Origin of the sequence: Prevotella sp. kh1p2 (assembly GCF_900111525.1) — a bacterium.
GTDB lineage: Bacteria > Bacteroidota > Bacteroidia > Bacteroidales > Bacteroidaceae > Prevotella.
Window position 1 is genome coordinate 133,627 of record NZ_FOHY01000001.1, and the last position, 57,671, is coordinate 191,297.

General features: G+C 54.3%; 45 protein-coding genes and 1 tRNA gene (2 of these 46 only partly in view). 30 read left to right on the top strand and 16 right to left on the bottom strand.

Annotated features, from left to right (window positions below):
* From metF to BMW31_RS00610, 4 genes are all read left to right on the top strand, one after another.
* A protein-coding gene (gene metF, locus BMW31_RS00595; RefSeq protein WP_091819767.1) for a methylenetetrahydrofolate reductase [NAD(P)H] crosses the window boundary here: on the top strand, nucleotides 1-604 show its 3' portion. It extends 353 nt beyond the left edge of the window; the window shows 604 of its 957 coding nt (coding positions 354-957); its start codon lies beyond the left edge, outside the window; its stop codon occupies nucleotides 602-604.
* Entirely contained in the window at nucleotides 601-1,734 is a 1,134-nt protein-coding gene (locus tag BMW31_RS00600; protein WP_091819769.1) for a DNA polymerase III subunit, read from the top strand. Before metF ends, BMW31_RS00600 begins: the two co-directional genes overlap by 4 nt.
* Nucleotides 1,735-1,805: 71 nt before the next feature.
* Nucleotides 1,806-3,158 carry a PSP1 domain-containing protein gene (locus BMW31_RS00605; protein ID WP_091819772.1) on the top strand — a complete coding sequence of 451 codons (1,353 nt, stop codon included), beginning with the start codon at nucleotides 1,806-1,808 and terminating at the stop codon, nucleotides 3,156-3,158.
* Complete coding sequence (locus tag BMW31_RS00610; RefSeq protein ID WP_091819774.1) at nucleotides 3,155-3,622, top strand: gliding motility lipoprotein GldH; 468 nt, start codon at nucleotides 3,155-3,157, stop codon at nucleotides 3,620-3,622. Before BMW31_RS00605 ends, BMW31_RS00610 begins: the two co-directional genes overlap by 4 nt.
* A 185-nt stretch (nucleotides 3,623-3,807) precedes the next feature.
* Here the strand turns inward: BMW31_RS00610 and rodA are convergent, their stop codons facing one another.
* From rodA to BMW31_RS00645, 7 genes are all read right to left on the bottom strand, one after another.
* Entirely contained in the window at nucleotides 3,808-5,274 is a 1,467-nt protein-coding gene (gene rodA / locus BMW31_RS00615; RefSeq protein ID WP_091819776.1) for a rod shape-determining protein RodA, read from the bottom strand.
* A 13-nt stretch (nucleotides 5,275-5,287) separates the two neighbouring features.
* Nucleotides 5,288-7,138, bottom strand: a complete 1,851-nt coding sequence (mrdA, locus tag BMW31_RS00620; RefSeq protein ID WP_091819779.1) for a penicillin-binding protein 2 — start codon at nucleotides 7,136-7,138, stop codon at nucleotides 5,288-5,290.
* 38 nt (nucleotides 7,139-7,176) lie between these two features.
* Complete coding sequence (gene mreD / locus BMW31_RS00625) at nucleotides 7,177-7,674, bottom strand: rod shape-determining protein MreD (RefSeq protein WP_091819781.1); 498 nt, start codon at nucleotides 7,672-7,674, stop codon at nucleotides 7,177-7,179.
* Nucleotides 7,675-7,686: 12 nt separating this feature from the next.
* Complete coding sequence (mreC, locus tag BMW31_RS00630; protein ID WP_091819786.1) at nucleotides 7,687-8,553, bottom strand: rod shape-determining protein MreC; 867 nt, start codon at nucleotides 8,551-8,553, stop codon at nucleotides 7,687-7,689.
* A gap of 59 nt (nucleotides 8,554-8,612) precedes the next feature.
* Nucleotides 8,613-9,635, bottom strand: a complete 1,023-nt coding sequence (locus BMW31_RS00635; protein WP_091819790.1) for a rod shape-determining protein — start codon at nucleotides 9,633-9,635, stop codon at nucleotides 8,613-8,615.
* Nucleotides 9,636-9,758: 123 nt separating this feature from the next.
* Nucleotides 9,759-10,355 carry an IMP cyclohydrolase gene (locus BMW31_RS00640; protein WP_091819795.1) on the bottom strand — a complete coding sequence of 199 codons (597 nt, stop codon included), beginning with the start codon at nucleotides 10,353-10,355 and terminating at the stop codon, nucleotides 9,759-9,761.
* Between the two features lie 1,058 nt (nucleotides 10,356-11,413).
* A complete protein-coding gene (locus tag BMW31_RS00645) occupies nucleotides 11,414-15,391 on the bottom strand; it encodes an ATP-binding protein (protein WP_177166241.1) in 3,978 nt (1,325 codons plus the stop codon).
* Nucleotides 15,392-15,670: 279 nt separating this feature from the next.
* Here BMW31_RS00645 and BMW31_RS00650 point away from each other — a divergent pair, with 279 nt between their 5' ends.
* The 8 genes from BMW31_RS00650 (at nucleotide 15,671) to BMW31_RS00690 (ending at nucleotide 31,220) form a co-directional block, all read left to right on the top strand.
* Nucleotides 15,671-17,326 (top strand): carboxylesterase/lipase family protein, encoded by a 1,656-nt coding sequence (locus tag BMW31_RS00650; protein WP_091819801.1) that lies wholly within the window; start codon nucleotides 15,671-15,673, stop codon nucleotides 17,324-17,326.
* Between the two features lie 61 nt (nucleotides 17,327-17,387).
* Nucleotides 17,388-20,456: a SusC/RagA family TonB-linked outer membrane protein gene (locus BMW31_RS00655; RefSeq protein ID WP_091819804.1), complete on the top strand. Its 3,069-nt coding sequence runs from the start codon at nucleotides 17,388-17,390 to the stop codon at nucleotides 20,454-20,456.
* Between the two features lie 31 nt (nucleotides 20,457-20,487).
* Nucleotides 20,488-22,053 (top strand): RagB/SusD family nutrient uptake outer membrane protein, encoded by a 1,566-nt coding sequence (locus BMW31_RS00660; RefSeq protein WP_091819807.1) that lies wholly within the window; start codon nucleotides 20,488-20,490, stop codon nucleotides 22,051-22,053.
* A 738-nt stretch (nucleotides 22,054-22,791) separates the two neighbouring features.
* Entirely contained in the window at nucleotides 22,792-23,988 is a 1,197-nt protein-coding gene (locus BMW31_RS00670; RefSeq protein WP_091819813.1) for an esterase, read from the top strand.
* Nucleotides 23,989-24,011: 23 nt separating this feature from the next.
* Nucleotides 24,012-26,345 carry a beta-glucosidase gene (locus tag BMW31_RS00675; RefSeq protein WP_091819817.1) on the top strand — a complete coding sequence of 778 codons (2,334 nt, stop codon included), beginning with the start codon at nucleotides 24,012-24,014 and terminating at the stop codon, nucleotides 26,343-26,345.
* 25 nt (nucleotides 26,346-26,370) lie between these two features.
* Nucleotides 26,371-27,477 carry an alpha/beta hydrolase-fold protein gene (locus tag BMW31_RS00680; RefSeq protein ID WP_091819820.1) on the top strand — a complete coding sequence of 369 codons (1,107 nt, stop codon included), beginning with the start codon at nucleotides 26,371-26,373 and terminating at the stop codon, nucleotides 27,475-27,477.
* A gap of 46 nt (nucleotides 27,478-27,523) precedes the next feature.
* On the top strand, nucleotides 27,524-29,887 hold the full coding sequence (locus BMW31_RS00685) for a beta-glucosidase family protein (RefSeq protein WP_091819823.1): 2,364 nt from the start codon (nucleotides 27,524-27,526) through the stop codon (nucleotides 29,885-29,887).
* A 79-nt stretch (nucleotides 29,888-29,966) separates the two neighbouring features.
* The gene (locus BMW31_RS00690) at nucleotides 29,967-31,220 is read left to right on the top strand and encodes an esterase (protein WP_255404766.1); all 1,254 of its coding nucleotides are present in this window, start codon (nucleotides 29,967-29,969) and stop codon (nucleotides 31,218-31,220) included.
* 666 nt (nucleotides 31,221-31,886) lie between these two features.
* Here BMW31_RS00690 and BMW31_RS00695 read toward each other — a convergent pair.
* The gene (locus tag BMW31_RS00695; protein WP_091819829.1) at nucleotides 31,887-34,202 is read right to left on the bottom strand and encodes an outer membrane beta-barrel family protein; all 2,316 of its coding nucleotides are present in this window, start codon (nucleotides 34,200-34,202) and stop codon (nucleotides 31,887-31,889) included.
* 21 nt (nucleotides 34,203-34,223) lie between these two features.
* Nucleotides 34,224-34,592, bottom strand: coding sequence for a hypothetical protein (locus BMW31_RS00700; protein WP_091819832.1), 369 nt, complete (start codon nucleotides 34,590-34,592; stop codon nucleotides 34,224-34,226).
* A gap of 219 nt (nucleotides 34,593-34,811) precedes the next feature.
* On the opposite strand from BMW31_RS00700, the gene BMW31_RS00705 reads away from it, so the two are divergent.
* Entirely contained in the window at nucleotides 34,812-35,570 is a 759-nt protein-coding gene (locus BMW31_RS00705; protein ID WP_091819835.1) for a helix-turn-helix transcriptional regulator, read from the top strand.
* A gap of 221 nt (nucleotides 35,571-35,791) precedes the next feature.
* Here the strand turns inward: BMW31_RS00705 and BMW31_RS00710 are convergent.
* Nucleotides 35,792-35,865, bottom strand: a tRNA-Met gene (locus BMW31_RS00710).
* A 147-nt stretch (nucleotides 35,866-36,012) separates the two neighbouring features.
* Between BMW31_RS00710 and BMW31_RS00715 the strand changes: the two genes are divergently transcribed.
* From BMW31_RS00715 to BMW31_RS00760, 10 genes are all read left to right on the top strand, one after another.
* On the top strand, nucleotides 36,013-36,408 hold the full coding sequence (locus BMW31_RS00715; protein WP_091819838.1) for an START-like domain-containing protein: 396 nt from the start codon (nucleotides 36,013-36,015) through the stop codon (nucleotides 36,406-36,408).
* Nucleotides 36,409-36,576: 168 nt separating this feature from the next.
* Nucleotides 36,577-38,565 (top strand): LptF/LptG family permease, encoded by a 1,989-nt coding sequence (locus tag BMW31_RS00720; RefSeq protein WP_091819842.1) that lies wholly within the window; start codon nucleotides 36,577-36,579, stop codon nucleotides 38,563-38,565.
* 2 nt (nucleotides 38,566-38,567) lie between these two features.
* Nucleotides 38,568-39,779, top strand: coding sequence for a bifunctional 3,4-dihydroxy-2-butanone-4-phosphate synthase/GTP cyclohydrolase II (locus tag BMW31_RS00725; RefSeq protein WP_091819845.1), 1,212 nt, complete (start codon nucleotides 38,568-38,570; stop codon nucleotides 39,777-39,779).
* 296 nt (nucleotides 39,780-40,075) lie between these two features.
* Nucleotides 40,076-41,275: a pyridoxal phosphate-dependent aminotransferase gene (locus BMW31_RS00730; protein WP_091819848.1), complete on the top strand. Its 1,200-nt coding sequence runs from the start codon at nucleotides 40,076-40,078 to the stop codon at nucleotides 41,273-41,275.
* Between the two features lie 227 nt (nucleotides 41,276-41,502).
* Nucleotides 41,503-42,342, top strand: coding sequence for a MotA/TolQ/ExbB proton channel family protein (locus BMW31_RS00735; RefSeq protein ID WP_091819851.1), 840 nt, complete (start codon nucleotides 41,503-41,505; stop codon nucleotides 42,340-42,342).
* A 30-nt stretch (nucleotides 42,343-42,372) separates the two neighbouring features.
* A complete protein-coding gene (locus BMW31_RS00740) occupies nucleotides 42,373-43,014 on the top strand; it encodes an ExbD/TolR family protein (protein WP_091819853.1) in 642 nt (213 codons plus the stop codon).
* Complete coding sequence (locus BMW31_RS00745) at nucleotides 43,014-43,664, top strand: ExbD/TolR family protein (RefSeq protein ID WP_091819857.1); 651 nt, start codon at nucleotides 43,014-43,016, stop codon at nucleotides 43,662-43,664. The genes BMW31_RS00740 and BMW31_RS00745 overlap by 1 nt, the downstream gene beginning before the upstream one ends.
* Nucleotides 43,665-43,699: 35 nt before the next feature.
* A complete protein-coding gene (locus BMW31_RS00750; RefSeq protein ID WP_091819861.1) occupies nucleotides 43,700-44,539 on the top strand; it encodes an energy transducer TonB in 840 nt (279 codons plus the stop codon).
* A gap of 13 nt (nucleotides 44,540-44,552) precedes the next feature.
* Nucleotides 44,553-45,512: a PstS family phosphate ABC transporter substrate-binding protein gene (locus BMW31_RS00755; RefSeq protein ID WP_091819864.1), complete on the top strand. Its 960-nt coding sequence runs from the start codon at nucleotides 44,553-44,555 to the stop codon at nucleotides 45,510-45,512.
* 78 nt (nucleotides 45,513-45,590) lie between these two features.
* Complete coding sequence (locus BMW31_RS00760) at nucleotides 45,591-47,009, top strand: tetratricopeptide repeat protein (protein WP_091819866.1); 1,419 nt, start codon at nucleotides 45,591-45,593, stop codon at nucleotides 47,007-47,009.
* A gap of 207 nt (nucleotides 47,010-47,216) precedes the next feature.
* Here BMW31_RS00760 and BMW31_RS00765 read toward each other — a convergent pair whose 3' ends face one another.
* Nucleotides 47,217-47,387, bottom strand: coding sequence for a 4Fe-4S binding protein (locus BMW31_RS00765; RefSeq protein ID WP_091819868.1), 171 nt, complete (start codon nucleotides 47,385-47,387; stop codon nucleotides 47,217-47,219).
* A 191-nt stretch (nucleotides 47,388-47,578) separates the two neighbouring features.
* Here BMW31_RS00765 and BMW31_RS00770 point away from each other — a divergent pair, with 191 nt between their 5' ends.
* From BMW31_RS00770 to BMW31_RS00785, 4 genes are all read left to right on the top strand, one after another.
* Entirely contained in the window at nucleotides 47,579-48,325 is a 747-nt protein-coding gene (locus tag BMW31_RS00770; RefSeq protein WP_091819871.1) for a type IX secretion/gliding motility protein PorT/SprT, read from the top strand.
* A gap of 200 nt (nucleotides 48,326-48,525) precedes the next feature.
* Nucleotides 48,526-49,458 (top strand): DNA adenine methylase, encoded by a 933-nt coding sequence (locus BMW31_RS00775; RefSeq protein ID WP_091819874.1) that lies wholly within the window; start codon nucleotides 48,526-48,528, stop codon nucleotides 49,456-49,458.
* Between the two features lie 10 nt (nucleotides 49,459-49,468).
* The gene (locus BMW31_RS00780) at nucleotides 49,469-50,311 is read left to right on the top strand and encodes a type II restriction endonuclease (protein ID WP_091819877.1); all 843 of its coding nucleotides are present in this window, start codon (nucleotides 49,469-49,471) and stop codon (nucleotides 50,309-50,311) included.
* 104 nt (nucleotides 50,312-50,415) lie between these two features.
* Nucleotides 50,416-51,306, top strand: coding sequence for a DNA-methyltransferase (locus BMW31_RS00785; protein ID WP_091819881.1), 891 nt, complete (start codon nucleotides 50,416-50,418; stop codon nucleotides 51,304-51,306).
* A 201-nt stretch (nucleotides 51,307-51,507) separates the two neighbouring features.
* Here BMW31_RS00785 and BMW31_RS00790 read toward each other — a convergent pair whose 3' ends face one another.
* Both BMW31_RS00790 and BMW31_RS00795 read right to left on the bottom strand, forming a co-directional pair.
* Nucleotides 51,508-52,347, bottom strand: a complete 840-nt coding sequence (locus BMW31_RS00790) for a bifunctional metallophosphatase/5'-nucleotidase (protein WP_091819884.1) — start codon at nucleotides 52,345-52,347, stop codon at nucleotides 51,508-51,510.
* Nucleotides 52,348-52,350: 3 nt separating this feature from the next.
* On the bottom strand, nucleotides 52,351-53,115 hold the full coding sequence (locus BMW31_RS00795; RefSeq protein WP_091819887.1) for a 5'-nucleotidase C-terminal domain-containing protein: 765 nt from the start codon (nucleotides 53,113-53,115) through the stop codon (nucleotides 52,351-52,353).
* Between the two features lie 258 nt (nucleotides 53,116-53,373).
* Between BMW31_RS00795 and rplS the strand changes: the two genes are divergently transcribed.
* A complete protein-coding gene (rplS, locus tag BMW31_RS00800) occupies nucleotides 53,374-53,733 on the top strand; it encodes a 50S ribosomal protein L19 (RefSeq protein WP_091819890.1) in 360 nt (119 codons plus the stop codon).
* A gap of 149 nt (nucleotides 53,734-53,882) precedes the next feature.
* Here rplS and BMW31_RS00805 read toward each other — a convergent pair whose 3' ends face one another.
* Nucleotides 53,883-54,125: a hypothetical protein gene (locus BMW31_RS00805; RefSeq protein WP_255404767.1), complete on the bottom strand. Its 243-nt coding sequence runs from the start codon at nucleotides 54,123-54,125 to the stop codon at nucleotides 53,883-53,885.
* Between the two features lie 108 nt (nucleotides 54,126-54,233).
* Between BMW31_RS00805 and BMW31_RS00810 the strand changes: the two genes are divergently transcribed.
* Nucleotides 54,234-55,415, top strand: a complete 1,182-nt coding sequence (locus tag BMW31_RS00810; protein ID WP_091819892.1) for a phosphoribosylaminoimidazolecarboxamide formyltransferase — start codon at nucleotides 54,234-54,236, stop codon at nucleotides 55,413-55,415.
* Nucleotides 55,416-55,455: 40 nt separating this feature from the next.
* Entirely contained in the window at nucleotides 55,456-55,653 is a 198-nt protein-coding gene (locus BMW31_RS00815; protein ID WP_091819894.1) for a hypothetical protein, read from the top strand.
* A gap of 152 nt (nucleotides 55,654-55,805) precedes the next feature.
* Here BMW31_RS00815 and BMW31_RS00820 read toward each other — a convergent pair whose 3' ends face one another.
* Nucleotides 55,806-56,939 carry a M23 family metallopeptidase gene (locus tag BMW31_RS00820; protein WP_091819897.1) on the bottom strand — a complete coding sequence of 378 codons (1,134 nt, stop codon included), beginning with the start codon at nucleotides 56,937-56,939 and terminating at the stop codon, nucleotides 55,806-55,808.
* 23 nt (nucleotides 56,940-56,962) lie between these two features.
* Nucleotides 56,963-57,671 carry the 3' portion of a peptidoglycan editing factor PgeF gene (pgeF, locus tag BMW31_RS00825; protein WP_091819898.1) on the bottom strand. Its footprint extends 71 nt past the window's final position, so 709 of the gene's 780 nt are visible here — the last part of the coding sequence; the start codon falls outside the window, past its right edge; its stop codon occupies nucleotides 56,963-56,965.

Genomic DNA, 57,671 nt, shown 5'->3' on the forward strand with positions numbered 1-57,671 from the left:
CAGCAACCTCTTGCTGCTGCGTGGTGACAAGGCCCGAGACGACCGCTCGTTCACACCAACCGAGGGAGGGCATGCCCACACCACCGATCTCATTGCCCAGGTGAACCGCTTCAACGAGGGTTTCTTCGCCGATGGCAGCCCCATCAAGTGCCCCGGCACGCCCTTCGGCTACGGCGTGGCCTGCTATCCGGAGAAACACGAGGAGGCTCCCAACCTGGAAATGGACATGAAGTATCTCAGGCAGAAGCAGGACATGGGCGCGCAGTATGCCGTTACGCAGCTGTTCTACGATAACCGCAAGTACTTCAGCTTCGTTGACAAGGCGCGGCAGATGGGTATCACCATTCCCATCATTCCCGGCATCAAGCCGCTCGCCAAGCTCTCTCAGCTCACCACGGTGCCTAAGACTTTCCACTGTGACTTTCCGCAGGAGCTGGCTTCGGAGATTGTGAAATGCACCACCGACGAGCAGGCCCGCCAGCTCGGAATAGAGTGGACAACGCACCAGTGCCGGGAACTCTACGCCCACGGAGTTAACAACATACACTTCTACACCGTGTCGGCAGTGGACTCGGTAAGGGAAGTCGTGAGGAGGTTACAATGAAGTTTGAGGAGGTGATAGGCCAGCACACGGCCCGCGAGCGACTGCTGCAGCTGGTCAGCGAGGACAGGGTGCCGCACGCCATGATGCTGTGCGGGCCCGCCGGAGCCGGCAAGATGGCGCTTGCACTGGCCTTTGCATCGTACTTGCTGTGCCGCAACCACGAGCAGGGAGACTCCTGCGGCAACTGCCCTCAGTGCATCATGCTGCGCAAGTGGGAACATCCGGACCTGCACTTCGTCTACCCCGTCATCCGTCCTGCCGGCACTTCGGCCGAACACAAGATGGTTAGCGACGACTTCAGCAGGGAGTGGCACCACCTGATAGCACAGGGTCCGTACTTTACTCTGGACCAGTGGCTGGCCGAAATGGGCGCAGCAAACCAGCAGGCGCAGATAGGCGCCGGCGAGAGTGACGCCCTGCTGCGCAAGCTGAGCCTAAAGTCGAGCCAGGGAGGTTACAAGGTCAGCCTCATCTGGTTACCCGAGCGGATGAACGCGGAGTGTGCCAACAAGCTGCTCAAGCTGCTCGAGGAGCCGCCCATGCAGACCGTTTTCATCATGGTTTGCGAGGAACCGGAGTATCTGATAGAGACCATCCGCAGCCGCGTACAGCGCATCGACGTGCCCCGCATAGGCGAAGAGGCCATCCGCGAGGCACTCATCAGCCGCCGCGGCATCGACGAGGAGTCGGCCGCACGCATAGCCCGCATAGCCGGAGGCAGCTGGCTCAAGGCGCTCGACCAACTGGACGCGGGCAACGAGAACCGCCAGTTTCTGGACATGTTCGAGATGCTCATGCGCCTTGCCTACATGCGTAACGTGCGTGACATGAAGAAGTGGAGCGAGGTGGTGGCAGCCTACGGGCGCGAACGCCAGCTGCGCCTGCTCTCCTACTTCGGGCGGATGATAAGGGAGAACTTCGTGTACAACTTCCGCCAACCCGAGCTCTGTTACATGACGCAGGATGAAGAAAGCTTCTCGCGCAACTTCTCCCGCTTCGTCAACGAGCGCAACGTGGTGGAGATTTCGGAACTTATCGCCCGCACGCAGCGCGACATCAGGCAGAATGCCAACGCCAAGATGGCCTTCTTCGACTTTGCACTGAAGATGATTGTCCTCATCAAACGATGACTGCAAACTGCGATTGAACTCAAATATAAACACTATAATAGATAAGGTGTGACAACAAGCACCCGGAAAATATGGACTATAACAATTTGGATTTTGAAATATGCAGCGGATGCGACCGTGGGTTGTGCCACTGCGCCGTGGGCCGACAAGACCGGCAGCTGAATACCTACGACTGGCTGGCCGACGTGCCGGGCAACGCCCAGAGCACCGACCTGGTCGAGGTGCAGTTCAAGAACACCCGCAAGGGATACTACCACAACGTGAACAACCTGGAGCTGAAGAAGGGCGACATCGTGGCCGTTGAGGCCAACCCGGGCCACGACATAGGCGTGGTAACACTGACCGGACAGCTTGTGAAGCTGCAAGTGAAGAAGGCCAACCTCAAGTCGAGCGACGAGATAAGGCGCATTTACCGCATCGCCAGGCAAGTTGACATGGACAAATACCGCGAGGCCAAGAGCCGCGAACAGGACACCATGATACAGAGCAGGCAAATAGCAAAGGACCTGGGACTGCAGATGAAGATTGGCGACGTGGAGTATCAAGGCGACGGTAACAAGGCCATCTTCTACTACATAGCCGACGAGCGCGTGGACTTCAGGCAGCTTATCAAGAACCTCGCCGAGACCTTCCACGTGCGTATCGAGATGAAGCAGATTGGCGCCCGGCAAGAGGCAGGACGCATAGGCGGCACCGGACCGTGCGGCAGAGAGCTGTGTTGCGCCACGTGGATGAAGAACTTTGTGAGCGTGAGCACCAATGCAGCACGCTTCCAGGATATCTCGCTCAACCCTCAGAAGCTGGCCGGCATGTGCGCAAAGCTAAAATGTTGCCTCAATTACGAGGTCGACGACTACGTTGAAGCAAACAGGCGCATGCCCAGCAAGGAAGTTATCCTGCAGACGATGAACGGCGATTACCACCTCTTCAAGACCGACATACTGGCTGGACTCATTACTTATTCGACCGACAAGAACATGGCCGCCAACCTTGAAACTATCCCGGCAGAGCGCGCACGCGAAATCATAGAGATGAACAAGCGCGGAGAGAAGCCCGCTTCTCTGACCGAGGAGAGCAGGCAGAAGGCACCGGCAAAGCCCGTGGACCTGCTGGCAGAGGCCGACCTGAGCCGCTTTGACAAGGCCAGGCACAACAAGCGCCGCGGCAAAGGCAACAACAACCGCCCGCAGAACGCCCAGAACAGGAACAACGCACAGGCACCGAAAGCTGCCGAGGAGCGCCGGCAGCAGCCGCGCCAGAACAACAACGGCCGCAACCGCAACAACAACCAGCGCCCGCAGGGCAAAGGCTCAAACCGCAACAACGGCAACGGCCGCAGCGGCAACCCGAACAGGGAACGGCGCGAACAGCAGCCGGCAGGCCCGCAGCAGCCGCAGCAACAGAAAGAAAACCCAAGGCAATGACGCACAGAAGGGTGCTCATAGCGCTCACCGCAGCCTTCGTGCTGACGCTCTCATCCTGCTATAAGAACAAGGTGTACAACAACTATCACCACACTCAAATAGCCGGATGGGAAAAGAACGACACGCTCTACTTCGACATACCGCCCATGACCAGGCCTGGCACTTACGCCATGCGGCTGGGCCTGCGCACCAACAACGCCTATCCGTTCATGGGACTTTCGCTCATTGTCGAGTCGACCGTCTATCCCGGAAAGGCCGAGCGGAGCGACACGCTGAACTGCTCGCTCGTTGACAGCAACGGCAACGTGAAGGGCCAGGGCGTGAGTTTCTACCAGTTCAACTTCCAAGTAACGACCCTGCAACTGCACAGCGGCGACTCGCTTCACGTCATGGTACGCCACGACATGAAGCGGGAAATACTGCCGGGCATCAGCGACGTGGGCATCGAACTCACCCGCCAATAGTCCCGCTCCTCTGCAGTGCCTTTGCAGAAGGTATCGTTCAACGCCCTTGGAGCTATCGTTCAAGGGCGTTGAAGCTATGGTTCAAGCCCGTTGAACGATAGCTCTGTAAATTCTGAAACATACGGATAACAGTAAATCTCTGTAACAGAGAGAATTAGGGATGGCATACCGCCAGCCCCCGCTGTTCAGGTTCTAATCAGGTTCCGGCTCGCGTCAATGCGCAGGAAGATGAAGAGCAGGAACGTGAAACCCCACAGCGAAGAACCTCCGTAACTGAAGAACGGCAGCGGGATGCCGATGACCGGCGTGAGTCCCAGCACCATCCCCACGTTGATGAATACATGGAACAGGAAGATGCTAAGCACGCAGTAGCCGTACACCCTGCCGAATTTAAAGGGCTGGCGTTCGGCTAACTTGATGAGCCGGAGTATGAGGGCAAGGAACAGCAGCAGCACACTGGCAGAGCCCAGGAAGCCTTCCTCCTCGCCTACTGTGCAGAAGATGAAGTCGGTATCCTGCTCGGGCACGAACTTGAGCTTGGTCTGCGTGCCGTTGAGAAATCCCTTTCCGCGCAGTCCGCCGGAGCCGATGGCAATCTCGCTCTGGTGCACGTTGTAGCCCGCTCCGGCCAAGTCTTCCTCCAACCCCAGCAACACGTTGATGCGAACGCGCTGGTGCGGCTCCATGACATCATTGAGTACATAGTCTGCCGAGTAGAAAAACACGAGGGATCCAATGGCAAACAGCGCGATGTACATGTAATTGGAAAGGCGCGTGCTCAAGCCCTGATAGAGCAGATAGACTACCAGGGAGACCGAAAGAAAGAGCTGAATCCACACGATATCGAACGGTATCACGTACTCGGCAAAAAGCAGGAACAGCAGCGTAATGCCCACACAGTAGGCCAGGATGGTCCAGGTTTTCTTCTTGTCCTTACAGTACACGTACACCATTCCGGCCGAGAAAGCCTGCACGAGCAGCAAGACCACGAACTTGCCGATGGAGGTGGGCAGGTCCCACAGCATGACATCCTCGAACTTGATGCCCACCACGAAGTAGATGACCATGGCCACCGCCGTAAAGAGAACGCTGCCCGGCATGCCTTCGCGGTAAAACATGAGGAAGAAGGAAAGGTAAACCAACGCCGAGCCCGTTTCCTTCTGGGCCACGATAAACAGCATGGGCAGCAGCACTATGCCGCAGGCAGCGGCAAAATGCTTCCACTTGTGGATGTTGAAACCATAGGTGCTCATCAGCTTGGAGACGGCAAGAGCCGTGGCAAACTTGGCAAACTCGGCCGGCTGAAGCCTCAGCGGGCCCAGCACAAGCCATGAGCGGGAGCCTTTGATTTCGTGAGGATTGAAGATGGTGGCAAAGAGCAGCAGCAGCAAAGCCGCGTAGATGATGTAGGCAAAGGTGTCGTAGAAGCGGTCGTCGAGCATGAGCAGCACAAATCCAAGCACGATGGAAGTGCCTATCCAGACAATTTGCATGCCCGAACGGGCATCGAGGCTGAAGATGTCTGTATCGCCATAAGTGTAGCTGGCGCCGCATACGCTGAACCAGCCGAAGACGAGCAGGGCAATGTAAATGCCTATCGTCCACCAGTCTATGGATGCAAGTACACTTGTAGAGCGTTTGTCGTTTGCCATTGCTTGTTACTTCTTATCTGTTTGCCTTACCGTATCCGATGCGGCGTTTCTGGAAATCAGTCGCCTTCTTCTCCGATGCTTCGGAGAGTTTTCCTTTGATATACTGCTCCATCATGAGCGACCCGATGGGCACACCGTAGTCTGCACCGAAGCCGCCGTTCTCCACATACACCGCTATGGCAATCTTGGGATTGTCCATCGGGGCAAACCCCATGAACACGGAGTGGTCCTGTCCGCGGTTCTGGGCTGTACCTGTCTTGCCGCAAACCAGGTAGTCGGCCCGGTTGGCAGCACGGCACGTGCCCTTGATAACGGACGAGCGCATGCCTGCTACCACGTAGTCGTAGGCCCGGCGGTTAGCTTTGGTGTAGTGTCGGCGGGTGAACAGGGTGTCAATATGCTCGCCCTGAACCTTGCGCACCACATGAGGCACGTAGTAGTAGCCGCGGTTGGCAATGGTGGCACATAGGTTGGCAATCTGCAACGGGGTGAGGTTCACCTCTCCCTGGCCTATGGAGATGCTGATAACAGTGAGCCCGTTCCAGCTGCCATGATAGGCCTTGTCGTAGAAAGTGGCGTTGGGAATGAGCCCGCGCTTTTCTCCCGGCAGGTCGATACCGAGCTTGTAGCCGAATCCCATGCTGACCATATAGTCGCGCCAAACGTTCATCGCCTCGAATGTACTCTTGTATCTGCTGCGGTTACCCATCATGTAATAGAGCCCCCAGCAGAAGTATGCGTTGCACGAAGTGCTGATGGCCTCGACCAGCGAGAGCGGAGAAGAGTGGCCGTGGCAGCCCACGTGGAGGCCGCGATGATAGAAACCGTGGTGGCAGGCGAACTGAGTCTGGGGCGTGATGATGCCTTCGGTGAGGTAGGTCAGGGCCTGCGAGGTCTTAAAAGTGGAGCCCGGAGGATACTGACCCATGATGGCGCGGTTGAGCAAGGGCTTCCATACGTTGCGCGACAGGCGTGCATGGTTGCGGCCGCGCTGGTGACCAATGAGCTGGCGGGGGTCGTAACTGGGCGATGACACCATGCAGAGCACCTCGCCCGTGGACGGTTCAAGCGCCACGATAGAGCCTATCTTGCCTTCGAGCAGCCGCTCGCCGAGGGCCTGCAGCTTGAGGTCGATGCCGAGGGTGAGGTCGCGCCCGGCCACCGGACGCCTGTCGTATTTGCCTTCCTGGTACCGTCCCTGGATGCGACCGTGGGCATCGCGCAGCAGTATCTGCATGCCTTTGACGCCGCGCAGCTGCTTCTCGTACGAGCGTTCCACGCCGGTCTTGCCGATGAAGTCGCCGGCCTGGTAGTAGTCATCGTCCTCTATGTCGCCCTGCGAAACCTCTGCCACGTCGCCTATCACATGCGCAGCGAGCGACGTCTCGTACTGCCGCACACTGCGCTTCTGGACGTAGAAGCCCGGAAAGCGGAACATCTTCTCGCGGAAAACAGAGAACTCTTTGTCTGAAATCTGGCTCATGAAGAGCTGTTGGGTAAAGCGCGAGTAGCCTGGATTCTTGCTCCGGTCCTTTATATTGTCCATCCGGCGGATGAAATCTTCCTTGGTCATGCCGATTGCCCGGCAGAACTCCAGGGTGTCGAGGCGGCCTTTTTCTTCGTTCATCACCACCATGATGTCGTATGCCGGTTCGTTGTAGACCATCAGCTTGCCGTGACGGTCCTTGATGAGTCCGCGCGAAGGGTATTCAATCTTCTTGAGGAAAGCGTTACTGTCGGCGTTCTTCTTGTAGTCATCGCTCATGAGCTGCAGCGTAAAGAGCCTGATGATGTACACCACCACGACAGCTGTGGCGATGCCTCCGATGACCAACCGACGGTTCTCAAGATTAAAATCCTTCATATATCTCTTTCATTCGGCCCGATGCAGGCATGTATCTGTCAGTTTCTCAGGTTGTCAATCACGAGCACAAGTACCGTGGTGAGCACGGTGCTGGCGCCCACATATTCGAGCCAGAGCAGCCAGTTGAAGAAATTGAATGTCTCTAATGTAAAGAATACAAGGCAGTAGATGAACACAACTATCAGTGTGTAAGAGGCAAACTTGCCCAACCCAAGCGTGCGGATGGAGGGCAGCAGGTCGTCAGGTGTATCGCGGTTGATGAACGGGAGCAGTAGAAAAGGCTGCAGCAAGCCCATGAGCGTCATGGAAGCAGCTGCCACTCCGGGCGTGTTAGAGAATATATCAACGCCCAGACCCATGACGAAGCACCACACGAGAATGGCCCACCGGGGATAGTTACGCCTAAAGAGCAGCACGATGTAGACGTAGAGCAACGGCGTTGCCACACCGAACAGATGGATGTGGTTGAGCACCAGAGCCTGCACCAGCAGCAGGACAACGAAGAGCAATATGCCTTTCAGAAAGTCTAAATTCATGTACGCACCTTTTTATTTGTCGTCCTTCAGCTTCAGAGAGTCCTGTGCCGCGCGCAGTACATCGAGCCTCTCCTGCATGGGAGCATTGTCTATGACGCACACATCGCGCAGATTTCCGAAGTCGGTAGAGAGGATGAGCTGCAGCCGATACGAGAGTCCGTCCTGCGAATTGAACGTACACTTGATTTTGCCCACCATGATACCGGGAGGAAAAACCGAAGAGTAGCCACTCGTAACCACAGCGTCGCCGTTCTTGAAGTGAGCATGGCGGGGCACATCTTCCACGTAGGCGATGTACGGAAGCACGCCGTCCCAGCGCAAATAGCCAAAGTAGCCGCGGTTCTGAACCACACAGCTGATGCTTGATTGCGAGTTGAGCACGGGCAGCACCACGGCATAATGGGCCGACACCATGTACACGATGCCCACCACACCATTGCCGCCGACCACGCCCATGTCCTTGCGGATGCCGTCGGCCGCGCCCTTGTCTATCGTGATAAAGTTGTCTCGCTTGTCTAAGGAGTTGCTAATCACCTGGGCAGGTACCAGCCTGTAGCCGGCCAGCTTCTGCAACTCTTTGGATTGCAGCAGGCTGCTGTCGCGGGTGGTACGGGTCAGCTGTTCGGAGAGCTTGCTCACCTGCTGCTCCAGATAGAGGTTGCGGGAGGTAAGCTCCTTGTTGACCTGGGTCAGTGAGAAGAAGGTTTCCACCTTCGAGCTCCACTCATAGACCTTGCCCGTAACTGCGTTGGCCGACGAAAACCACACGCTGCCCTGATAGCTGTTGTACTGGAACAGCAGGACGAGGCTGAAGACTTCAAGGATGATGAAAACGAACCAGTGGTTGTATCTCGCCAGAAATTCGATTAGATTCCTCATATCTTCTTGTTTGCCGGGCAGCAGGAAGCGTCATTGCTCCCTGCACCCGCCACCGCTGTTTATCTCATCAGGAACGAGAAACGGTCAACGTTCTTCAGTGCGATGCCGGCACCTTTGGCCACGCTATGCAGCGGGTCTTCGGCTATATGGAACGGTATGCTTATCTTGTCTTGCAGACGTTTGTCGAGTCCTCGCAGCAAGGCGCCGCCTCCGCTCAGGTAGATGCCGTTCTTCACAATGTCGGCATACAGCTCGGGAGGTGTGTTCTCCAGTGCCGAGAGCACGGCGTTCTCTATCTTGGCCACCGTCTTGTCCAGGCAGTGGGCTATCTCCTGATAGCACACGGGCACCTCCATGGGCAGAGCCGTGATGCGGTTCGGGCCGTGTACGATATAGTCTTCGGGGGCCTCGTCGCCCAAATCGGTCAGGGCAGACCCCACGTGTATCTTGATACGCTCGGCCATACGCTCGCTCACCTTCACGTTGTGCTGGCGGCTCATGTACTCCTGTATGTCGGCCGTAAGGTCGTCGCCGGCTATGCGGATGGAGTTGTTACTCACGATGCCGCCCAGCGAGATGACGGCAATCTCGGTGCTGCCGCCGCCTATATCCACTATCATGTTGCCCTCGGGAGCCTCTACGTCGATGCCTATACCTATGGCTGCAGCCATCGGTTCGAAGATAAGATACACGTCGCGGCCGTCGGCATGCTCGGCCGAATCACGCACGGCGCGCAGCTCCACCTCTGTACTGCCCGACGGAACACCAATGACCATGCGCAGCGAAGGTGAGAACAAGCGGCTGCCGGTGTGCACCATTTTGATTAGACCACGCATCATCTGCTCGCATGCTGTAAAGTCCGCAATCACGCCATCACGCAATGGGCGGATGGTGCGGATGTTGTCGTGCGTCTTCTCGTACATCATCTTGGCCTTCTCGCCCACGGCAATCATCTTGTCCGTGCGGCGGTCCAAGGCCACGACCGAAGGCTCGTCGACCACGATTTTGTCATCACTGATAATAATCGTGTTGGCCGTTCCCAGGTCCATTGCAATTTCCTGAATGAATGAAAAAAATCCCATTTGAAAAACGAATATTTATTTTAAGCTTAAAAAAAATCAGGTGTCAGCTCACGAGGTCAGGCCTTCATCCCCCCATTTCCGTACCCCCTTCACTCGGGAGGGCCGGGGTAGGCCTCGCCTTCTCTATCTTTTGCCGAACCACTCCCTTATTGCCGTGTCGTACCGGCTGCTCACCCCAAAGGCGCGGGCGGCCAGTTCGCGGCGCTCATCCAGCGTGGTGGCGGCGCCGTGACGGTTCAAGATGTCGAGCAGCAGAGGGTATTCGGCCTTGCTCGGAACAATGACCACGTCGTTAAAGTTCTTGGCTCCGGCGCGTATGAGCGATATGCCGCCAATGTCAATCTTCTCGATGATGTCGGCCTCCGGGGCTCCGCTGGCCACTGTCTGCTCAAAAGGATAGAGGTCAACGATAACCAGGTCGATGGCCGGAATATCGTACTGCGCCATCTGCTCGCGGTCGCCCTCGTTGTCGCGGCGGGCCAGAATGCCGCCGAACACCTTGGGATGCAGCGTCTTTACACGCCCGCCAAGGATGGAGGGATAGGTGGTAAGGTCCTCTACTTTGCGGCTTTCGTAGCCCAGAGACTCAATAAAACTCTGTGTACCGCCGGTACTCAGGAACTTTACTCCCTCCGCATTGAGCTTGGCGAGGAGTTCTTCGAGACCGTCCTTGTGGAAGACCGAAACAAGCGCAGTCTTGATTTCTTTTGTTACAGGCATATCTTTCGCGTTATGTATTTAGAGGATGCAAAGTTACGAATTTATTGCGAACGAGCCATACTAATAAAGAGAAAAAAACTATTTTTAAACCTATTAGCAGGAAAGGGCGAATGAGCGGCCGCAAAAGGTAAAAAAACATAAAGCCCCGCAAGACCCGAACCGGATGCCTGAATGGCTGCACCGGATGCGTAAATTCGCTCTTATATAATTTGACAAAACACCTTCCAAAACTGCCGTTTGTTGCTTCCGCCACCACGAAAGGGTCAAAAAAGGAGTAAAATCTGACTTTCCGCAAGCTGCTGATAATGAGGAGCTTGCGTTTTCCTTACGTTTTTCGGTTTTCCCGAAGCTATCTTTCAAGCGCCTTGAAGGTATCGTTCAAGGGGCCTGAAGGCATGCTTCAGAGGCGTAGAAATGCGCTTCCAGCAACCGATTTTCGGGCAAAAAACGCGCAAAAGGCAGCGAAACCGACTTCTTTTTCAACTTTTCCGAGTTCGCAAGAGGCCGTTCACAACCATTTCGCCTGGTTTGAGCAGCTGGTTCAATTGTCATGAGCGAGGCCGTTTTTGATGAAATATACAGACAAAGAAACTTTTGCTTCGGGCACTGCACAAATACCACCAAACAATTTGAGATTGGTTCATTAAAAGGAGAGAGCACTGCCGCACTGCCCTTTATTACAAAATGCCCTTAGCTAAACTATAACTACAAGGCAAACTTGTATCCTCCCCTTGGAAAGGGGAAGCGGAGGAGGGGATGACCGTGTGGCATACATTAGCAATGCAGCTTAAGATATCATCCCCTCCTAACCTCCCCTTTCTAAGGGGAGGAACCGTTGCTGCAAGCTTCCTGCTGATTTGTTGCTTATTTTTTAAGACAGAGTAACAAAGTATTTTTTTCACTGCTGTGGGATTGTCTGTTAGTGAGAGTGTGTAAACAACGGTTTGCGAAGAAGCAAACCGGTACCCTCCCCTTGGAAAGAAAAGCCGGAGGAGGGAACCGGTACATGGCGGTATGTGGAGGGGCTGCAGGGAAGTTGCTGCTCCCCTGCCCTGCCGTTACTTGAACTCGCTGGGCGTTACCCCGAACTGCTTTTTAAAGGCAGTGGAGAAATAGGAAAGGGAGCTGAAGCCCGTCATGTCGGATATTTCGGACACGGTATAGGAGCCTTCGCGCAGCAGTTCGGCAGCCCGGTTGAGCTTGTAAGTACGGAAGAAGGCGGCCGGCTTCTCGCCCGTAAGACCTTTCATCTTATAATAGAACTTGGTGCGCGACATGTGCATCATTTCCGTAACGCGCGTTATGTCTATTTCGGAGTTAGAGAGTTCGGTCTCCATGACCTTGTACAGTTCCTTCATGAAGTGCTGGTCCTGCGGAGCCAGCACCTCAGCCACGGCCTCGTCGGTTTGGGTCGACTTGCTGAGCAGCCTGTGTATCTTGTCCCGGTTCTTCAACTGTGAATTGATGACAGCCAGCAGCAGCTTGGGGTCAAAGGGCTTGGTGATGTAAGCATCGGCGCCTGTGTTGAGTCCCTCTATCTGGTTGTCGACGGTGGTTTTGGCCGTTACCAGCACCACAGGGATGTGGCAGAGCTGTGCGTCGTCCTTTACCTTCTTGCAGAAGTCGTATCCGTTCATGCCCGGCATCACCACATCGCTCAGCACGAGGTTAGGTTCCTCTTCGCCCATAGCCTTGAGGGCGCTCTCTGCATCGAACCGGTAGATGACATGATAATAAGGAGTGAGCAGGGTCTGCAAGTAGTTCACCACGTCGGCATCATCGTCTACGACAAGTATCCGTGGCTTCTCGTTGCCGGGTTCGCTCGTTACAACGGGGCCTTTGCTGTCAATGGGGTAACGCACTTCCTGCAATGCTGACGGCATGGCACGTTCGGAGGCGGTATAGGCATCATCAGCAACGGGGAACCTGAGCGTGAACACGGCGCCTTGCCCATTCTCGCGGTTGGCTGCCGTGAGCGTTCCGTGGTGCAGCTGGGCCAGTTTGCGGGCGTAATAGAGCCCTATTCCTGTGCCCCAGTTGAGTATTCCGGTAGTTTGGTCGTTAAGCTGATAGAAGCGTTTGAAGATGTTTTCCAGTTCTTCCTCGGGTATGCCTTTGCCCGTATCGGCAACGGTAATCTTGACGTTGCCGCCGTCGGTATCGAGCGAAACGTCGATACGGCCTCCCTGCGGAGTGAACTTCAAGGCATTGGAAAGCAGATTGCTGACTATCTTGTCGAGCTTATCGGCATCTACCCAGATAAGCAGACTGTCCTCCAGTCCGTGGGTCTGCATGTCTATTCCCTTTTCGCGGGCGTTGAAGAGGAAGATGTCGCAGATGTTGTTCATCTCGGCCACGACGTCCATCCGCTTCACGTTCAGCTTCAAGGCGTCCTGTTCAAGTTTGCTGAAGTCCATGACCTGGTTGACGAGTCGGAGCATGCGCTGGATGCTGCGCTGCACAATGAACAGCAGGTTGCGGTCGGCAGCCTTCAGGTTGGTACTTTCGGCCAGCATGTTAACGGGACCCGAAATCATGGTGAGCGGCGTTCGGAACTCGTGCGAGATATTGGCAAAGAAGCTCATGTTCATCTTGTTGATGCGCTGTTCCTGCTCTTTCTCCATTTTTTCGCGCTGTACAGTCATCTTGTCGGTCTCTATGCGGCGGCGTATCTTGACCACGAAGTGCAGCGCAACGGCAGCCAGGGCGATGTAGATGAACCATGCCCACCACGAGTTGAACGGTGCCGGAGCTACGTATATTTCAATGGAATTCTCGGCGATGGGCTTCTCCGTGTCGTTGTTGGCTACCTTTACGCGGAACGTGTAATGGCCGGCGGGCAGGTTGGCGTACGAGGCCTCGTGGCTGGTTCCGGCGTCGTTCCACAGGCGGTCGATGCCTTCCATCATGTAGAAGTAATGTACGCGCTCGAATTCGCTGTAGTCTATGGCGGCGTAAGAGATGGAGAAGCTGTTCTGCCAGTGTTTAAGCCTGATGTCGGGGTTGTTTTCCATGCTCTTGTCTATGCAGTTGCCGTCGTACGCATGCACCTGCTCGTTGTGCACTTTCAGGGTTGAGAAATACAGCGGAAGACTGCGGCGCGTGGTAATGTCGATGGGGTTGAAGGTGGTGATGCCGTGCGTGCCGCCGAAGACAAGCGTCCCGTCGGGCAGACGACAGACGGCGCGGTCGTAGAACTGGTTGCCTCCAATACCGTCGGAAGTAAAGAACTGGGTCACTTTGTTTACCGTTCGGTCGTACCTGTTAAGGCCGTACATGGTGCTCACCCAGAGGTTTCCCTGATTGTCTTCTATGATGGCTGCCACGTCGGAACACGATATGCCGCTGATGCTCTCCAGCTTCCGGGTCTTGAGATTGTAGCGCAGCAGTCCGTTACTGTCGGTTCCAATCCACACCAGGCCGCTCATGTCCTGGTATAAGTCGGTTGGAATGAAGATATTACGGCGGAAGCAGGCCTTCATGTCGTCCTCGCTGAAGGCGAAATCAGTTACCTCCATGCCTGCAGGGCGGATGGCTTTGATGTAGCTCATGAAGCCTGCCACCAGGATGCGGCCATCCTTCAAGGTCAGAATGCTGGGCGAGAAGAGGCTCTGCCCTACCGCCTTGCGGTCGGCAGCCAACGTTTGGCGGTTGTATCTCGTTACCGTGCGGCCTACGCCGGAGCTCCAGACGTTGCCCTCACCGTCCTGTGTCATGTCGAGTTGCAGCTGTCCCGGATACTCCCGAGCTATGGAGAGCGCGCTGCCGTTGGCCTCGCACTCCAGCACGCCTTTGTCGGTTGTTATCCACAAGTGGTTCTGCCGGTCGGCAAAAAGAAAATAAGGGCTGGCTCCTTTGGGATAGGTCAGGCTCACGGGAGTAACCTTCTTGGCCAGCAGGTCGTAGTGCAGCAGCCCGCTGTGCTTGGCCAGCACCCAGAGCGATTGCTTCTGGTCGGTGGCAAGTGACAGCACAGGCTGGCTGCCGATGAATTCTTGCAGATGACTGTTGTTGTTGAAGAGCTTGTGGTCCCGATAGTTCACGATGTACCCCTCATCTGTAGAACCCATCCAGATGTTGTTCCGTGAGTCGCGAAAAATACAGGTTGGCCAGAACGCTTGCTTCCTGACAGGAAAATCGGGACTGCCGTGGCCCGAGAGCGTATGCTTCCTTTTGTCGTATAAGTACAGCCTGCCCGTAGCCGAAGATATCAACAGGCTGTTGGCATCGTAGGGGTAAATGCAGAGCGTCTTGTTGCCGGTAAGTTCGGCATTGGCGGCTATGGCCTCCGGCAACGGTGCGGGTTGCAGGGTGCGGGTGTTGTAAACGGCCAGCCCGGTTTCCAGACAGAGCCACAGCAAACCGTCTTCGTCCTGGTAATGTACGTTAGAGTCGGAGTTGTAGGAAACGTAGTTCTCGTGGGCTATTTTGCTGAAACTGCTGTTGAAACCGTAGAATCCGCTGTCGGTGGTGAGCCAGAGATTGTCGTTTCGGTCAATGATGAGCCGCTGGTAAGTGCCCGGAGCCTGAGACGAGTTGATAACAGTTTCGAAGCATTTACTATCCTTGTCGAACATCATCACGCTCTGCGAGTTGCAAACAAAGATACGACCGTGGCTGTCCTGTGCCAGGTTGTTGCAGCTGCCTCCTGATTGTTTGAAGGGTATGCGAATGAAGTTGTCCTGGTCCGTACGCTGGCACACACCGTTCAGACACGCCACCCACATCTGCCCCTGGTCGTCAATGAGCAGGTCGCGCACCTGGTTGTCGGGCAATCCCATGCTGTCGTCATTGCAAAAGTACTGCTGGTATTGGTGGCCGTCGAACTTGTTAAGTCCGCGGAAAGTGGCTATCCACATATATCCTTTGCCGTCTTCGGCAAAGGCGTTGATATGATGGTTGGATATATTTTCGGATATCACGGGGTTACGTTTCACCTCTTCGTTCGGTATGCGCTTCTCTCCACAGGCCACCAGAGCGAGAAGCAAGATAACAGGCATTAGCTTTTCAAATAGTATCAGCTTATTTGTTTTCATGTCACTTCGTTTTATTTCGGTTATCACAAAGACTTTGCAAACGGGCTCCCTGAAGTTTCTCGTCTCCATGCTCCGGTTTTCTCTTGTCTTCAGTGACAAAGATAGGAATATTTTCTGGATGCAAAATGCTTTCCGTTAACATTTTGTACGGAATATAAAAAAAATGCACACGCACTAAAATAGGTTTGAACGAAAACTAAACATTAACGTATTTGCGTGAAAGTCTGTTAAGTGTAAACATCCTAACTTTGCAGCAAACAATTTATAACCTTACTGCCGATGAACGTCAAACTACTCTTTGCCATTGCCGCCACTGCCGGCAGCATGTGCGCTTGTGGCAATCTCCCAAAGGCGGGAGAGGCATCTACAGAAAATACGAACGAAGTTATTGCCGACTCAACAAGCATTATTGCGTCTGTAAAGCAGGGCAAAATTGCCGGATACCAAACGGCAGGCGTCACTGTATTTAAAGGTGTGCCCTATGCCAAGGCGGCACGTTTCATGCCTCCCACGGCACCCGATGCTTGGACGGGTATCCGCAGTTGCCGCGCATACGGGCCTACTTGTCCGCAGGAAGTACGCACCGGCTGGCAGAACGACGAGGCTGCTTTTGCCTTCAACTGGGACGATGGCTTCCAGACGGAAGACTGCCTTCGCCTCAACATCTGGACCAAGGAACCGGGCAAGAACAAGAAACTCCCTGTCATGGTATGGCTTCATGGAGGTGGCTTTGCAGCCGGTTCGGGCCAGGAGTTGCCGTCGTACGATGGCACGAATCTGGCCAAGAGAGGTGACGTGGTGGTTATCTCCATCAATCACCGGCTCAATGTACTGGGCTTTCTCGACCTTTCTGCCTTTGGCGAGAAGTACAGCAAATCGGGCAATGCCGGCCTGCTCGACATCGTGGAAGCACTCAAATGGATTAAAGAAAACGTCCGGGAGTTTGGCGGCAACCCCGATAATGTAATCATCTTCGGGCAGTCCGGCGGTGGCGGTAAGGTGTCCACGCTGCTCTCCACGCCCCAAGCCAAGGGGCTGTTCCACAAAGCCATTATCCAAAGTGGTTCTCAATTAAAGTGCATGGAGCAACAATACTCACGCCGTATCGGCACCAATGTCGTAAAGAGACTTGGTCTTGATGCCTCTTCGATAGACAAGATTGCCGACATACCTTATGACAAACTGCTCGCTGCTGGCCAGGAGGCAATCGCCGAAGAACGGGAACGCGCACTGAAAGAAGGCTGGAACGGCTTTATCTTCGGGTGGGCTCCGGTCGTAGACGGCGATGTTCTGCCCCAGCATCCATCGGCTTCCGGTTCTCAAGCTCTTAACAAGCATGTACCTCTTATTATAGGAACAACTCTGAATGAGTTCTGTGCCAGCGCCTATGTTCCGGCACTGCGCAACCTTTCGGAAGAAGCTGCCATGAAGCAGGTGCAGCAGCTTTACGGCTCGCTTGCAGACGAGTACGTGGCTGCCTTCCGTGCTGTCTATCCCGAATACAAGGCGCCCAACGATTTGGTTGATACCGACCTGCGGTTCCGCTCCATGGCTGTTGAACAGGCACGACTGCGGAACGCACAGCACGGAGCACCCGTGTACCTGTATCTCTTCACGTGGCAGTCGCCAGCCATGAATGGCATCTGGCGCGCCGTTCATTGCATGGAGATACCTTTTGTATTCAACAACACGGCCCTGCAGGCCGGCATGACGGGCAACGGAGACGCCGCCCGGGCGCTTGCCGGGAAAATGAGCCAGGCTTGGGTGAACTTTGCCAAGACCGGAAAACCGGCTGCCGAGAAGCTTCCCGACTGGGAACCGTACACCGTAACAAAGGGAGCAACGATGATATTCGACAACACCTGCAAGATACGCTATAACCATGATGCCAAGCTCCTCAAGATAGCAGGGCAACGACCGCAACGACCTTTGTAAACAATCTCAATTCCTAAATATATCAACATCTAACATTTAAACAACTCTAATCTTTTAATTTATGAAACACTCTAAACTGCGCAAGCTACTAACCTTGATGCTTTTATTGCTGGCGAGCACAGCCAGCATGCAGGCACAGGGTACTTTCAAGGTCACCGGTAAGGTTGTTGATGCCAACAACGAACCAATGATTGGTGTCAGTGTCATTGAGAAAGGGACCAACAACGGCGCCATCACCGACCTTGACGGAAACTATTCGCTCAACACCCGCAGGGGTGCAACCCTCGAATTTTCTTACATCGGCTTTACCACCCAGGTACGGACAGCCAACACCAACAGGCTGGACATCAAGTTGGTAGAAGACTCCAAAACACTTGACGACGTGGTTGTTATCGGCTACGGCGTACAGAAGAAGAGCGACGTAACAGGCTCCATCTCTGCCGTTAAGGAAGAGGATGTGGCCAACCGTACGATAACCAGCGCCGAAGAAGCACTGCAGGGAAAGACTTCTGGTGTGCAGGTAATCACCACATCGGGACAGCCGGGCTCGGTGCCGGCCATCCGCGTACGCGGTTACTCGTCCAACAATGACATGTCTCCGCTTTATGTTGTCGACGGTATCATCATGAGCAACATCAACAGTCTTGACGTGAACGACATCCAGTCCATGGAAGTGCTGAAGGATGCAGCCTCTGCTGCCATCTACGGAGCACAGGCCGGTAACGGCGTAGTGCTCATTACAACCAAGCACGGACAGGCCAAGGCCGACAAGTGGGGAAGCATTACCTACGACTTCCAGTTTGCCAGCAACTCGCTGGGGCACAAACCACAGATGATGAATGCCAAGCAGTACGCCGAATTCATGGTTGATGCAGGCCTCTTCTCACAGGAGACCATCGACAATTTCTGGGACGGAAAGACCGATACCAAGTGGTTCGACGAGGTGTACGAGTCCTCTGCCCTGCAGAAGCACAACCTCTCTTTCTCCAGCGGAAACGACCGAGGCTCGGTCTATGTCTCGGCAGGTTACCTAACCAATAACGGCATGCTGAAAGGCGATTTTGACGTTTTCAATCGTCTGAACGGAGCCTTGAAACTCGACTATAAGATTAAACCTTGGCTCAAGATATCCGGAAACGCCAACCTGAGCAAGATGCACAGCCACGGCTTTAACGGCGAGGCACTGCTCGACGCGTTCCTCATGGACCCGCTCACCCCCGTAACCTATTCTCCTGACAACTTGCCGTCAAATATGAAGTCGTTGCTGGATGCAGGCTGGAACATCCTGCGCGACGACAACGGAAACTACTACTCCGTTTCCAACTTCTACAGCTTTACCAACCCGCTTGCACTCAGTTCCAACAACTTCCAGCGCAACAAGCGCACCAACGTGAACGGAAACTTCGCCTTGGAGTTCACTCCCTTCAAGGGACTTACATTCACTTCAAAGTTCGGTTACAACATTAACAACAACGGTTCGCGCAGCTACACCATGCCTTATTATGCCAGTGCACAGCGCAACAGCCGCTATTCTTCATTCAGCCAGAGCAACAGCGAAAGTTCCAACTACCAGTGGGACAACTACCTGAACTATATGACGACCATTGCCCAGAAGCACAACATCACCGCCATGATTGGCCACTCCTTTACCCGCAGCACCTCTTCGAGCACAGGCGGCGGCTTGCAGGCCAATGACGCCAACGTGCTGCAGCGCGAGGATCCGCAGCTATTCGGCTGGCTCGACTTTGCCAACAGCTCCGTGAAGAAGACCAACAACGGCGTTGGTTCCAAGGCTTCCAGCGAGTCGTACTTCGGCCGCGTTACCTACGGTTACGACAACAAGTACCTCTTCCAGTTCTCTCTGCGCGCCGATGCGTTCGACCTTTCCAAACTTCCTCTTACCAACCGCTGGGGCTACTTCCCCGCTGCATCGGTGGCATGGGTGCCTTCGCAGGAAGCATTCTGGAAGAAGATGCCCAAGTGGTGGGACTATCTGAAACTTCGCGGCAGCTGGGGTAAGAACGGCTCCATCAACGCCCTGAGCGGCTACCTCTATGCTACAACGATGGCATCGGGCGGTAAATACGCCTTCGGCGACGACCAGAACTACCAGTACGTTACCGCCAGTGCACCTACCTCCATGGGTAACGACAAGCTGACCTGGGAAACTTCCAAGCAGCTCGACTTCGGTCTGGATGCCCGCTTCTTCGGAAGCCGCCTTACCCTTACCGCCGACTGGTTCTCAAAGACTACCGACGACCTGCTCGTTACCGGCCTCAAGTCATCCCTGATAGCCGGCGGTACGTTCTCTCCCATGAACGCCGGATCGGTCAGCAACAAAGGTCTGGAGGTGGAACTCGGCTGGCGCGACAATATCGGTAAGTTCAGGTATGGCGTTCGGGCCAACTTCTCTACCTTGAAGAACAAGGTTACCTACCTGAGCAAGGGTATCGACTACATTAAGGGCTACCTCCGACTGAACGACCCGCTCACCATCTTCGAAGAAGGGGCTGAGGTGTGGCACTTCTATGGCTACAAGTTCACGGGCGTTGATCCCAACACCGGCCAGCCCCAGTTTGCCGACCTTACGGACGACGGCGTGATAACGGAAGACGACCGCACCAACATCGGTTCCGCCATTCCTTCACTCACTTACGGTATCACCATTGATGCAGCATGGAAGGGATTCGACTTCATCATCTTCGGTTCCGGTGTCTCCGGCAACGAGATTTTCCAGTCTCTCTTCTCCAGCGACCGCTATACCGGCAACCGCCTGTACGAAGTTTGGTACAAGGACCGTTGGACTTCCAGCACCCCCAACGCCTCCCATCCTTCGGCCCATGCGGACATTTCCAAGTACTCGCTGTCGAGTGCAATGGTGCACGACGGCTCCTACTTCAAGATTAAGCAGATACAGCTGGGCTACACCGTGCCAAAGTCTATTACCCGGAAGTTCTTCGTCGACAACCTGCGTTGCTACGTTTCACTCGAAGACTTCTTCACCTTTACCAAGTACAACGGCTTCGATCCGGAGTCAAGTTCCATCGGCACAGGTTCCGGACAGGGACTCGACACCGCCCTCTACCCTGTTTCCAAGAAGGTATCCTTTGGTATAAACCTGACTTTCTAATATCACTAACCAGTTCTAACAACTAAAGATTATGAAAAAGATATATATGTTCGTCATGGCTCTGACTGTGCTCATGGGGTTCTCCGCATGCAGTGACGAGCTCGACATACAGAAACTTGGCAACCTCGGTAGTGAGGATGATTTCTATAAAACCGATGGAGACGCCGAGGCCGCCATCACCAACTGCTACACCGACCTTACCGGAATGTACGACATCGTGAAAGGTACCGACGACCTGCTCTCCGACGACGTGTGGTGCGGAGGCGGCAACCGCAACGACAATGCCGAACGGGAAAACCTGGGCAGTTACACCTTCGGCAGCACCAACGGTAACATCCAGACCATGTACGAGAGCCTTTACACGTTGATTTACCATGCCAATCTCGTCATCGAGAAGTTTACCGGAGCCGATGATACACCCGTCAAGAAGCGCGACATAGCCGAGGCCTACTTCTTCCGCGGCTTTGCCCACTTCTACTTAGGCGCCTATTTCGGCACCGCACCCGTTGTTGACGCGAAGCTGAAACCCGGCGAATACGCCAAGGAAAACAGCACCCGCGAGCAGATTTACGCCCAGGCAGCTTCCGATTTCCAGCAAGCTGTCAATTCGGGCAACCTCTCCGAGAAGTCAACCCCTACGCAGCACCTGGTCCGTATCACCAAGCAGGCCGCCCAGGCTTATTTGGGCAAGACGCTCGTCTTTGCAGGCAAGTACCAGGAGGCAATAGCTCCGCTCAACGAGGTCATCAACTCCGGCAAGTACGCCCTTAACACCGGCGCTTACGAGAACTTGCTTCATGAGGTGAACGACTACGATGCCGAGCGCCTTCTGGAGTCCAACATCGTGCGCGATCTCGATAATCTCTACTTCAACCTCTACGCACTCTACCACGGTTTCCGTTCCGACTACTACGACTGGAAGGTGCCTGCAGGCTCCGACCAGAACAATGCCGGCTACGGATTCTACAACCCCACGAAGAACCTCTACGATGCTTTCGTGGCCGAGGAGGGTGCAAACGGCTACCGTCTGAACCAGACTATCAAGACCGAAAAACAGATTAACGCCGAGGGCATCTACATTGCCAACGGTAAGGTTCTGCACGGTCACGAGGGCTACTGGAACTGGAAGCAGCGCCTGCTGCAGTCGGAGGTGTTCACGGGTATGGCTTTCTTCACCTCCAGCAACTTTGTATGGATGCGCTATGCCGAGGTTCTGCTGCTGGCTGCAGAGGCCAACCTGCAGAGCAACAACACGGCCGAAGCCCTGAAATACATCAACATGGTACGCTCACGTGCACAGCTCCCGGCTCTCACCTCCATTACCATGGACGACGTGAAGACCGAGAAACGGCTTGAACTGTGGGGCGAAGGCACCCGCTGGATGGACCTCGTGCGCTGGGGCGATGCCGCCCAGAAGCTGGCCGACAAGGGCAAACAGATGCCCGGCTTCAAGGGTGGAGCCGCCGGACAAGGGCAGATTGTGCACGAGTACGACAATGTTGAGGGCGGCTTCGTGGCCGGCAAGAACGAGATGTTGCCTATTCCCGACCAGGAAATCAAGCTCAACGACAACATGAAACAAAATCCTAAGTACTGATAATACTGGCCTCAGAGCATTGCTGACGGCAGTTTCGCCAACGGGCTGTAGTCATTTCAACATTGGCTGCAGCCCGTTTGGCCAATCAGCAGGCTCGCCCTTGGCGGCGGTCATAACGTGCAGCAGGAACAGCGGCAGCTCCAAGCACCGTTTTTGCAGGCGGTTCGCTTCCTGCCAGGCAGCAACTTTCGGCCTCCCGAAGTGGCGGTCTCAAGACTGCGGAAGAACGGTTTTCGGCATATCGCTGCATCCTTCTGGCTATCAGACAGTTGTGAGTTGAAATCCTTTGCCCTGTGCAGCCGTTTTCTTGAACATGCCTTTCAAGAGGCTTGGATGCGGCATTCAAGAGGCTTGAAAGCATCCTTCAAGAGGCTTGACCCATAGCTCCGGCAAAACCGGCAGGCAGAAGGCGGAAAACCGACCCGCCGGCATTGCGTATTCGGAGGATGAGAACAGGCGGCTCAATCCGCCGCCCCCGCATCGCCATCAGATGCCCCACGGAGGCGGCTCCCGCATCAGCCTGCCGTCCGCCACAGGTCAACGGAAACGCTGCCAGCATCGCTTTCCGCCCGAAAAACTGGCCGCACGGCACGCAGGAAGGCGTTTGAACGCATTCAAAAACATTTGAACACGAAATAAACCGCTGTTGAACAATATTTAAACAGAAATGAAAACGAAGACAAGGTGGTTACGGAAATAAAACTTAACTTTGCCTTATCATAATTTTAACTATCAATAATGAAACGACAACTATTGACTCTTTGCCTGCCGTTGGTGGCTGTTCTCGGCTTCGCGCAGCAGAACCTTTTCAACCAGCAGGTACCCAAATCACCCGACATTAACGCCGACAAGACAGTTACTTTCCGCCTCATGGCACCCCAGGCGCAGAAGGTTCAGCTTACAGGTGACTTTCTTCCGACCCGGAAAATGAAATCTTCATACGGCGAATTCGACGCTCCGGGGGTGGCCGATCTGACCAAGGACGACAAGGGCATGTGGACTTTCACGACCAAGGAAAGCCTGAAACCGGAGTTGTACACGTACAACATGCTCATAGACGGCGTGAGGGTAACCGACCCCTCGAATGTTTACTCCATACGCGACATAGCCAGCACCACCAGCATCTTTATGATTGACGGCGGCCGGGCCGACCTCTACAAGGTGAACAAGGTGCCCCACGGCACAGTCTCCAAGGTGTGGTACCACAGCCCAACGGCCGGACTCACGCGCCGCTGCACCGTCTACACGCCCGCCGGTTACGAGAACGGCAAGCAGAAATATCCCGTTCTATACCTGCTCCACGGCATCGGCGGCGACGAACAGGCATGGAGCGAGCTGGGCCGCGCTACCCAGATACTGGACAATCTCATTGCCCAAGGCAAGGCGCAACCCATGATTGTGGTCATGACAAACGGCAACATATCGCAGGAAGCATGCCCGGGCGAAACGTCGGAGGGCTTCACGGTGCCCACGATGGCGCTGCCCAAGACCATGGACGGCTACTTCGAGCAGGCTTTCCCCGATGTCATCAAGTTCGTGGAGAGCACCTACCGCGTGCAGAAGGACAAGGCGCACCGCGCCATTGCAGGCCTCTCGATGGGCGGCTTCCACTCGTTCTTCATCTCGCTCAACAACCCCGACACGTTCGGTTATATCGGATTGTTCTCTGCGGCCATAGACCAAAGCCAGAAGGGGGGTATACAGACCATTTACGAAAACCGCAACCGGAAGATAGACCGGCTGTTCGCCAAGGGCCCGAAGCTGTTCTGGATAGGCATCGGGGCATCCGATTTTCTGTACAAGAACAACAAGGACCTGCGCAGTTATCTGGACTCCAAGAACTATAAGTACACCTACATGGAGACCGACGGCGGCCACATCTGGCGCAACTGGCGTATCTATCTCACCGAGTTTGTTCCCCTATTGTTCAAATAAACCTGCTAAACAAGACTACTATTATGAAGCGTTCAACTATCATTATCATGGCAGCGGCACTGTGCCTGGGGCACGGCAGCCTCGCCACGGCACAGCCCCAGCTGCGTGCCGACAACATAGACCAGGTGATAAAGGAGATGACCCTGGAGGAGAAGTGCCACCTGGTGCTGGGCCAAGGCATGGGTTTCGGCCGCGAAGTGAAGTTTCCCGGCACCGCCGGCAGTACCTACGCCATCCCGCGCCTGGGCATTCCGGCCACCTATTGTGCCGACAGCAACCAGGGCCTACGCATGAGTGCGCACCGCGAATTCGACAGTCGAGACTACTTCTGTACGGACTACATGACCAGCATCACACTGGCTTCAACGTGGGATAAGCAAGCAGCCTTCCGCATAGGCCGCGGCATCGGCAACGAAACCAAGGAGTACGGGCTCGACTGGATACTGGCCCCGAGCATGAACCTGATGCGCAACGTGCTCTGCGGTCGTAACCATGAATACTATTCCGAAGACCCCTTGCTCTCCGGAACCATAGCCGGCAACTACGTACAGGGCATCCAGAGCGAGGGCACGGCGGCCTGCATCAAGCACTTTGCGGCCAACAGCCAGGAGACCAACCGCAACGCCAACGACAGCCGGATGAGCCAACGGGCACTGCGCGAGCTGTACCTGCGCGGCTTTGAACTGGCCGTGAGGATAGGCAACCCGTGGTCGGTCATGACGGCCTACAACAGCATCAACGGCAAGGCTACGTGCGAGGACGTAGACCTTACGGAGACTATCCTGCGCAAGGAGTGGGGCTTCAACGGCATCGTTGTTTCCGACTGGAATGCCGGCAAGAATGCCACGGCCTCCATGCTGGCCGGCAACGACATGCTGCAACCGGGCCAGGAACGGCAGTACAACACCATTCTGGCCGACGTCAAGAGCGGTAAGCTGCCCATGAACGTGCTCGACCGCAACGTCAGGCGCATCCTGCAGTTCATCGTCAGGAGCCACAGCTTCGCCAATTACAACTACTCCAACGAGCCTGATCTGAAGCAGCACGCAGCCGATGTGCGCGAGATTGGCGCCGAGGGCATGGTATTGCTCACCAACAACGGCGCCCTGCCGCTGCAGCAAAAGGCCACGGTGGCGCTGTTCGGCTGCACCAGCTACGACATCATTCCGGGCGGAACGGGCTTCGGAGGCACCATGGTGGGACACTACACGGTGTCGCTCGTGGAGGGTTTACGTAACGCCGGCTTTACCGTTTACAAGCCTTTGCTCAATGAATACAAGCGGCACATCGCCGCCGAACAAAAGCGGCTCTACCCCAATGGGCTGCCTCCATTCTCCCTCCGGCCGCTCAATCGTGCCGAGGAAATGGGCATGACGGGCCAACATGTGGACTCTGTAGCTGCCGCGAGCGAAGTTGCCGTCATCACGTTAGGCCGCAAGAGCGGCGAAGCTGCCGACCGTACGGTAGATGAGTTCAACCTCTATGAGAAGGAACTCACCATGATTAAACAGGTAAGTGATGCTTATCATAAGGCCGGCAAAAAAGTTGTCGTGCTGCTCAATGTGTGCAGTCCGGTGGAAACGGCATCATGGAAAGGCCTTGTTGACGGCATCGTGTGCACCTGGCAGAGCGGAGAGCAGGTTGGAAACAGCATTGCCGACGTGCTCTCGGGCAAGGTGAACCCGTCCGGAAAGCTGCCTGTTACGTTCCAGAACAAGTACGGCGACGCTGCATCGGACAGCAACTTCCCCTCCGATGTGAAGGATACCAAGGACCTGGCTACCATGTATATGTGGGGCGGTAACAACAAAGAAGCCAAGCGCGAGCCCAAAGCAAATATTGATTACACAAACTACGACGAGGATATCTTTGTGGGCTATCGCTACTTCAACAGCTTTGACAAGGCCGTGAGTTTCCCGTTCGGCCACGGTTTAAGCTATACCACGTTCGCTTACGAGAATGCTGCCATAGCCCATGCGGGCGGCAAATACACCGTTACGGTTGACGTTGTGAACACCGGCAAGCAAGCCGGCAGGAACGTGGTAGAGCTGTTCGTGGCTGCGCCTAAGAGCAAGCAACTCGACAAACCCGTAAAGGAGCTGAAGGATTTTGCCAAGACCGGCCTGCTGCAACCTGGCCAACGGGAAACCGTAACGCTGACTGTGAACGCTGCCGACTTGGCTTCGTTCAACGAGAAAGCATCGGCCTGGGTGGTTGATGCAGGCACTTACGACTTCCAAATCTCCTCTTCGGCCACGCAGGTAGAGAAGACCTTGCAGGCTCAGGTTAAGGGCTCGAAGACCAAAGTGAACAATGTAATGAAACCAACAGCCAGACTCAACCTGCTGCATCGTTGAGAATGACAACTTAAAAGAATGTAAGATGAAAAAGAAACTGATTATTTCGAGCATGCTGGCAATGGTTGTTCTTCCGCTGTCAGCTCAGTTCAACCGCACTCCTACACCTAATGACACGCTCCAATCCGTACGCCAGGACGGTAACGGAAACGTGGTGCTGAGCATCTATGCGCCACAAGCCAGGCAGGTAGGTATAGCCGGCGACATCATGCCTTGGGGCAAGAAACCGGATGTGAAGCGATCCGACAACGGCGTATGGTCGGTTACCGTGCCCGGCGTAAAGGACGGTGTGTACCGCTATCACTTCGTAGTAGACGGCGTGAACGTATATGACCCCGTTGCTCCAACGGCCGGTGAGACTTCTGCCTTGGCCTGCATAGGCAGCGACAACGCGTTTTACGCCATGAAGAACGTGCCACACGGCGCCGTTGCCCAGCGTTATTATCACTCCCAGAACCTCAACACGACGCGCCGGCTGCATGTCTGGACGCCGGCCGGTTATGAGAAGTCGGCCGACAGCTTGCCCGTTCTCTACCTCATACATGGCGGTGGCGACACCGACAACTCGTGGCCCGGGGTGGGCGCAGCAGGCTTCATACTCGACAATCTGCTGGCAGAAGGCAAGATGAAGCCCATGATTGTGGTCATGCCTAACGGCAGCATAAAGGCCAATACGCTCGAAGAAGAAGTGCCGCTGTTCGAGAAAGATCTCGTTCAGAGCATCATCCCTTTTATTGAAAGCAACTATCGCGTCGTGGCGGACAAGGACCATCGCGCCATGGCAGGCCTCTCTATGGGCGGCATGGAGACACTTGAAACCATGCTGAAGGATTACGACAAGTTCGCTTACTTCTGGGTTTTGAGCTCTGGGTGGTTTGCAAACAACAAGCCGGCTTATGCAAATTACCAGCAGCAACTTAACAAGATAGCCTCCGGTTTCAACAAGAACGTGCGCCAACTGGTGTTCACACAGGGCGGACCGGAGGACATCGCCTACCACAACGGTAAGGAAATGCTCAAGCTCTTCGACCAAGCAGGCATCAAATACGAATACTCCGAAGCGCCCGGAGGCCACACCTGGCACACTTGGCGCAACAACCTGCATGCACTGGCACAGCGCATCTTCAAGTAGATTGACTGCCGGCAGGATTACAAATAACCCATCAAATCATAAATCAATGAAACTATCAAACCTATTATCAATCGCTATGGCCACTACATTAGCAGTGTCGTGCACCCCGCAAGGTAAGTCTATTGACAAGGAGGACATACTGAGCAAACTCTCTCTTGAAGACAAGGCACACTTCGTTATCGGTACGGGCATGGCCGGGATGAGCGGCAACGACGCCGTTATCGGTGCCACCAAGTCGCTGGTTCCCGGTGCTGCAGGAACCACATACCCACTCGATTCGATTGGCATTCCGGCCATCGTGCTGGCCGACGGGCCTGCAGGACTGCGTATAGACGCCCACCGCAAGGGCGACTCTGCTACCTACTTCTGCACCCACTTCCCTATCGGAACCTTGTTGGCATCCACCTGGAACCAGGCTCTTGTTGAGGAAGTAGGCAAAGCAATGGGCAATGAAGTAAAGGAATACGGTGTAGACGTGCTGCTGGCTCCAGCCGTGAACATCCACCGCAATCCGCTAAACGGACGCAACTTCGAGTACTACAGCGAGGACCCTGTTGTGGCCGGAAAGACTGCGGCAGCCTATATACGCGGCATACAGAGCAACGGCGTGGGCACAAGCATCAAGCACTTTGCGTTCAACAATCAGGAAACAAACCGCATGAACAACGACGCCCGAATCTCCCAACGCGCCATCCGCGAGATTTACCTCAAGCCTTTTGAGATTGCGATAAAGGAAGCCGAGCCCTGGACGGTGATGTCTTCGTACAACAAAATCAACGGAACCTACACCTCGGAGAGCAAGGATCTGCTCACCACTATCCTGCGCGATGAGTGGGGATACAAAGGAACAGTGATGACAGACTGGTTCGGCGGCAAGGACGGAGCTGTCCAGGTGTGGGCAGGTAACGACATGCTACAACCCGGCAAGGCAGAACAATTCACCTCGATTGTTGAGGGCGTGAAGAGCGGTAAGCTCAAGGAAGCCGACCTGGACCGTAATGTGGGCCGCATACTCAACCTCATCGAGAAGACCCCTCGCTACAAGGGCTACGCGTACAGCAACAAGCCCGACCTGAAAGCACATGCTGCCGTGACCCGGCAGAGTGCCACCGAGGGCATGGTTCTGCTCAAGAACGAGGGCAACACCCTGCCCATTGCCACCAAGGCTGCCGACACCAAGGTGGCCCTCTACGGCTGCACCAGCTACGATTTCATAGCAGGAGGAACCGGATCGGGCAACGTGAACCACGCTTACGTGGTGTCTCTGCTCGACGGACTCAAGAATGCAGGCTACCAGGTTGATGCCGATTTGCAGCAGAAATATACCGACTATCTGGCCAAAAAGCAGGCAGAAGCCAAGGCAAAGATGGAAGAAGCAGCCAAAAAGAAGGACCGCGCAGCCATGATGGCGATGTTCCTGCCCAACCAGAGACCAGCAGAAATGAGCCTCGAGCAGACGGAACTCGACCGCCAGGCACAGGTATCAGACGTGGCCATCATCACGTTGGGCCGCATCAGCGGCGAGTTCGTGGACCGCAAAGTGGCCGACTTCAACCTCTCCAAAGAAGAAACAACGCTCCTCTCACGGGTTTGCGACACCTACCACAAGGCCGGCAAGAAGGTTATCGTGCTGCTCAACGTGGGCGGTGTCATCGAGACGGCTTCATGGAAGCAGATGCCCGATGCCATTCTCTGCGCCTGGCAGGCCGGCCAGGAGGGCGGAAACTCCGTAGCCGACGTCATCAGCGGCAAGGCTTCTCCGTCCGGCAAGCTCGCCATGACATGGCCCGTGAACTTCACGGATGCCTACTCTTCGGCCAACTTCCCTATAGACAAGACGCCCGACCTCGACCTGACAAACCAGGGAAAAGCCAGTAACGGCGAGAAGGATGTTGACTACACCAACTACGAGGAAGACATCTACGTGGGCTACCGCTACTTCGACAGCTTCGACAAGCAGGTCTCCTACCCCTTCGGCTACGGCCTCAGCTACACCCAGTTTGCGTATGAAGACGCCAAGGCAAGCACCAGTGGCGACGCCATCAGCGTAACCGTAAGCGTCAAGAACACCGGAAAGGCCGAAGGCAAAGAGGTGGTTGAGCTCTACGTGGCTGCCCCCGACAGCAAGCAACACAACAAACCGGCCAAGGAACTCAAGGCCTTTGCCAAGACCCGCAACCTGAAACCGGGCGAAGCCGAAACCGTAACGCTGACCGTAAAGACGGCCGACCTGGCTTGGTTCGACGCCGAGGCTTCAGCCTGGAAGGTGGATGCAGGCAAGTATCAGCTGCTCGTAGGCGCCTCTTCGCGCGACATCAAGGCCACACTCTCGGCCGACGTGAAAGCCCAGGAGACCAAGGCCAACAACGTGCTGGCACCCAAAGGCGAGTTGAAAGTCCTGAAGCGATAACGCCATCATTTAAGAAGAAGGGCGCGGCTGCAGGCCTCGCCTTTCGCTGCCCGACTGTTTTATTAAAATAAAAATACGTATGAAAACAAGACTTTTGTTTACAGCAGCCCTTGCGCTCATGGTCAGTGCAAGCTGCATGGCACAGGAGAAACTCTTCGCAGGCGTAAACGTAGCTTCGCCTGTCAAGAATGCAGACGGCTCGGTTACCTTCAATCTCTTTGCCCCCGAGGCACAGAAAGTTACCGTTACGGGCGACTTTCTGCCCACCCGGAAGGTGAATACGCCGCGCGGTGATTACGATGCGCCCGGCGAGGAAGCACTCACCAAGGACTCAAAAGGCCTCTGGAGCTTCACCACCAAGAACGTACTGCCCACCGAACTGTACTCATACACCATGAACGTAGACGGCGTGAGCATCAACGACCCGGCCAACATCTACCGTAACCGCGACATTACAACCTTCAGCAACATCTTTATCGTGACCAAGGAAAAGGGCGACAAAGGCGACCTGTACAGCGTGAACGAGGTGCCGCACGGCAACCTTGCCAAGGTGTGGTACCCCAGTCCGACGCTCAAGATGCAGCGCCGCATGACGGTCTATACCCCTGCCGGCTACGATGAAGGCACGGCCTATCCCGTTCTCTACCTGCTCCACGGAGCCGGAGGCGACGAGAACGCCTGGTCCGAACTGGGCCGTGCAGCCCAGATACTGGACAATCTCATTGCCACGGGCAAGGCCAAACCCATGATTGTTGTAATGCCTAACGGCAATCCCAACTGCCAGGCAGCACCGGGCGAGTGGTCGTTCGGCATGTACACTCCCTCCTTCGGTGCAAATGGCTCCGGCCCCAAAGCCAAGCCGGCAGCCAGCATGGAGGAGAGCTTTAACGACATCGTGAGCTACATGGACAGCCACTACAAGACCATCAAGACCCGCGACGGCCGCGCTGTATGCGGCTTGTCGATGGGTGGCGGACACACTTTCGGCATCAGCCGCATGTATCCAACGGAGTTCGACTACTACGGACTCTTCTCTGCAGGTCTCTTTATAGGCGGCGGTAACCGCAATCCGCAGCAGCGCACCTCACTCTACGACCAGATGAAAGCCAACACCGAGTTCCAGGCACAGATGAAAAAGCTCTTCGACAGCAACCCCAAGCTGTACTGGATAGGTATAGGAAAGACCGACTTCCTATACCAATCCAACGTGGACCTGCGCAAGTTCCTCGACGAGAACAAGTATAAATACGAGTACATGGAAACCGACGGCGGCCACATTTGGCGCAACTGGCGCATCTACCTCACCGAGTTTGCCCAGAAGATTTTCAAGTAACAACCCTCTGCAACTACGAAACGGCAACCCGCCCGTTGCCGCACAAAACCCATAGGGAGCATGAGCCAAACGCCAAGGCTCATGCTCCCTTTTTCTGTTTCTGCACCTGCACGCTGCCCGCTGCCGGCTCTCAGCGATTTCATAACATGTAAAACGCCGCCTTTTCAGGCTTCTCCACGTGCTGCACATGTGGGCAGAAGTGTTACAAATTCTACCCTATTAAACTTGACAAACATCCCGCTGATACTGCCGTTTGTTGCTTCCGCCACCACGAAAGGGTCAAAAAAGGGGTAAAAACGGCCTTTTCATAAACAGCTGATAATGAGTAGTTTGCGTTTTCCTTACGTTTTCCGGTTTTCCTGAAGCTATCCTTCAAGCGCCTTGAAGGTATCGTTCAAGGGGCCTGGAGGCATGCTTCAGAGGCGTAGAAATGCGCTTCCGGCAACCGATTTTCGGGCAAAAAAAGGGTAAAAAGCAGCGAAACCGACTCTGTTTTCCAAATTTTCAGGCTCCCGAAAGGCCGTTCGCAACGAAACCGCCCGGTTCCGGCAGCTAATCCAACTGCCTGAACCGGGCGTATTTTTGATGAAACCTATTGACAAAGCCTGCATCCTCCGTCTCTTCTTGTCAATAAGGAAAGCGGCGGCGCATCACCGCATCGCGAACCTACAGGCGGTTCTTTTCGGCGTTTCCGGCTCCCTTTCCCTTGTACTTACTGCCCGAGGCGTTGAAGTTGTAGGTAACGGTCAGGCTGGCGCGGCGCAGGTACCGGCTGCTCTCCTTGCCTACGTTCACCCGCCGGCCGTAGAGTTCAAAGTCCTCCCGGTTGGTGTTCAGCAGGTTGCTGATGCGCAGATTCACCGTCCACTGCTTGCGGCAGAACTGCTTGATGAGCTGCAACTCCAGATTGGCAGCGTTCGGCATGTACACAAAACCGTCGTACACGCGCACCGTTTGGTAGTAGTTAAGGCTGGCGGAGAAGTCGTGCGGCAACTCGAAACGGTTCTTTACGGAGAACAGGAAACTGTTTTTGTTGAGGTTGCGGTCGGCGCCGTACTCCTCTGCATCAAAGAACTGGCGGCTCACGTTGGCCTCTAACGTAGGCTGATACCAGCCGAATTTGGGCGATGCCACCACGGAGACGTAGGCCACCTGGCGCCGGTCGAAGTTCATGGGGCGGACGATTCCCGTTTCGCCTTCGTCGTACAGCATGGGCACCTGCTGCAGGTCGTGGCTGTAATAGGTGTAGCCGGCCATGGCGCTTAGCCACGACCAAGTGCCCATGAGGTCGAGGCTATGGATGATGGCGGGGCGCAGATAGGGGTTTCCTCCTTCGTAGAAGTGGCGGTTGTCGTACTGTATCTCGCTCCGAAGATAGTAGTACGGCGGGCGTGAAGTCTTGGTTGTGTAGGCCAGCTGCAGCCCGAGATTGCCCTTCTGCCAGGCCACCGAGAGCGAGGGGAACCAGTTGCCGTAGCGGCGGCTGGGCTCGTCTTCGCGCTGCCCGAAGGCATAGTAGTTTGACACTACGTGCTCGTAGCGCAGGCCGGCGCCCAGGGTAAGGTTGCCCAAGGGCAGACTGTACTCGGCAAAGCCGGCCACGTTGCGCTCGCGCACCTCATTGTCGGCCGCCGGCATGAGCCCCTCAAGGTTGGCATAAACGCTCTGCGAGTAGGTGCGCGTTAGCTCGGAGCCGAAGCTGAGCGTTCCTCTCCACACGGGAACCGACAGCACCAGCTTGCCTGCCAGCAGGCGGGAGCGCTGCCGGTTGTTGGTGGTAATGGTGCGAAGGCCCTCGGCGGGGCTGTCTTCGTAGCTGTATTTGTCGGTCTGGTTCTTGTTCCACACGCACGAGAGGTTCAGGTCAACGCCCACGCTGCCTATCTTTCCCACGTAGTAAGCATTGGCCTCGTGGCTGGGTCCTGCCGTTCCGTCGGTTTCGTAGCGCTGGTCAATGTGGTCCTCAAGCACGTCGTTGCGGTAAATGTCATGCCGGCCACCGGCCGAGCGGCCCTTGTTGTAGAAGTCGCGGTTCAGGGTATAGCTTACTCCTACGGAGTTGTCGCCATCAAAGTCGTAGCTTGCACCCACCTTGCCGTACAGCCCCCAGCTGCGGTTATGCTCAATGATGCGCTGGTCTACCAGTATTTCATCCTGCCCGTGTATCTCCTGCCAGATGCGTTCCTGCTGTACGTTGACGCTTGAATATACGTAGGCATCGGCAAAAGTCTCAAGTCCGCCCTTGCGATACTTCACGTAATCCTCCTGAAAACCCGACCAGTAGTCGTTGTACTCCACGTTGTTGTCGGCCCTGAAGCTCAGTCCCTCGCCCTGCGGTTTTACGGTCTTGATGCGGATAACGCTCCTTACGCCGGCATCGTAGCGTGCTCCGGGATTGGTGATGATGTCTACCTGCTTGATGTCGGTCGACTTGAGCTGCTGCAACTCGTTCTTGTTCTGCACCTTCTTGTTGTTGATGTAGATGATAGGCGTGCCCTTGCCAAAGATGCTCACTTCGCCTTTCGAGTCCACGTTCACGCGCGGCAGCAGGCTCAGCACATCGGCTGCGGTGCCCGTTTGGGCCAGCATCGAGTGCTCAACGTCTACCGCCAGGCCTCCCGCCACGTTGCGGTACTGCGGGCGGTTGGCCTTTACCACCACCTCGCCCAGGGTGTGGTTCATCTCGTGCAGCACGATTGTGCCCGCATCGTCGGCTGTTAACTCCATGTAAATCGGCTCAAATTCAACGGACGTTACTTTGAGCAGGCAGGCCTGCAGGTCGCCTACGGCGAGGGTGAAGCGGCCGTCGGCATCGGTTACGGAGCCTTGTACGAAGGTGGAATCGGCCGTGTTCAGCGCCACCACGTTCACGTATTGCAGCGGCTGCTGATGCTCGTCGGTTACTCTGCCCGTTATGTCCCGGGCCGTTGCAGCTGCCGCCCAGAGCAGGGCAAGCAGCACGGTAAGAATGGTTGTTTTCATTATCTGTTGGGTTTTAATTACTCATAAACAGTACACCGGGCTCACTCCGCCGCTGCATTCGGCAAACTGGTATTGCCCCGTCAGTACGAGATAAAACCTGGGCAGCGGCCGCGCAGGCGGGTTCTGCCGCACGTATTGGCTGATGAGCGTGCGGCCTTGGCGTTGCAGTTGGGCGTCGGTGCAGGGCGTGAGTTTCTTTTCTCCGGTGAGCGAAAGCCCCCAGAAGCGCAGGTAACCCAGCACGTAGCGCTCCACGATTTGCGCCGGCAGCTCGCCGGCCGACCTGCGCATGGACTCCACGGTGAGTGCAGCGCCGTTGATGATGCCCACCACCGCCCAAGGCAGGGTGTAGAAGTTGAGGGAGAAGTCGAGGTTGTCGTTCATTTTCATTCGTGCTTTAAACTTTGACGGAAATCGTGTCGCCCATTGTTGCGGCGACGTTGCAAAAATAGAAATCACTATCGGAACCGCCGCTACACTTTTGGGTGGTTGACGTTGTTAGAGCCTGAAAACTACCCGAAAGTGTAGCCTGAAAGCACAAAAAAGAAGCTAAATGAAGTTTTTACAGTAACAAATTAGTATATTTGCAACCGTAAAAGCAGCAACAGCATGATAGATTTGAACCGTTTCTTCCGGCCCATGGACGGCCGCATGCAGGTAGACGAGGCGCTGTACGGCCAGGTGCAGATGTGCGAAAGGATGGCAGAAGCCATGTCGCGCAACAGCAGCCACAGCCTGTACATTATCGACTACAACGCCAAAGGCTTCATTTACGTTTCGCCCAATCCGTTGTTTCTGTGCGGACATACGCCCAACGAGGTCATGGCTATGGGCTATGGCTTCTACGAAAAGGTTGTACCTGCGGAGGAAGTGCAGATGCTGCTCGAAATCAATGAGGCCGGTTTCAGGTTCTTCTACAGCCATCCGCGCGAGGAAAGGCTGGCTATGAGCATCGATTATGACTTCCACCTGTGCTACGGAGAGGGCAACCAGCAGCTCATCCACCACCAACTGACGCCCATACAGCTCGATGCCGAGGGCAACATCTGGCTGGCCCTGTGCTCTGTCTCGCTCTCAACAGCCAAAAGCGAGGGCAATGTCGTGTGTTCGGTGGGCCGCGGCAGCGAGCACTACGCCTACTCCTTTGCCTCCAAACGGTGGAAACTCCTGCCACAGACTGTGCTGAGTGAGCGCGAAGCCGACATCCTGCGCCTCTCCATCCGAGGGTTCAACATGAAGCAGATTGGCGAAAGTCTCTTCATCGACGTTAACACCGTGAAGTACCATCGGCGCCACCTGTTCCAGAAACTCGGGGTAGCCAACATCACCGAAGCCATCGGCCTGGCCGAAAGCATGCGGCTGATATAGCCCCCGCCTTACGCTGCAGATAACGAAAAAGGCATGCAGTCGTCAAACAACTGCATGCCTTTCTGTTAACTTGTTGCCGTTCCTTTAACTCCTCCGGCCTTACACCAGGCCCTCGGAACACGCCACCACATCATCCGCCTTCTGCCACTCTATCCTCCCGATACTTTTCAAATAAAATGAAAAGGAGCTACAGCAAAACTGTAACTCCTTAACTTTTAATGTAGCGGGGGTGGGACCCGAACCCACGACCTCCGGATTATGAATCCGACGCTCTAACCAGCTGAGCTATCCCGCCATCATTTTCAGCAAAATGACTGCTCATTTGCGGGTGCAAAGGTAACACATTTTTTCTATTAACCAAAAATTAATCAGGGAATTTTTTCGTCATTCATCTAAAATTCGTATTTTTGTGACATGAACCAAATCTTTCACTACTTAGCATATGAGCAAGCAAAGACTGAACATTGAATATGAACTAAAATCGAACTCGCAGGGCATCATCTGGAATTTCATCAGCACTGCCTCGGGGCTCTCCCGCTGGCTGGCCGACGACGTGCAGAAAAACGGCGATGAACTCACCTTTACCTGGGGTGACACCAGCAGCCACCACGAGATAAGGAAAGCCAAGATACTGAGCATCGTGAAATACAGCCTCATCCGTTTCCACTGGGAAGATGACAGCAAGGATTATTTCGTGGAAATGAGGATGGAAAAGAGCGACCTGACCGGTTCCTACGTGCTGGCCGTAACCGATTTTGCCGACCAGGAGGACATTGACGACCTGCACTATATCTGGGATCAGAACATAGAGAAGCTGCACATGACGAGCGGCATGTAACTCCACTCCCGCCTGCCAGGACGGCGACGCCCATCACCTGACAGAAATAATAAAATATCCAAAAAAGGCAGTAATGTGATAATTTTGTGCTAATTTTGCAGACTGAACGCTTGTTTACGGCCCTGCCGGGCGGGAGCTGTGACGGAGTGGCCTGCAAAAGAGACATCGATGCTTCGAATCAAGAAATTAGACATATTCATAGCCAAACAGTTCGGGCTGCTTTTCATCGGAACTTTCTTCATCTGCCAGTTCGTGCTGATGATGCAGTTTCTGTGGAAATTCGTTGACGAACTGATTGGTAAAGGGCTCACGCTCGACATCATGGCGCAATTCTTCTGGTACATGGCGCTCATGATGGTACCGCAGGCACTGCCGCTGGCCATCCTCCTCTCCTCTCTGATTACATTCGGAAACTTAGGCGAGAGCAGCGAACTTACAGCCATCAAGGCTGCCGGCATCTCGCTCATGCAAACCTTCCGTTCGCTCATCGTCATCACAGTTCTCATCATGTTCACCTCGTTCTACTTCCAGAACAACATCGGTCCCATGGCCAACATGAAGATAACGCAGCTGATGATTTCGATGAAACAGAAGAGCCCTGAGCTGGAAATACCCGAGGGAATCTTCTATGACGGCATTCCCAACAGCAACATCTACGTGCAGCACAAGGACCTGAACTCGGGCAAGCTGTACGGCATCATGATTTACCGCATGACGGGCAGTTACGAAGATCAGGCCATCATTCTGGCCGACTCGGGCATGCTGCAATCCACGGAAGAGAAGAAGCACCTGGTGTTAACTCTCTGGAGCGGGGAGTGGTTTGAGAACATGCAGAGCCAGGAGCTGGCCAACAGCGCCGCCGTACCTTACAGACGGGAGACTTTCGGAACGAAGAGAATAGTGCTGGACTTCGACGGCGACTTCAGCATGACTGATGCGGCGAGCCTTACCAACAATGCTAAAGGAAAGAGCCTGGCCGCGATTAGGAGCGACCTGGACTCGCTCCAACTGCAGTACGACAGCATTGGCAAGGCCTACTACCGCGACTTGAACGCCATCTACTACAGCGCCCACAACGCCTCGCCGCAGGATTCGGTCAAGGCGGTACGGCTGGCCCAGGCCAAGACATTCAACATCGACAGCCTCTTCTCCAGGCTGCCCGACAACGAGAAGCTGAACACCGTGAACCAGGCCTTGGGCAGAGTGCAGTCCGAGAAAAGCGACCTGGAGTTCAAGAAACTGATTACCGACGACGGCGACAGCATCATCCGCCGGCACAAGATAGAAGCCATCAACAAGTTCACCTTAGCCATCCAGTGCCTTATCTTCTTCTTCATCGGAGCTCCCCTGGGAGCCATCATCCGCAAGGGCGGACTGGGCGTGCCGGTTATCGTCTCGGTTCTGGTGTTCATCATCTACTACATACTCGACAACACCGGCTACCGCATGGCCCGCGGAGGCATGTGGGCCATCTGGTTCGGCAAGGGTATAGCCTCGGCCGTGCTGATACCTACGGCGGCGTTCGTTACCTACAAGGCCAGCAACGACTCGATGGTGTTCAACCTGGACCTGTGGCGCGACCTCTTTGTCCGCATGCTCGGCCTGAGGGTGAAACGCCACGTATTCAGCAAGGAAGTAATCATCCAGACGCCCGACTATGCTGCCGACGTGGCCAAGCTGAAGCAAATAAGCAAGGAGATAACCCGTTACTCCATGCACCACAACCTGAAGGCCATGCCCGATGCCGTAAAAGTGTTCTTCAGGTACCGCGAAGACCACGTCATCGAGCGCATCAGCGAGCAGCTGGAGGCCGTCATCGAAGACCTGAGCAACACCAAGGACAGCCGCATACTGACCGAACTCAACAACTACCCCATACTGGCTACGAAGGCCCATACGCGGCCTTTCGAGCGCAAGTGGATGAACGTGCTGGCAGGCATCATTGTGCCCGTGGGCATCTTCTTCTACCTCCGCATGTGGCGATTCCGCTTCCGCCTGCTGCGCGACCTGCGCACCATCAGGCTCGTAAACGCCAACATCATTTCGCGCATAGCCGACAGCAGCTTCGCCGCCGCCACGCAGCAGCACACACAAGAGCAACAACAAACAGCAAGCCCAAGCCACAGCGCCGGGGCTGTATATATTAATAAGGTATAAATATGGGAGACTTCAAACTCAGCAGCATCGAAGATGCACTAAAAGACTTCAGGGAAGGAAAGTTCGTTATCGTTGTAGACGACGAGGACCGTGAGAACGAGGGCGACCTCATCATGGCCGCCGAAATGATTACGCCCGAGAAGGTCAATTTCATGCTCAAGAACGCCCGGGGCGTTCTCTGTGCCCCTATCACCATATCGCGGGCCGAAGAACTCGACCTGCCTCACCAGGTAGCCGACAACACCTCCGTGCTGGGTACGCCCTTCACCGTGACGGTAGACAAACTCGAAGGTTGCACCACAGGCGTATCGACCCACGACCGAGCCGAAACCATCAAGGCCCTGGCCGACCCTGCCTCTACCCCGCAGACCTTCGGCCGGCCCGGACACATCAACCCGCTCTACGCCCAGGACAACGGCGTACTGCGCCGCTCGGGCCACACCGAGGCTGCCATTGACCTCTGCAAGCTCTCCGGACTCTACCCTGCCGGCGCCCTGATGGAAATCATGAACGACGACGGAACCATGGCACGCATGCCCCAGCTGCAGGAAAAAGCCCGGGAATGGGGCCTCCGCATCATCACCATCAAGGACCTGATAGCCTACAGGCTGAAGAAGGAATCGAGCATCGAGGTTGGCGAGGAAGTAGACCTGCCGACCGTTTACGGCCACTTCCACCTCATACCCTTCCGCCAGCGCAGCAACGGACTGGAGCACATGGCGCTGGTAAAGGGCGAATGGCGCGAAGACGAACCCGTGCTGGTGCGCGTACACTCATCGTGTGCCACGGGCGACATCCTGGGCAGCCAGCGGTGCGACTGCGGCGAGCAGCTGCACAAGGCCATGCAGATGATAGAGCACGAGGGCAAGGGCGTGGTGATTTACATGCAGCAGGAAGGCCGCGGCATAGGGCTGATGAACAAGATTGCCGCCTACAAACTGCAGGAACAGGGCATGGACACCGTTGACGCCAACCTGCACCTGGGCTTCAAGCCCGACGAGCGCGACTACGGCTGCGGCGCCCAGATGCTGCGCCACCTGGGCGTGCACAAGATGCGCCTGATGACCAACAACCCCACCAAGCGCGTGGGGCTGGAGGCCTACGGATTGCAGATAGTGGAGAACGTACCCATTGAGATAACGCCCAACAAATACGACAAGCGGTATCTCGAGACCAAGCGCGACCGCATGGGCCACAACCTCCATCTGGCCTGAAAATACGGGTAGGCGGACAGGACGTGCCGTTCAAGCCTCCCGAAGGGCAGCTCCAAGGAGCCTGAAGGTATGGGTCAAGCCCCTTGAAGCATAGCTCCTGCCCCGGCGCCGTGTACACGCGGGTTGCCGCAGAGGCAAAACGGGCGGTGCCCGGTGCCCCAAGTACGGACGGAACAAGAATAGTTAAAAGTGACATTATTTCGGCTCTGAAACTGAAATAATGCCACTTTTTTTTCGTTCAAAAGAATAATTTGACTACTTTTGCAGAAACTTCGCGCAATAAGAAAACAACATTTATGGCACTATTATCCAACCGGCTGAACAGGCTCGCGCCATCGGCAACGCTGGTGATGTCGCAGAAGAGCAGCGAGATGAAAGCCCGCGGCATCGACGTTATCAACCTGAGCGTGGGCGAACCGGACTTCAACACACCGCAACCCATCAAGGACGCAGCCAAGAAAGCCATCGACCAGAACTACTCCAAGTATTCTCCCGTGCCGGGCTACAAGGACTTGCGCACCGCCATTGCAGGCAAGCTGCGGCGGGAGAACGGCCTCGAATACAGTGAAAACGAGATACTGGTCTCCAACGGAGCCAAGCAGTGCGTGTGCAATGCCGTGCTCGCACTCATCAACGAGGGCGACGAGGTCATCATCCCCGCCCCCTACTGGGTGAGCTATCCGCAGATGGTGAAGCTGGCCGGCGGCACTCCCGTCATTGTGAACGCCGGCTTTGAGCAGGACTTCAAGATGACGCCCGCCCAGCTGGAGCAGGCCATCACCCCCCGTACTCGAATGCTCATACTCTGCTCGCCCAGCAATCCTACGGGCAGTGTTTACAGCCGCAACGAGCTGCAGGCCCTGGCCGAGGTCATAAAAAAGCACGAGCAGCTGCTCGTACTGGCCGACGAAATATACGAACACATCAACTACATCGGCCACCACGAGAGCATTGCCCGGTTCGAGGGCATGAAGGAGCGCACCGTACTCGTAAACGGCGTATCCAAGGCTTACGCCATGACGGGCTGGCGCATCGGCTTCATGGCTGCACCGGAGTGGATAGTCAAGGGGTGCAACAAACTGCAGGGACAGTACACCAGCGGCCCCAGCTCCGTAAGCCAGAAGGCAGCCGAGGCAGCCTACACGCTCCCACAGGACTGCGTGGAGGAAATGCGGCAGGCCTTTGAGCGGCGGCGCGACCTGATAGTTGACCTTGCCAGCCGCATTCCCGGGCTTGAGGTAAACGTGCCCCAGGGCGCCTTCTACCTGTTCCCAAAGTGCAGCAGCTTCTTCGGAACAACCGACGGCACCCATACCATCAACAACTCTACCGACCTGGCGCTCTACCTGCTCGAGACTGCCCACGTGGCAACGGTAGGCGGCGACGCCTTCGGCGACGGCCAATGCTTCCGCATGAGCTACGCCACCAGCGACGAGAACATCCGCGAGGCCATGCGGCGCATAGCCGGGGCACTGGCCAAACTGCACCGCGAATAGCCCACAACGGCAACCACAACGGGCGGAGACAGCTTTTTGAAAGGAATATATCGTTAAAACTTATTAATTATAGTTGGTGGTAGCTTTTAAATTGTTATCTTTGTCTCCCGAATAGTACGGTCTACTAAAGTACATATTCAGCACATTTGAATATTAACATTAAATCAGCGAAAAAGAATACATAAACAATTAAATTCATCAATAACTAAAAATTAAATTTCAAAATTATGGCAACTACACAAAATTCAACTGCCCCACAGAAGAAATCTGAGGGCTTCACAGGAGTTAGAGGTGCATTCTGGATTATCGTCGTTTGCGCAATCATCGCTTTCGTATTGTTCTTCACATGGTTCGGTAACCCGATGCACTTCCAGGACGGAGCAGCCAAAACACAGCCTGCCGACGTTTGGGGAACAATCTTTAAGGGTGGTGTCGTCGTACCGGTAATCCACACACTGTTGCTCACTGTGCTCGCTATGTCCATCGAGCGCTGGCTCGCTCTGAAGACCGCATTCGGCAAGGGTGCCCTTCCTAAATTCGTAGCCAACATCAAGGCTGCCCTGAACGCCAACGACTTTGCCAAGGCCAACGAGCTCTGCGACAAGCAGAAAGGTTCTGTAGCCAGCGTGGTTAAGGCTTCTCTGAACGCTTACGCTGACATGGAGTCGGGTGCCAATGCCGCTCTGAAGAAATCACAGAAGATTGCCAAGATTCAGCAGGCTCACGAGGAAGCAACTCAGCTTGAGATGCCTACCCTGACCATGAACCTTCCCATCATCGCTACCATCGTTACCCTCGGTACCTTGACCGGACTGCTCGGAACCGTTGTTGGTATGATCCGTTCATTCTCTGCTCTGTCTGCAGGTGGTGGTGCCGACTCTGCTGCACTGTCACAAGGTATTTCTGAGGCCCTTATCAATACCGCCTTCGGTATCGGTACCTCTTGGTGTGCCGTTGTATCCTACAACTACTACACCAACAAGGTTGATAAGTTGACATACGCCCTCGACGAGGTTGGTTATTCTATCGCTCAGACATACGAAGCAAACCACACAGAAGAGGCTTAATTTTTGCTAACCCTTTAAATATTTATCGCTATGGGTAAAGTAAAAATTAAGAAGAGTGACGTCTGGATCGACATGACACCAATGTCAGACGTGATGACCCTGCTGCTTACCTTCTTCATGCTCACGTCTACATTCGTGAAGAATGAGCCGGTGAAGGTTAACACTCCGGGTTCCGTGTCTGAGATTAAGGTGCCTGAGAACGGCGTCCTGACCATCCTGGTCAGTCCGGAAATCAAAGCCGGAAAGCCTACGGGCGAAGGCCAGGTATTTATGAGTATTGATAACACCGACCAGCTGGGTACCACATTGACAGCAATGGCTTCCAGCTTCGGAGTATCTCTATCTGGTAAACAACAGGAAACTTTCAAGACCGAGTCAACATTCGGCGTACCGATGAGTGAACTGAGTACCTATCTGACCATGTCGCCGCAGGCTCGTCAGAAGACTCTCCCCACCAAGGGCATTCCCCTTGACAGCATCAAGGGCGGTATGAGCGAATTCCAGCAGTGGGTCGATGCAGCCAGAAATGCCAATCAGGACATCAAGATTGCATTGAAGGCCGATGCTAAGACTCCCTACAAGACGGTCAAGAGAGTGATGAATGAACTCCAGGATATGGACGAAAGTCATTACTATATGATTACGCAGCTTAAGAAAGAGGAGGACAACTAATGGCTAAAGGAGAAAAATCAAAACAGAAGAAGATTAACGTCCGCGTCGATTTCACCCCTATGGTTGACATGTTGATGCTTCTTATCACTTTCTTCATGTTGTGTACGACATTGAGCAAACCACAGACCATGGAGCTCACCATGCCAAGTAATGACAAGAACGCTCAGGAAGACCAGAAGAACGAGGCCAAGGCATCAGAGACTGTAACTATCTACGTTGCAAGCAATGATAAGATTTACTATGGCGAGGGTATTCCGCAGTACAACAATCCCGCATGGCTCAAGGAAACAACTTGGGGCAGCAACGGTATTCGTAAAGCACTGCGCGAACACGCCACCGAAAGCGGTATAAGGCCCGTTGAACGTATTGAACTGGCAGTAAAGGAACTGAACCAAGACAGAGCTAACAATCCCAAGATGTATAACGACAGTATATATCAGAAGAAGCTTAGCGATATCAAGGGCGGTAACCTCAAAGGTGAAAAGATACCGACGCTGACCATCGTTATCAAGCCTACTGACAATGCTTCGTACCTGAATCTGGTTGATGCTCTCGATGAAATGCAGATTTTGAGTATTGGTACTTATGTCATCGACAAGATTAGTGCTGATGATGAGAAATTACTCTCTTCAAAAGGCGTGAAACTTTAAGATGATTTACTAACTATCAATTAAAAGAAAAGAAAATGGCAAAAATTGATCTATACGATCCTAAATGGATCGAGATGGTGTTCGCCAACAAGAACCGGGAATACGGAGCTTACAAACTCCGTAAAGGGACTTCGAACCGAAACATCAAGGCATTGCTTATCTTGGCCATAGCTGCAGCTCTCGTGGGTGGATTCCTTGTTTACAAGATTCAGGCTCAGAAAGCCGAAGAGGCTCGCATGGCCCGTATGGAAGCTATGGAGCTCTCCAAACTTCAGGAGCAGGCCAAGAAGCGTGAAAAGAAAGAAATCGTTAAACCGAAGATTCAGCCTAAGAAGGAAATTCCCGTAGCACGCCAAACTCAAAAGTTTACCGCACCTGTCATCAAGAAGGACGAACTCGTGAAAGAGGAAAACCAAGTGAAGCAGATGGATAAGCTGGACGAGAAAGTTGCCGTGGGAACGGAGAATATCAAGGGAACAACTAACCGTACCGTAGAGGCTGTGCGCAATGACATCGCCGTGAACACTCCACCTCCTGCACCAAAGCAGGAAGTTACCCAGAAGGTGTTTGACGTCGTAGAGGAAATGCCATCTTATCCCGGTGGTCCCGCTGCACTGATGTCGTACCTCAACAGTAACATCCGCTACCCGGTTGTTGCTCAGGAGAACGGCGTTCAGGGACGTGTAGTAATCTCGTTCGTTGTTGAGACAGACGGTTCTATCACTCAGGTAAGAGTGGCTCGCTCCGTTGACCCGTCACTGGACAAGGAAGCTGAACGCGTTGTTAGCGCCATGCCTCACTGGAAGCCCGGTAGGCAGAATGGCCAGGCAGTACGTGTGAAATACAACGTACCTGTAACTTTCAAACTTCAGTAACTACAACAGTTTAATGAAAAAGAACCTATCTTACATATTCGTAGGATTAACCCTTTCAGTTCTTCTTGTCGCTTCTTGTTCCGACAAGAAGAAGACAGGAAGAACTGATACACCGACGTCAGGGACGATTAGTTTCGTCTCTGACGAAAGTTTTAGTCCCATCATTGAAGAGGAGAGGCAGCAGTTTGAGTTCGATTACCCAAAGGCTCACCTCAAGCCCATCTACACTGATGAGATTACGGGACTTAAGATGATACGCGACCTTAAAACTTGCTTGCTGATTACATCACGCGGGCTGACTCCCAACGAAATAGCGTTTATCAAACAAAAGAACATCATTCCTTCTGTTTTTCCCATTGCCTACGACGGCTTGGCGCTCATTGTCAACAAACAGAACAATGACACCTGCATCACCGTAAAGGATGTCAAGCGCATTCTCAGCGGGCAGGCAACCAACTGGAACGAAATAAATTCGGGTTCCAAACGTGGGGAAATAGAAGTGGTTTTCGACAACAAACAGAGCGCAACGCTCAACTACGCTGTCGACTCATTGCTGGAAGGCAAGCCCATCAACAGTCCTAACATCGTTGCTGCCAAGAACAGCAAGGCCGTTATCGACTATGTGGACAAGACTCCCAACGCCATTGGTGTCATTGGATCCAACTGGCTCAACGACCGTAGGGACACAACCAACACCACCTTCAAGAAGAATATTCATGTGATGCAGGTATCCATAAAGGACAAGGCAACAGAGATGAACAGCTGGAAACCTTACCAAGCCTACCTGCTGGATGGAAGATATCCATTCGTCAGAACAATATACTGCATTGTTGTAGATCCCAGCAAAGCCCTGCCCTGGAGCTTTGCCAACTACATCTCCAGCCCCAAGGGGCAGCTCATCATCTTCCGAGCAGGCTTGCTGCCCTACAGAGGAGAAATTAACATTCGAACTGTAAACGTGAAAAATAGCTGAACGAAATAAACTTTCCAGCAACCTAACCGTCAAACGGGAAAATAGAAACATAGCGAACCTATTTAAAAAATTAGAATTATGAAAGCAATCAAATATGTATTAGCAGGAGCCTTGATGATGGGATTATCAGCTCCGGTAATGGCTCAGGAGATTAGTTATCAGGACAAACTGAAGCCTATCGAGAACGTACTTAAAACGAATGCAGGCGATGCGAAAGCACTGAAGGACCTCACGAAGGACTATCAGAAAGTGTTCAAAAAGAACCCCAAGGCTCTCGTTGCACTGGGTGAACTGTTCGCCATGAACAAGAAATTCACCGAGGCAGAGGCCGCTGCCAACATGGCCATAGCCAAGGACAAGAGCTGCGGCGCAGCTTACATCCTGCTGGGCGACATCAAGGCCATGCAGGACAGTGGCGGCGACGCTGCCATGTGGTACTCACAGGCCATGACGATGGATCCGAAGAATCCCGACGGATACATGCGTTACGCCAACGTATATCGTAAGGTAGACCCCGACGAGAGTGCCAAGGCGCTGCAGAAACTGAAGCAAATACGTCCCGACTTCCCTGTTGATGCCGAGACCGGAAACAGTTTCTACATCGGACAGAACTACGAGAAGGCTTACGAATTCTTCTCAAAAGCCGACAAGAACCAGATGAGTGAGTACTATCTCGGCAACTACGACATCACCGACTACTATCTGCACAAGTACGACGAGGCACTGGAGCTGGCCAAGTTCGGCAAGAACAAGTTCCCCAATAACACCCTCTTCAACCGTGTAGCCATGTGGTCGGCAGTAGATACGCAGAAGTTCACCGAGGCGCTGGGTTATGCCGAGTCAGTTGTCAACAACGACACGCTGAAGAAGAGTGCCCGCGACTATCTCTACTACGGCCAGGCCCTGAAGGGCAACGGCCAGTTCGACAAAGCCATCGAGCAGTATCAGAAGGCTTTCGCCATCGACAACACCGATTTCAAGCCCTACCAGTATATAGCCGAGGCCTATCAGGCTGCCGGCCAGGAAGACAAGGCGCTGGAGTGGAGTCAGAAGTATATGGACAACAACCAGAACGCTACGCCGTCCGACTTTGCCAAACTTGCCAACATCTACGTGGCCAAGGCAGAGAAAGCAACCACTGATAAGCTCACCATCATGCAGAAAGCCTTCGCCATCTATGACAACATGGCAAGCAAGTGGCCGTCAATTTCAGGCTGGGCATTCCACCAGGCCGGCATCAGCGCCACACAGGTTGAACTGCACGACCAGGCAGCCGAATACTATAAGAAGGCCATCGACGCGCTGAAAAATACCACCGACGAATCGGAGAAGGCCACGCTCATCAGCTGCCTCCAGAACATAGGCTACTACTATGCAGGTATCAAGAACGACCTCGAATCGGCCAAGCCTTACTACGAGATGCTTATCAAGCTTGACCCGAACGATGCCAACGCCAAGGCTGCACTCGGTCTCAACGAGACAACACCCACAGAATAATCAACCGTCCGGACATCCTCCGGCACACAGAACAAATACCAAGAGGTGGAAGTCAGCAGACTTCCACCTCTTTTTGTTTATACCTGCACAGCTATCAAAGGCTGCCAACAACTGAACTAACCAACCACACTTTCACCTCAAAGCAAGACAACAAAAAAGGCAGTTCTTAGGTAAGAACCGCCTTCTATCATTCTTTCTATCCGTTCCTTATTCAGGAAGACTGATTGCCTCGTTAGGACATACAGAAGCACAAGTACCGCACTCCGTGCAAAGATCAGGGTTGATAACATACTTATCGCCTTCAGAAATTGCGCCTACAGGGCACTCGTCAATACATGTACCGCAAGCAATGCAGTCGTCGCTAATTACGTAAGCCATACTTAATTGATAATTTATTGTTAATAATGTTTGTGTACATTCACTGTAAGAATACCTACTCGTGTACGTTGCAAAGATACAATATAAATTCGAAATACCTACAAATGATGAGCGATTTTTTTCTTAATTAATACTTCACCGCCCGCCTGACAAACACAATAAGCAACCAGAAGCTGCGTTATTATAACGATATGAAAAAGATACTGTCCATCCTCCTCATACTCGCTACGGCCACCCTGCAGGCACAGGCACAGGGGCGAGCCGTACAAAACAGGCCCTACACCGACCTGCGGCCATTCCATTTCGGCATCCTTGTAGGCACTCACTTGCAGGACATAGAGCTTACCAATGCCGGCCCCCAGACCATTACTTTCGACGACGGCACCACCCGCGAGACCACGGTAACCGCAGACCAGGACCGTTGGGACCCCGGGCTAACCGTTGGTGTGCTTGGAGAGTTCCGCCTCAACACCAACTTCCAGTTCCGCATCGCCCCGGCCATGTACTTCGGAAACCGCCATCTCACCTTCACCAACCATTCACAACCCGACGCCGAGGGCAACCCCACCCAGCAGCGGCAAGACCTGAAAACCGTCTACATCTCCTCGGCCTTCGACCTCATCTTTGCCGCCCCGCGCAACAACAACCACCGTCCTTATCTCATGGCCGGCCTCAACCCCATGCTCAACCTGAGCGGTAGCGGCGACGATTACATCCGCCTGAAGAAGTACGACGTCTATGCCGAAGCCGGCGTAGGCTGCGACTTCTACCTGCAGTTCTTCAAGTTACGCCCCGAACTGAAGTTTCTCTTCGGCCTTACCAACAGCCTCGACACCAACCACCCGGCCCAGCTACGCGACAAGAACATGCTTCCCCAAGCCCTGTCTGTCTCCAAGGCGCACACCAAGATGATAGTCCTCACCTTCTACTTTGAGTAGAGAAGATAACACCGGTAGCAATTTTGGCATGCCCTGATGACATTGCAGCCAAAACCTACCCGTTCTTCAACCCTCACACTTCGGCACCTGAAAGGATATACCAATGTGCTTATGATCACAAATGATCATAAATATTAAATAATGATCATTCGTATTGTTTGCCGATAATTATTTGTTATTTTGTTTCTTCAAAGCCTATCATGAGGAGAGAAGAAACATCAGCCAAACCTTTTATCAAATGGGTTGGAGGAAAGACGCAGCTGCTCGGCCAGCTTAGTTCTTTCTTCCCAAAGCGACTCTATACCGAGCCTTTTACTTATATTGAACCTTTCGTGGGTGGCGGTGCGATGTTGTTCTTCATCCTCCGCCATTTTTCCAATGTAAAGAGAGCTGTCATCAACGATATCAACGAAAATCTTATCAGGGCTTACCAAACCATTAAGAAAGAGCCTCAACAGCTCATCCGAGTACTTGGCAACATTGAAAACGACTATCTTTCCATTAACAACGAAACAGGCAGAAAACAGTTCTTTCTCGACATCAGAGCGGAGTTTAACACCCACCCGGCCAACTCTCTAACAAACACAGCCTACCTGATATTTCTCAACAAGACCTGCTTCAACGGGTTGTATCGCGTAAACCGAAACGGGAAATTTAATGTTCCGTTCGGCAAATATGCCCATCCAACTATCTGCAATGCCGAAGTCATCCTGAGTGATAGTGCCTTGTTAAATCAGTTCCAGGTTGAAATCACAACCGGTTCATATCTGGAAACCGAAGAACTTATAGACAACAGAGGGCTTAACTTCATTTATTTCGACCCTCCCTATCGTCCTCTTTCGGCTACATCCAGCTTTACATCCTACACCCAAAACGACTTTAGCGATGCCGATCAGGCAGAGCTGGCTGCCCTTTGCACCCGAATATCTTCGCCACAGTGTCTCTGGATGCTTAGCAACGCAGACTGCAAGGCTCACAATCCCACCGATGACTTCTTTGAAAGACACTATGCCCAGTTTCATATAAACCGGGTATGGGCTTCGCGTGCCGTCAACTCCAATCCGCAGAAACGCGGAAAACTCACCGAGTTACTTATCCACAACGATTACGAAACAGCCGACCAACCACTTTAACAGAAATAAAATGAAAGTACACACAGAAGCAGACTTCGCAACATTCCTGTCACAACTCAAGGAGACTAACCTGACCTTGAACTCTATTTGCGACTTCGGAAAAATCAGCGAGAATGTAGAGAAAATCTCCATTAAGCTCAACCAACTCAATTACCTGATAGGCCAGCAAGACATGGAAGCTGCCATCAGAAAGCTGTGGGATGAGAATCCAAAGGTCTTCAGCATTTTGGAAATCCTTGTAGCCGTGCGAGCCAAGGAGAAGAAAACCGTTATTACCAACAAGGGACAAGTGCAGCTGCTCGGCAACTACGCCAACAACGTAGAGGGCGTTATTGAGTTTATTCATCAAACGGGGCTGGAAACCGTATTCCGGTCCAAGCAGGTAAAGAACCTGGTAGACTATGTTTTCGGCGTTGAAACAGGCCTCGACACGCATGCCCGCAAAAACCGGAGTGGCGACTCCATGGAAAATCTCGTAGCAACCCTGTTCAGCGAAGCCGGGATACCTTATGCCAGAGAAGTTAATTCTACCGTTTATCCGGAACTCTCGGTATTGGGCGAGGACAAGAAAAGATTCGATTTCGTCATCACCACCGACCAGACAACCTACCTGACAGAAGTAAACTTCTACAGCAGCAGTGGCTCCAAACTCAACGAGGTTGCCCGTTCCTACTCTGACATCGCTCCCAAAATAAACCGGGTACCGGGCTTTCAGTTTGCTTGGATTACCGACGGACAAGGCTGGTATAAAGCTAAGAACAAGCTGGAAGAAGCTTTCTACCTTATTCCCCGGATATATAATCTCACCACGGTTCACGACTGGATAATGCAAATTAAGCAGGAGTTGCCCTGAAACGTTACGCAAGCACCACCCTAACCGCCCGCCAGTCACACCGGACTGGGCAGTAGCAAACCTTCCAGCACATCCATAGTTTTCGTATCACTTAAACGGAGAAAATGGCTACAAACAAGCTAAAAGCATATTTCAAATCAACCGACCACGCATTTAACCTGCTGCATGGAGACTGCATGACGATGTTGAGAATGTTTGATTTCAGCTTCAGTATGATTTTTGCCGACCCACCCTACTTTCTCTCCAACGGAGGTATCAGCTGTCAGAGCGGCAAGATGGCGTGTGTTGACAAAGGCAGCTGGGACAAGGGACTCACGCCCGAAAGGATGCACGAGTACAACTACAGCTGGCTCAAACTATGCAAGGAGAAATTAAAAGATAACGGAACCATCTGGATTTCGGGTACCTACCATAACATATTTTCGGTGGCTGAATGTTTGCAGCAGCTTGATTACAAGATACTGAACGTAATCACCTGGGCCAAAACAAACCCGCCACCCAACCTCTCCTGCCGCTACTTCACCCACTCTACCGAGTTCATCATCTGGGCACGTAAAAGCCAAAAGGCAGCGCACTACTTCGATTACCCGATGATGAAGCACCTCAACGACGAGAAGCAAATGACGGATGTATGGCGTCTGCCGGCCATAGCACCGTGGGAAAAGAAGTGTGGCAAGCATCCCACCCAAAAGCCTCTGGCATTGCTATGCCGCATTATTCTGGCCTCAACCAAACCAGGCGACTGGATTTTAGACCCCTTTGCAGGTTCCAGCACCACAGGCATTGCTGCCAATCTCATTGGTCGACGCTATCTTGGAATTGAGCAGGAACAGGATTTTATAGAGTTAGGCATCAAACGAAAACAAGAAATCGAGCGTCTGGAAACTTACATGTCATTCAGAAACAAGATAGCAGATGTTGCGAAAAGTGAGGCCCTCTGTAATAATCTGTTTACCAGCGAGCCGGCGCCCTCCGAAGAACTGCCTTTCTTATAGCTGTCTTTCAAGCCCCTTGACCGATACCTTCGGCGGGCTTGAAGGGCTGCATCAAGGGGCTTGAAGCATAGCTGTTTGAAAGCCGATGGCAGCAGGAGGCGGCAAGAGGTGTAGCATACGGGAAATCAGGAAGCGAAGAACCGGCTCCGAAAGAACAATCTCTTCGGGGCCGGTTCTTCTGTTTCGAGCAGCAGTGCCGGGCTATTTCTTGTCGAAGCGGAGCTCCATCCGGCCCACGTAGATGGCGTTTTTGCCGTTCTGGTCGATGGGTATGTTGCGGCCGTCGAGGTTCTTCACGTAGCGCAGCTGCTTGAAGTAGGTGTGCGAATGGCCGCCCAGCACCAGGTCGATGTTGCGCGAACGGGCCACAACCGTTTGGTCGTTCATGCCCTTTTCGCCCCATCCGAGGTGCGAAATCAGGATTACCACGTCGCATTTCTTCTTGTTCTTGAGCATCGAGGCCATCTCGTTGGCTACCTGCACGGGGTCTTTATAAACGAGCGGGCCGTAGTTTTGCTGCGACACAAGGCCCTCCAGTTGAGGGTCGAGGGCAAAGACGCCAACCTTGATGCCGTTGCGCCGCAGGATGATGTAGGGCTTCACGATGTCGCGCAGGGGCGTACCGGCGAAGTCGTAATTGGAACACAGGATGGGGAAATTGGCCTTGCGGAAGAGGCGGGCCAAGTTGTCGAGCCCGAAGTCGAACTCGTGGTTGCCGATGGTAGAGGCGTCGTAGCCCATCTGGTTCATGAGACCTATCTCCACGTCGCCCCTGAAGAGCGTGTAGTAAGGCGACCCTTGAGAGAAGTCGCCGCTGTCGAAGAGCAGCAGGCCGGGGTTCTTCCGGCGCTCTTCCTTGAGCATGGCGATGCGGCGCAGGAAGCCTCCGCGGCCGGCGAGCATGGTGTCGGCCAGGTTCTCATTGAGCGGCAAGATGCAGCTGTGGGTATCGTTGGTGTGCAGTATCACGAGTTTCTTCTGTGCCGATGCGGGCATCAGCAGCACCAGCAGCAGGGCTGCCAGCAGGATGTTCTTCTTCATTTTCTACTCTACTTTAATTCTTCCTTCCTTTTGGCTGTCTACTATCTTGCCCGCCTTGGTCTGCTCACGGAAGTAGTCCATGATGATAAAGCGGACGTTGTTCTGCTGGTCTTGCGGGCTCACCACCTGCGTGGCCTGCTTAAAAGCTTCCAGCTTGTCGTTGCCCTGGGCCAGGTAATCGAGCGTGGCTATGCGATAGCTGGCGGCTGGGTCAATGGGGCGGCCGTTGAGCCGGGCCGACTTGAGCTTGCCGTCGGCCGTGATGACCAGCTCCACTCCGTGGCTCACGCCCTCGCCTCCCATTGCCGCCATCTCGCGGAAGAGCTGCAGCAGGCGGTCGCCCCGCAGGGTGAGGAAGCATATTTTGTTCTCAAAAGGCGCCACGTCAATCACGTCGCCGTTGGTAACCTGCCCCTTGGCAAAGGCCGCGCGGATGCCTCCCATGTTGTAAACGCCCATTACCGGCTGCTCTCCGTAGGCCCGGCCGCCCCACACGAGGATGTCGGCCAGCAGGTTGGAAAGTTCGCTCTCGGGCCTCCCGGCGGCCATGTAGCGGGCCACGGAGCCCACCACGGGGCTCATGATGCTGTCCACCTGCCGCTTGTAAGGTTGCAGGAAAGCCGTGGCGCGGGCATCGGGGGCGGCGTCGTAGCGGCTGTCTACGAGTATGCGCGAGCGGCTGATGCCGGCCAGCTTATACTGTGATTTGCAGGCGGAGGCCAGCAGCAGCGCCGGCAGCAGTCCAGCCCAGAGGAGTTTCTGCTTCATAGTCAATAGCTTTTACGGTACAAAGTTACTGATTTTTATTCATTTGCAGCACCTTTGAGCGTAAGTTTCGGCATTTTAAAAGAAAACGGATGAGGGAACGGAAAGTTGGGAGAAAAAGTCACGAAAAATGAATTTTCGTTTGGCGCTTATGGAAAAAAGTCGTACCTTTGCATCCGCTTTTCGGCCTAACCGCTGGCAGTGGACGTGTCATTAGCCATGTTGGGTTGGAACGACAAACAAATTTAATTAGTTGTAACAATGGATTTAATTAAAGTTGCTGAAGAAGCATTTGCAACCGACAAGCAGTTCCCCGAGTTCAAATCGGGCGATACCATCACTGTCGCTTACAAAATCGTCGAGGGTTCTAAGGAGCGTATCCAGCTCTATCGTGGCGTAGTCATCAAGATTAACGGCCACGGCAACAAGAGGCGTTTCACCGTTCGCAAGATGTCGGGAACCATAGGCGTGGAGCGTATATTCCCCATCGAGTCGCCCAACATCGACAGTATTGAGGTGAACAAGCGTGGTAAGGTGCGTCGCGCCAAGCTGTACTATCTCCGCAATCTTACAGGTAAGAAGGCCCGTATCAAGGAGAGACGCACGCTTACAGGAGAATAACCAGAATCCTGCAAATCCAGAGGAAAAAGATAAAAAGAGGTTCCGCCCAAGGGTGGAATCTCTTTTTATTTTGCCTGCTCTCCGGCAGGAGAGGCCCTGGCCGTTGTTTATCGTAAAGCCGCACGCCAGCAGCAGGGGCTGCGCAGGGGCTATTCGTGGTCGGTGTCTTCGTAGTTACGCTCGGCGTCGGCATTGCCCTTGAGCGCCTCGTGCAGGTCGGTCCAGTTCTGGAAGCCCATGAACAGGGCCAGCCTGTCGAGCGTCTGGGCCGACGGCTTCTCGCCAAGCCGGAGCCGCTGCATGAGTTTACGGAAGCCGGAAAGCTCCCGGAGCTCCGTTCCCGCTTTCTTTTCCAAAGCCTCAGCCAGGAGTTTCAAATCCCTTTTCATCATCCTAACCATTCAAATAATTGCACTGCAAAGGTATGAAAAATTAGCATACGGCGGCTAAATGTCGGCTAAAAATATTACTTTTGCACAAAGAAAACAATTTCGCCCCTTATGAAAGAATTAGCATTAAAGTACGGATGCAATCCCAACCAGAAGCCTTCGCGTATCTTCATGACCGAAGGCGAACTCCCCATCGAAGTGCTCAACGGCCGCCCGGGCTACATTAACTTCCTCGACGCGCTCAACAGCTGGCAGCTCGTAAGCGAGCTCAAGGCCGCCACCGGAGTGCCTGCAGCAGCCTCGTTCAAGCACGTATCGCCCGCCGGAGCTGCCATCGGGCTGCCTCTGAGCGACACGCTGAGCAAGATATACTTCACAGACGACGTGGAGATACCTCTCACTCCGCTGGCCTGCGCCTATGCCCGTGCCCGCGGAGCCGACCGCATGTGCTCCTACGGCGACTTCGTTGCACTGAGTGATACCTGCGATGCAGCCACGGCAACACTCATCAAACGCGAAGTAAGTGACGGCGTGATAGCCCCGGATTATACCCCTGAAGCCCTCCAAATACTGCAAAATAAACGCAAGGGAACCTACAACGTCATCAAAATAGACCCCAACTACCGCCCCGCACCCATTGAATGTAAGCAGGTGTTCGGCATCAGTTTCGAGCAGGGACGCAACAACGTGAGGCTTGATGACCCCGACCTGTTTACCAACAGGCCCACCCAAAACAAGAAAATACCGCAGGCAGCCATGCGCGACCTGGTTATCGCCCTCATCACCCTGAAGTACACGCAGAGCAACTCCGTATGTTACGCCAAGGACGGGCAGGCCATCGGCATCGGTGCAGGACAGCAGAGCCGCATACACTGCACCCGACTGGCCGGCAACAAGGCCGACATCTGGTGGCTGCGCCAGTCGCCCCGGGTCATGAATCTGCCCTTTAAACCGGGCATCCGGCGCGCCGACAGAGACAACACCATCGACGTTTACATCAGCGACGAGTGTGAGGACGTGCTGCGCGAGGGCACCTGGCAGAACTTCTTCACGGAGAAGCCGGAGCCTTTCACGCCCGAAGAAAAGAAGGCGTGGATAGCCCGCAACACGGGCGTAGCTCTGGGCAGCGACGCTTTCTTCCCCTTTGGCGACAACATAGAGCGCGCCCATAAGAGCGGGGTGCAGTACATCGCCCAGGCCGGAGGCTCCATTCGCGACGACAATGTCATCGAGACTTGCGACAAATACAACATTGCCATGGCCATGACGGGCGTGCGCCTCTTCCACCACTAACGCCTGCGCAGCCTGCAGCAACAACTAAAGAAAGAAGAAAATGACGGACATCGACGAAATCATTGAAGGCGGACTGGTTTTCAAAGGCTCATCTGCCGGAGGCGGAAAGGCCGACGACAAGGTCAAGACCAAGGCCCGCAAGAAGAAGTACATTACCGGAGCCCACGGCTCGGGCAGTGCCCGCCAGAAGGCTAAATACCGCGAACAGCGCGCCAACAGGCACAAGAAGAAAAAATAAGAAAGGGATGCTCACCACGTGGCGGGCATCCCTTTTGGGTTTTGTTAGCTGTGGAAGAAGGTCTTGGAAGCATGTTCCGGGAACTTTTGACAGGTGTCGCACAATCGTGTGACAAGTGTCGCACAATCATTCGACAGCTGTCACACGCCGGCTCAGTTCCTCTTCGAGCTCACCATTCCGCTCTTGCTGAGCGTCAGGGTGACGGCTTGCAGCTTCTTGCCGATATGGTCGAAGAGAACGGCGGGGTTGAAGCGGCGGCCGCGGAAGTGGGTCTCAAAATGCAGATGCTCCGTAGTGGCGCGGCCCGTTCGGCCCGTGAGGCCTATCACCTGGCCGGCTTTTACCCGCTGGCCCACCTTCACAAAGTTGCGCGACTGGTGGCTGTAGAGCGTCTCGAAACCGTAGGCATGGCGGATGACGATGCAGTTACCGTAGCCGAAATACGCGCAGGCACGGGTCACCACGCCGTCGAAGGCAGCCAAAATCTTGTCGTTCGGCTTTGTCTTGATGTCCACTCCGCCGTGGTGGCGCTTGCCTCCGTAGGGGCTGATAACGTGACTCCCGGGCAGCGGATAGGCCCAGTGCTCCTGCTCTATTTCTTCCAGGTTCAGCTTGAAAGTGACGCTCTGCAGGAACGGGTCGCTCTCCCGGTCGGGGTCGAGGCTGCGTCCGGTCTTCGCTTTCTCGCCGCTGCGGGTGTTTACTTCGATACGTGCGCCGCGCTTCTCGATGAGCAACAGCTGCTTCTTGAAGCTGTGGCGGCGAATGTCGAGTATGGTTTCGGGATTGATGCGGCGCCCGTTCACCATGATGGCAAAGCGGCAGTAGCTGCGGCCGTTGCGGCCGCCAACGATGGCAACGGTTTGTCCGGCCTTCACCTCCTGCCCCACCTTGACCATGTTCTGGGCGTTTTCACCGTACACGGTCTCCAGCCCGTTGGCGTGCCGCAGCACGATAACGTTGCCAAAAGCGGGAATGTTACGCGACAGACGGACCACGCCGTCGAACATTGCTTTTACGGCATCGCCCTCCTTGGTGCTGATTTCAAGCTCGGAATTGCCGGCAGACGGCGTCGCCTTTCCAACCGGAAGGGGGAATGAGAAATCAGACTTGCTCACGCCGGTGAAGTCGACCGTGAAAGCATCGGACGCCGCAAAGAGACCTGGGGTTTCTATACTAATCTGCTGCATTTCGGCAGGCGTGAACTTGTCTTTTGACGGTGCAAAGGCCGAAAGCGCCGTGACAAGCAACAACGGAGTAAGGATATATCTGAATTTACGGTTCATTCATCAAGTTTTCTGGGTAACTGTTATCGTAGCATAATGGCGGTGAAGATGCGGCCGGAAGCACTGCCAAGGCGGCGAGCCGAGAAGTATTCATCGCAATGAGAGTAGGTGCACACGCCCGACTGCTGTATGTTGTCGGGGCTGACGCCTGCCTGCATCAGCTGCAAACGATTGCACTCGGGCAGATTGATGTGCCATTTGCCATGTCTGACGGCTATCTGCGCCATGTCAAAACCAGCTTCGGCAAACCGGTCGTACACCTCCTGGCCCACTTCAAAGTTAGCCTCCGAAATGCCCGGACCTATCACGGCACGCAGCCGGGCGGGGTCGGTGCCAAAGGCGGCACGCATCTCGGCCACCGCCTTCATGGCCACTCGTTGCACTGTTCCGCGCCATCCGGCATGCACGGCGCAGCAGGCTTTGTGCGCTGCATCGTACAGGAGAACGGGAATGCAGTCGGCAGTTGAAACGCCGATGCACACGCCCGACAGGCTGGTCAGCACGCCATCTACGCCGTCGAGCAACATTTCCCGAACGCCGGAGCCCAAGGTAAAGAACTCTGAACCAATGAGCCGCAGCTCTGCTCCGTGCGTCTGGCGGGGCAGCACGATGCTATCGGCACCGATGCCAAGCTCTGCAGCCAGCAGCCTGCGGTTCTCCGCCACGGCCGCCTCATCGTCTCCGCAGTAAGGATTGATGTTAAACGTGCCGTAGTTACCCTTGCTCGCACCG

Bases quoted from the DNA above. Each gene is read 5' to 3' on its own strand.
- BMW31_RS00755 (WP_091819864.1), top strand. From the start codon at position 44,553: ATGAAAAAGAACCTATCTTACATATTCGTAGGATTAACCCTTTCAGTT.
- BMW31_RS00725 (WP_091819845.1), top strand. From the start codon at position 38,568: ATGGGAGACTTCAAACTCAGCAGCATCGAAGATGCACTAAAAGACTTC.
- BMW31_RS00705 (WP_091819835.1), top strand. From the start codon at position 34,812: ATGATAGATTTGAACCGTTTCTTCCGGCCCATGGACGGCCGCATGCAG.
- BMW31_RS00750 (WP_091819861.1), top strand. From the start codon at position 43,700: ATGGCAAAAATTGATCTATACGATCCTAAATGGATCGAGATGGTGTTC.
- BMW31_RS00675 (WP_091819817.1), top strand. From the start codon at position 24,012: ATGAAGCGTTCAACTATCATTATCATGGCAGCGGCACTGTGCCTGGGG.
- BMW31_RS00795 (WP_091819887.1), bottom strand. From the start codon at position 53,115: ATGAAGCAGAAACTCCTCTGGGCTGGACTGCTGCCGGCGCTGCTGCTG.
- rplS (WP_091819890.1), top strand. From the start codon at position 53,374: ATGGATTTAATTAAAGTTGCTGAAGAAGCATTTGCAACCGACAAGCAG.
- BMW31_RS00810 (WP_091819892.1), top strand. From the start codon at position 54,234: ATGAAAGAATTAGCATTAAAGTACGGATGCAATCCCAACCAGAAGCCT.
- mreC (WP_091819786.1), bottom strand. From the start codon at position 8,553: ATGAGGAATCTAATCGAATTTCTGGCGAGATACAACCACTGGTTCGTT.
- BMW31_RS00785 (WP_091819881.1), top strand. From the start codon at position 50,416: ATGGCTACAAACAAGCTAAAAGCATATTTCAAATCAACCGACCACGCA.
- BMW31_RS00635 (WP_091819790.1), bottom strand. From the start codon at position 9,635: ATGGGATTTTTTTCATTCATTCAGGAAATTGCAATGGACCTGGGAACG.
- BMW31_RS00765 (WP_091819868.1), bottom strand. From the start codon at position 47,387: ATGGCTTACGTAATTAGCGACGACTGCATTGCTTGCGGTACATGTATT.
- BMW31_RS00660 (WP_091819807.1), top strand. From the start codon at position 20,488: ATGAAAAAGATATATATGTTCGTCATGGCTCTGACTGTGCTCATGGGG.
- BMW31_RS00650 (WP_091819801.1), top strand. From the start codon at position 15,671: ATGAACGTCAAACTACTCTTTGCCATTGCCGCCACTGCCGGCAGCATG.
- BMW31_RS00805 (WP_255404767.1), bottom strand. From the start codon at position 54,125: ATGATGAAAAGGGATTTGAAACTCCTGGCTGAGGCTTTGGAAAAGAAA.
- BMW31_RS00640 (WP_091819795.1), bottom strand. From the start codon at position 10,355: ATGCCTGTAACAAAAGAAATCAAGACTGCGCTTGTTTCGGTCTTCCAC.
- BMW31_RS00815 (WP_091819894.1), top strand. From the start codon at position 55,456: ATGACGGACATCGACGAAATCATTGAAGGCGGACTGGTTTTCAAAGGC.
- BMW31_RS00735 (WP_091819851.1), top strand. From the start codon at position 41,503: ATGGCAACTACACAAAATTCAACTGCCCCACAGAAGAAATCTGAGGGC.
- BMW31_RS00720 (WP_091819842.1), top strand. From the start codon at position 36,577: ATGCTTCGAATCAAGAAATTAGACATATTCATAGCCAAACAGTTCGGG.
- BMW31_RS00670 (WP_091819813.1), top strand. From the start codon at position 22,792: ATGAAACGACAACTATTGACTCTTTGCCTGCCGTTGGTGGCTGTTCTC.
- mrdA (WP_091819779.1), bottom strand. From the start codon at position 7,138: ATGAAGGATTTTAATCTTGAGAACCGTCGGTTGGTCATCGGAGGCATC.
- BMW31_RS00690 (WP_255404766.1), top strand. From the start codon at position 29,967: ATGAAAACAAGACTTTTGTTTACAGCAGCCCTTGCGCTCATGGTCAGT.
- BMW31_RS00645 (WP_177166241.1), bottom strand. From the start codon at position 15,391: ATGAAAACAAATAAGCTGATACTATTTGAAAAGCTAATGCCTGTTATC.
- BMW31_RS00820 (WP_091819897.1), bottom strand. From the start codon at position 56,939: ATGAACCGTAAATTCAGATATATCCTTACTCCGTTGTTGCTTGTCACG.
- BMW31_RS00715 (WP_091819838.1), top strand. From the start codon at position 36,013: ATGAGCAAGCAAAGACTGAACATTGAATATGAACTAAAATCGAACTCG.
- BMW31_RS00730 (WP_091819848.1), top strand. From the start codon at position 40,076: ATGGCACTATTATCCAACCGGCTGAACAGGCTCGCGCCATCGGCAACG.
- BMW31_RS00695 (WP_091819829.1), bottom strand. From the start codon at position 34,202: ATGAAAACAACCATTCTTACCGTGCTGCTTGCCCTGCTCTGGGCGGCA.
- BMW31_RS00770 (WP_091819871.1), top strand. From the start codon at position 47,579: ATGAAAAAGATACTGTCCATCCTCCTCATACTCGCTACGGCCACCCTG.
- BMW31_RS00610 (WP_091819774.1), top strand. From the start codon at position 3,155: ATGACGCACAGAAGGGTGCTCATAGCGCTCACCGCAGCCTTCGTGCTG.
- BMW31_RS00790 (WP_091819884.1), bottom strand. From the start codon at position 52,347: ATGAAGAAGAACATCCTGCTGGCAGCCCTGCTGCTGGTGCTGCTGATG.
- BMW31_RS00780 (WP_091819877.1), top strand. From the start codon at position 49,469: ATGAAAGTACACACAGAAGCAGACTTCGCAACATTCCTGTCACAACTC.
- BMW31_RS00745 (WP_091819857.1), top strand. From the start codon at position 43,014: ATGGCTAAAGGAGAAAAATCAAAACAGAAGAAGATTAACGTCCGCGTC.
- BMW31_RS00685 (WP_091819823.1), top strand. From the start codon at position 27,524: ATGAAACTATCAAACCTATTATCAATCGCTATGGCCACTACATTAGCA.
- BMW31_RS00655 (WP_091819804.1), top strand. From the start codon at position 17,388: ATGAAACACTCTAAACTGCGCAAGCTACTAACCTTGATGCTTTTATTG.
- BMW31_RS00600 (WP_091819769.1), top strand. From the start codon at position 601: ATGAAGTTTGAGGAGGTGATAGGCCAGCACACGGCCCGCGAGCGACTG.
- BMW31_RS00760 (WP_091819866.1), top strand. From the start codon at position 45,591: ATGAAAGCAATCAAATATGTATTAGCAGGAGCCTTGATGATGGGATTA.
- rodA (WP_091819776.1), bottom strand. From the start codon at position 5,274: ATGGCAAACGACAAACGCTCTACAAGTGTACTTGCATCCATAGACTGG.
- BMW31_RS00680 (WP_091819820.1), top strand. From the start codon at position 26,371: ATGAAAAAGAAACTGATTATTTCGAGCATGCTGGCAATGGTTGTTCTT.
- BMW31_RS00605 (WP_091819772.1), top strand. From the start codon at position 1,806: ATGGACTATAACAATTTGGATTTTGAAATATGCAGCGGATGCGACCGT.
- BMW31_RS00700 (WP_091819832.1), bottom strand. From the start codon at position 34,592: ATGAAAATGAACGACAACCTCGACTTCTCCCTCAACTTCTACACCCTG.
- BMW31_RS00740 (WP_091819853.1), top strand. From the start codon at position 42,373: ATGGGTAAAGTAAAAATTAAGAAGAGTGACGTCTGGATCGACATGACA.
- mreD (WP_091819781.1), bottom strand. From the start codon at position 7,674: ATGAATTTAGACTTTCTGAAAGGCATATTGCTCTTCGTTGTCCTGCTG.
- BMW31_RS00775 (WP_091819874.1), top strand. From the start codon at position 48,526: ATGAGGAGAGAAGAAACATCAGCCAAACCTTTTATCAAATGGGTTGGA.